Here is a 57,671-nt window from a genome sequence, read left to right as displayed (position 1 = left end):
ACCCAGGCGGCCATGCTGATGGGCATTAACGTCGACAACACCATCTCCGCCACCTTTGCCATCGGGTCGTCGTTGGCCGCGGCAGCGGGCGTACTGGTGGGGATTTACTATAACGCCATCAACCCCTACATGGGCATCATGCCTGGCTTGAAAGCCTTCGTCGCGGCCGTCGTCGGCGGCATCGGCGTCATCCCTGGGGCCTTCGTGGGCGGACTGTCCCTCGGCGTTATCGAGGCCCTCGTCAGCGGATACGGCCAGTCCCTCTACCGCGACGCCGTAGCCTTTGCGCTGTTAATCATCATCCTTATCGTTAAACCGTCGGGGCTGTTCGGCAGCAACGTGCGGGAGAAAGTGTAGGTGAGCGGCGTGAAAAAACTGTTGAACTTGCCCAACCTGATCGTCGCCGCCATGCTGCTCCTCTTCTTCGGCTTGGTCAGCTTCGGCCTCGAAGAAGGCTTCATCGACGACTATTATAAGTTGAACCTCTTTTTGATCTGCATCAACATCATCCTGGCCACGTCCTTGAACATCATCAACGGCATGACGGGCCAGTTCTCCATCGGCCACGCCGGCTTCATGGCCATCGGCGCCTACGGTTCGGCGATCATGACGATGAAGCTCGGCTATCCTTTCCCTGTCGGGATCCTCGTAGGCGCTCTGGCGGCCGCCATCGTCGGCGTCCTCGTCGGCATGCCCACGCTGCGCCTCAAAGGCGACTACCTTGCCATCGCCACCCTCGGCTTCGGCGAGATCATCCGCGTCATCATCTTAAACATCGAGTATGTTGGCGGCGCCGCCGGTTTGAACGGCATCTCTCAGTACACGAGTTGGGAATGGATCTTCTTCCTCACCGTCGCCACGGTGCTGATCATCAAGAACTTCATGACCTCCACCCATGGCCGGGCCTGCATCGCCATCCGTGAGAACGAGATCGCCGCAGAGACGATGGGCATCGACATCACCCGCTACAAGGTCATCGCCTTCACCATGGGCGCTTTTTTCGCCGGCATTGCCGGTTCCCTCCATGCCCACTACTTTTACACCATTCAGCCGACCACCTTCGGCTTCATGAAATCCTTCGACATCCTCGTCTTCGTCGTCCTTGGCGGCCTGGGCTCCCTGACCGGTTCGGTCATCTCGGCCATCGGCCTGACCATCCTGTCGGCCTTCTTGCAGGAGTATGCCGAACTGCGCATGGTCATCTACTCGCTTCTGCTTGTCATCGTCATGCTCGTCCGTCCCCAGGGCCTTATGGGCACGGCCGAATTCAGCTTCGCCGGCATGCGCCGATTGTATGAGCGGCTGACCGGCAAAGGAAGGGGGACTGGCAATGATACTGCTGTCGGTTAATCACCTGAGCAAAACCTTCGGCGGCTTGAAGGCCGTCTCCGACGTCAACATGGAACTGAAGATCGGCGAACTGGTCGGCCTCATCGGACCGAACGGCGCCGGCAAGACGACCCTCTTCAACCTGCTGACAGGCGTCTACAAACCGACAGACGGCGACATCGCCCTGCGCCGGGAGACGATCGTCGGCTTGAAACCCTACCAGATCAACCAGAAGGGAATCGCCCGGACCTTCCAGAACATCCGCCTCTTCTCGAACCTTTCGGTGATGGACAACGTCAAGATCGCCTACCACCAGCACCGCAGCTACAACATGTTCAGCGCCATCCTTCGTCTTCCTTCCTACTTTAAAGGGGAAGAGGAGATGGACAAGAAGGCGGAGAGCCTGTTGGAGATCTTCAAGCTCGGCCACAAAAAATACGAACTGGCCAAAAACCTCCCTTACGGCGAACAGCGCCGCCTCGAGATCGCCCGCGCCTTGGCCGCTCAGCCGCAACTGCTACTCCTCGACGAGCCTGCGGCCGGCATGAACCCCCAGGAGACGGCCGAACTGATGGAGATGATCCGCTGGGTCCGCAAGGAGTTCGACCTCACGATTTTGCTGATCGAGCACGACATGTCCCTCGTCATGGGCATCTGCGAGCGCATCTATGTCCTCGACTACGGCCAGATCATCGCCGAGGGGACGCCGGAGCAGATCAAGTCGAACCCGAAGGTGATCGAAGCTTATCTCGGAGAGGATGTGTCCCATGCTCACGGTTAAAGACCTGCACGTATACTACGGGGCCATCCACGCCCTCAAAGGCATCTCCCTGGAGGTCCAGCAGGGCGAAATCGTCACCCTCATCGGCGCCAACGGCGCCGGCAAGACGACAACCCTGCACACCCTGTCCGGCCTGATCAAGCCCAAATCGGGCGAGATCCGTTTCCAGGACCAGGACATTGCCGGCAAGGCTGCCCAGAAGATCGTCGCCATGGGCATGTCCCAGGTCCCGGAAGGCCGCCGCATCTTCGCCAACATGTCCGTCCTGGAGAACCTGGAACTCGGCGCCTTCCTCCGCAAGGACAAGGACGGCATCAAAGAGGACATGGAAAAGGTCTTCACCCGCTTTCCACGCCTGAAGGAACGGACGAGCCAGCTCGCCGGCACCCTCTCCGGCGGCGAACAGCAGATGCTGGCCATGGGCCGCGCCCTCATGTCCCGTCCCAAACTGATGCTCCTCGACGAGCCCTCCATGGGCCTGGCGCCGCTCCTCGTCCAGGAGATCTTCGCCATCATCAAGGAGATCAACAAAACCGGCACCACCATCCTGCTCGTCGAGCAGAACGCCCACATGGCCCTCTCCATCGCCCATAAAGCATATGTCCTGGAGACCGGCAAGATCGTCCTCTCCGGTCCGGCAAAAGAACTGGCGGAGAGTGAAGAGGTGAAGAAGGCCTATTTGGGCGGGTAAAAAATTGGATTCGACGTAAACAAAAAAGCACTTACTGTTTAAAACGGTAAGTGCTTTTTTCATTACAGGAGCATTTACAGGAAAATAGATTTTTTACAACCTCAAATACCTGGGAATCCACGCCTCAAACTTATTCTTGGCGTTACAGTTCGGACACACGCAAAGGATCTCCGCCATCGCGTGGCTCTCATCGGCGACGCGGTGGGTGGAACCGATGTAGACCACATCCAGGGGGGCGGTGTGGGGCAGGGCTTCGTTGTGGACAACCCCTTTGATGCTAAGTTCAAAGCGCTCCCTGCAGGCCCGGCATGTCAAAATGACTGCTTTTTGTTTAGAAATAATCATCACTGCACCTCCGCTAAAAATCACTGTGTCACTAAAATGAGTGTACGGCGTTACAAGAAACGCGGGGTTGAAGGGGAAAGACGATTCGAGAGGGAAGAGTGGTTGAAGCGCCTTACGAACGAAGTAGATGGGAAATAAAAAAGACCTTTCGATCGTGCTGCGATGAGCAGTCAATCGAGAAGGTCTCAACGACGAGACAACGGTGTAAAATGCGGCGTTGAAGCAGGATATGTCCGTATCGGGTTGAATATGACCTTATCATATGCAATTCTTCGACCACCGTCAAGGGGGGATGTGAACAAAGGGGTCCAATATGTTACCCCTATCAAAAGGATACATATGGGTTGCAGGCACATATATTTTCACCATGGGCATATCGTCTCCGTCGCCATCCTTTTAAAGATAGGGCATGGATTGGAGTTGGTTCCATGGCGCAGAAATTGTCCAGTAAATACAACAGGGGAGATACACTCAAGTACAACATCGTCACTGCCAACGGAAAGATGCTGTTGCCTGAGGGAATTGTTCTGACAAACTATTTTTACAATCAACTGCTGATGTGGGAAGCAGAAGGCATCGAACTGTATGAAAGAGAAAACAGCAAAGATTATGAGCACCAGTTCCAGGCGTTGAAACAAAAGGCCACGGAAAACCTGTTGTTTACGGAAGCTGTTCTTGGGCTAAAAGCGCTGATGTCCGACATCATGCAACAGAAGCACCAACCCGATCAGGCGGATCGGTTGGCGCGCGCGCTCGTCAACGCCGTTAGACAACATCCGGAACGGGCATTGCGGTTGCCCCGGTCCTGTCGGGATGAAGACTTGGTCTACTATCATTCGGTCAGCGTCTGCCTGATCAGCATGCTGATCGGCCTTGACCTGGAATATGACAATGAAAGCTTATGCGCGCTGGCTCTGGGCGCATTGCTGCACGATTTGGGAAAATTGTATATCCGGCCGGAGATCCTATTGAAGCGAGGCGAGTTGTCACAAGCAGAAAGGGAGGAAATCAAGGAGCACCCCATCTTAGGCTATGAGGCGCTCCGAAAGTTCGAAATCCCTGAAACGGTGTTGCAGTGCGCGTTGCAACACCATGAAAAGTGCGACGGCGCCGGTTATCCCTTTGCCTTAAAGTATGCCCAACTGGAGTTGGACGCCAGGATTGTCGCCGTGGCCGACGTCTATACAGCCTTGACGGCCTCTCGCCCCCACCGTCAAGAGTATGACTATCTGGACGCCATTGAGATCATCCATGCCGACTTCCGGTTCGGTTTAGACAGACAACTGCTGGACACCTTGTATTGTGTGGTGCTGAAGCAACTGGCCAACGCCACCGTTGAATTGAGCAACGGATACACCGGTTATATCGTCCAGATCGATGAGAGGGACGTCTATCATCCCATGGTACTGGTTCTTGAAAAAGGGGGGGCGAAAGTGGCAAGCCCCTTTATTTTTGACTTGAAAGAACATCGGGGCGTGGCGATCGACCGGATCATGCCGGGAAAAAAAGCAGGCAGCCTGTCTAGATAATCTCGGCGATGTTCTGGATGTTCTCAGCGGAGGCGGAGAGTTGTTGCATTGACGCCGAAATCTCCTCGGTGGCCGCGGCTTGTCGTTCACCCAGTGAAGCCGTTTCACCGAGCACCTGGACCACACCGGTGACTTTCTGTTGGATCGTTTTTAGGATGTCGCTGATATCCTTGACGGCTTTACTGCTGTTTTCGGCCATCTTGCGGATCTCTTCGGCAACGACGGCGAATCCGCGGCCGTTTTCTCCGGCGCGGGCCGCTTCGATGGCGGCGTTGAGTCCGAGCAGGTTGGAGTTGGTGGCTACATCGCTGACGAAACGCAGGATGTCATCGGTCTTCTTCACTTCTGCGATGACCTGGTGCCCCGTGTTTTGCAACTCTGCCAGTTTGGTCGCCAACATGCCGGCGGTGGCGGCCACTTCCTGGGTACTCGCCGAGATCTGTTCTGATGTGGAGGCGATCAGTTGGGCCGACTCGGACAGGGTTTCCTGAGCCACGAGGCTGGTCGCCGTTCCGATGACGCCGACAAAATGACCGTCATCCATGATCGGCATGCTGATGGCTTTAATGGAGACACCGTATAAGTCTTTGGGCAGCGTTTTTAGCACCGCCCGTTGAGTGCGGATGCATTCGCCGACAGAACCTCTGTCAGGTACTTTGGCACCCACTTCACTTTTCAATGTAAATGATTTTGCCTGGACCAGCCGGAGAATAATCCCGTTAGCGTCGGTGACCATGACACAGCAGTCCAGCGGGGACAACGCCTGAAACAATTCGGCAGTGGAAGATAGGCTCTCCAGTTTTGACATTTTGCACCCTTCTTTCGTTTCGCTAAAACCGTGATAAAAATAGATGCGAGCGATATTCGGAGAACTTATGGTAGACTATTTGCCAGACTGAGGCATAGTTCCTTCGTGCATCTGTATCTTTTTTTTATAAAAAAACGTTTATGTTTTCGTGAAGAAAAGCCCCGTGCCCGGATTCAACCGGTCACGGGGCTTTCTACAACGAATGATCTCGCTGAGGTTGCGGTATGATGGGCGCTACTACCGCTCCACGACGAAGCGCTGCACCAGTTCGCTGAGCCCTCGCGCCGTGTGGGCCATCATCTCGGTGGAGGCGGCGATTTCCTGCATGGCGGCCGTCTGTTCCTGGGTGGAGAGGGCGATGCGGTGGGAGGTGTCATTGTTGCTGCGAGCGATGGAGGAGACATGGTCGACGGCCTCAAGGACCTGTTTTTCCTCGCCAGCCAGTTCGATGACCGCCGCAGAGATGGTCTGCATCTTACAGGTCACATCGGAAACGGCGGCGATGATCTCCTGGAAGGATTCGCCCGCGCGCTGGACGACGTGGATGCCGGCCCGCACGACCTCGGTCTCGCTTTCGATCGAATCGATGGCGCGGGCGCTTTCCGACTGGACCGAGGCGACGAGGCGGGCGATGTCCTGGGCCGCATGGCGCGACTGTTCGGCGAGCTTGCGCACCTCTTCGGCGACAACGGCGAAGCCCCGGCCTTCATTGCCGGCGCGGGCCGCCTCGATGGCCGCGTTCAGGGCCAGCATCTGGGTCTGGCCAGCGATGGCGGTGATCGTCTCGACGATGCGCGAAATCTCCTTCGACCGTTCACCCAGTTGGTGAATCACACCGGCAGACTGGAGCACTGTATCGTGAATGACCTTCATCTGCCCGGTGGCTTCATTGATCGAGGTCTGCCCTTCCTTGGCGCGGCGCTGCGCCTGGGTCGTCGCCTCAGCCACTTCCGTCGCCGTATTCGAGAGGGCCGACAGTTGGGCCGTCATGCGGCGGACGATGTTGGCGGTGGCTTCCGTTTCTTTTTCCTGGCCGGCGGCCCCGGCCGAGACCTCCTGGACGGCCCGTGCGATCTGTTCGGAAGCATCCGCCGTTTGACCAGCCGCCGATTGGAGGTTGCGGGCGAGGCGGTTGACCTCGTAGGTGCTTTTCATGATACCGTCGACGAGGGTTTTCACATTGGCGATCATATAGTTGAAGGCGTTGCCCAGATTGCCCACTTCGTCTTTTTGGCGGATGTCGACGGCATGGGTGAAGTCGCCTTCGGCCAGACGCCGGGAGACGAGAACCATGGCGTTGAGGGGCCGGATGATGATGATGGCGATGATCAGGACATTTGTGCCGGCGAGGCCGACAAGGGCGACAGCGGCAACGGTCAATAGTTTCCAAAAGAGTTCCTTGGTGCGGGCGGCGATGAGCATGTCGGCCCGTTCCTTGCTGATGGAGAGGCGGAAACCGCCCCAGTGGCGGCCGTCAAAGTACAACGGGTAGGACATATCCCACATGGTGACCGTCTTTCCCTCGATCTTTCGTTCGTAAACGGTTTTCAGCGGTTTTTCCCGATCTCGGTTGGCGGCGGCTGCGCCTCCGGCTGTGTCGTTGAAAATCCGGTTCGAACGGTACTTCTGACTGAGGATTCCCGTGGCGCCCCAGGGGTCGCGGGAAAGGTCCGGGTCGGTGGGGCTGTAGAAGGAGTTATGGGTGGAGATGTATCCCGTTTTCGCCGGATCGGATGAGTGTTTGGTCGCCAGGGCGAAGACGACATCAGGATCGCTGCCCATGAAAGAGTCGATGTAGCGCTGCCAGTACCGGTCCGTATAGGGGTCGGCTTTGGATAGGTACTTGTACTCGTACTCTCGCATGGGAACGCGGGCGCCGTCGAATCGCACGACGGTCTCCTCCGGTCGGTACCGTTTGTCCGCTTCCGCCTTGCTCTCCGGGATCAGGGTCAATTCATCGTCAAAGAGCAGGCCCTTGAGTTCTTCGCCGCGGACAAATTGGCCGGAGGGGAGTTCGACGCCGTTGCGGATGTGGCTTTCGACCATGGCTTCCAGGCCGTTGGCGGCTGACATGACGAGCGCTTCCCCTTTGGCGGTAAGGTCGCGCTCCACCCGAGCTTGGACGCTCTGGGTCTCCATCCAACCGTAGACGGCCAGCGTCGTCACCAACCCGATCGACAGGGTGGTGCAGGTCCAGGCGGTCAGTTTTGTTTGCAGTCTCACCGCTGCGCCACCCCTTTTTCAGAATTTTCGATATAGTCCTATTTTACTGGATTTTCCGGAATGGCGCAACAACCGATGATTCCTACTTGCACGCTGGAGGGGGAAGTTTTTTGCTTTGCCCTAAAGGTCGAGGCATCTTTTGACGATAAAAACAGGTAGGAGGGGATAGCCTTGACCACACCGATTCAGCGGTTTATGGATACATCCGGTCTGCTCAGCACAGCCAGAGGACAGGCGGCGCTGACAGAGGCCAAGGACGGCGCGCTCTTTCAACGGTTGATGGAAGAACAATTACGTAAGACTGCTACCCCGGCTGATTCTTCTGGAACGGCTACGGATGCAAAAACAACGGCGCAAAACGCCAGCGCTGCGTCCCCCCCTAAAGCAGCTAATCCCACCGCTGGAGCAGCCGATTCCGCCGCAGGGTCCACCCTGTCCGAGGCGGAGAAGGAAAAAGAGCGGAAGCGACTGCGCGAAGCATGCCAGGAGTTTGAGGCCCTTTACATCCACCAGATGCTGAAGGGAATGCGCAGCACCGTCCCGAAATCGGACCTGATCGAAGAAGCGCCGGGCCGCAAGATCTGGGAGAGCATGCTCGATGAGGAATACGCCAAGTCGATGGCCAAGCGTGAGGAAGTCGGACTGGCCAAGATGCTGTATAAGGAATTGAGTCGTCCCCTTGAATAGGGGGCGGCTTTTTTATTGTTTATTGGGGGCGCAGGAACACCATCGGCCTTGCGCGAAATAGATTGTTCATAGGGGAGATAAGGAGGAATGGCGAATCGTGTCTGCCATGAAAGCGCTATCCGCCGCTCAGTTGCAATCCCGCCGTTTGCCGCTTGACCGGCTGACCGTCCGGTGCGCGCCGGATATCTTTGAGTTTTCCTCCACCCGGGAGATCACGCCGCTGGAAGAGGGGATCATCGGGCAGCCGCGGGCCGTCAAGGCGATGGAGTTCGGCCTCGGCGCCAAGCATCCCGGTTTTCATATCTATATCTCCGGGCCGATCGGCTCGGGAAAAACGGGTTTTGCCGTGACAAAGGTCAAACAGGTGGCCCAGTCGGGGTCGACGCCCGATGACATCTGCTATGTGAACCATTTCGGCCAGCCAGACCGGCCCATTGTCTTGACCCTGCCGGCCGGGATGGGCAGTGAGCTGCGCCGGGACGTGAAGGAACTGGTCGAGGAGTTGCACGCCGAGATCCGCAAGGCACTGGAGGGCGAGGCGCACGAGAAGCGCCGGTCGGCCTTTTTGCGCCAGGTGGAGACGCGGCTGACGGCCATGTTCCGGGAGATGGAGGAACTGGCCAAGGAAGAGGGCTTTATCCTGCAAAAAGGGCAGTCGGGCATCTTCACCATCCCCATGACCGAGGAAGGCAAGCCCATGTCCAAGGACGACTTTGACGCCCTGGAGGAGAAGACGCGCCAGGAGATCAATGATCGGGAGCATCACCTGGAAAGCCGGCTGGCCGACGTGCTGCGCCGCTCCCGGAACCTGCAGAAGGAAGCGAACAACCACATCAAGGAGATCGAGCGCGACACGGCCCACCAGGCGACGAAACACCTGGTGGAGGCCTTGAAGGAAAAATACAAAAACCACGCCAAAGTGGTTGAGTTTTTGACCAACGTGCAGGAGGATGTGCTGGAGAATCTGAGCGACCTCAAAGGGGGCGTCTCCTCCGATGAGGAGGAGAGCACCCCGGCGCAGTTGATCCTGCTGGCGCGGGGGCAAAAGCCCGCCCAGCAGACGCGCTACGAGGTCAACCTCTTCGTCGAGAACGGCGCCCAGGTGGGCGCGCCCGTCATCGTCGAGTCCAACCCCACCTTCACAAACCTCTTCGGCAAGGTCGAATACCGCAGCTCTTTTGGCAGCATGGCCACCGACTTTACCATGATCAAGCCAGGCGCCGTCCATCAGGCCAACGGCGGCTACCTGATCCTGCAGGCGCTGCCGCTACTCGCGTCGCCGGGCGCCTGGGAGGGACTCAAACGGGTGCTGAGGACGCGGGAACTGCGCATCGAAAATCTGGGCGAACAACTGGGCCTGCCCTCGACGGCCACCTTGAAGCCCGAGCCGATGCCCATCGATGTGAAGGTGATCCTGATTGGCAATCCGCGCATCTACTACCTGCTTTACAACATGGATGAGGATTTCCGCAAGTTTTTCAAGGTTCGCGTCGATTTTGACAATGTGATGGAACGGAATCGGGAAAACATACGCAAGTACGCCGCCTTTGTCGGTTCCGTCTGTGAGCGGGAAAGGTTGCTGCCCTTTGCCGCAGAAGCTGTGGCGCGGGTTATCGACTATTCGAGCCGACTCGTTTCCCACCAGCGAAAGCTCTCCACCTCGTTTCACGACATCAAGGACATGATCGTGGAAGCGGCCATGTGGGCCGATAGCGAAGGGGCCGCCGAGGTCCTGTCCGCCCATGTCGACCAGGCGATGGAGGAGAAAAACTTCCGCGTTAACCGCGTCGAGGAGCGTATCCAGGAGACGATGCGCGACGGGATGATCCTTGTCGATACGGACGGCGCCGTCGTGGGACAGGTGAATGGCCTCGCCGTCCTCGACCTGGGTGATTACGCCTTCGGCAAGCCGAACCGGATCACCGCCCGCGTCTATCTCGGTCGCGAGGGCGTCATCCACATCGAGCGGGAGATCCGCCTGAGCGGCCAGAGCCACTCCAAGGGTGTGTTGATCCTGACGTCCTTCTTCGCCTCCCGCTTTGCTCAGGACCGTCCGCTCTCCCTGTCGGCGGCGCTGACCTTCGAGCAACTCTATGACGGCATTGACGGCGACAGCGCCTCGTCGGCAGAACTGTACGCCCTTCTGTCGGCGCTGTCGGGCCTGCCGATCCGCCAGGACATCGCCGTCACCGGCTCCGTCAACCAGCGGGGCGAGGTGCAGCCCATCGGCGGCGTCAACGAAAAGATCGAGGGCTTTTTTCGGCTCTGCCAGGCGCGCGGGCTGACGGGGTCGCAAGGGGTGATCATCCCGGCGCAGAACGCGCCGAATCTGATGCTCGTTCAGGCGGTCCTCGATGCTGTAGAAGCCGGCGACTTCCATATCTACGCTGTGTCTCATGTCGATGAGGGGATGGAAATCCTCTCCGGCGTTCAGGCGGGACAGCCGGACGAGGACGGGAAATACCCGCCCGGAACGGTGAACGCGCTGGTAACGGAAAAACTGTTGCACATGGAGGAAAAGTGGCAAGAATCGTCGAAACAGGCAAAAAAACCTCGTAAGCCTGTCCCGATTCGTTCCGGGGAGCGTTCCGGTGAAAATGGATAAAAGATAGGAAGTCCCCTATCTTTGAAAGCAAGCCATTGTTCATTTTTAATGAAAGAACTGTTTCCAATCAGAAGAACTGTTTTTTGGGAGGCCGCCGTGTTCAACGAAGAAAACAAACCCTTCTATCTGCTCCTGTTCGGCATCTTGGCGCTGGCCTTTATCCTTCGCGTCACCGTGATTTCCCTGCAGGGCTCGACCCTCTTTTTGAACAGCGACGATTTGGGGTATATCCAGTGCGCCGCCAAATGGCTGGAAACGGGCGTCATGACTTTCGGCTCGGACCAGCCGACAGCCTTCGTGGGTCCTGTGTTCCCCGGTTTTGTGGCGATGGTATTTGCCTTTTTCGGCAGCGATGACGCCGGGGTGCAGGCGGTCCGCTACACCCAGGCGCTGCTTGGCGTGTTCTCCGTCTTTCTCACATACCGCCTCGTCGAGCGGTTGAGCGAAAGGCGAACGGCGCTGCTGGCTGCCTTTTTCATGGCCGTCTACCCCTCAAACATCCTGGTCAACGGGCTGATCCTGACGGAAACGCTGTTCACTGTCTTGAATCTCGGCTATATCTTCCTGCTGGTGAAACTGAGCCATGAGGAGCAACTCAGCGAAAAGGCCGAGATGTTCCTCTTCGGGCTCTTGGGGGCCTATACAGCCCTATTGACGTTGGCGCGGGCTACGGCGGCCCTCTTTCCGATGGTTTTTATGGCCTACCTGCTCTGGCGGCGGCGGTACGCCTTTCAGAACTGGCTTCGCAACGGTCTGATCGTGCTGATGGTGTTTACGGTGTGCATGTCTCCCTGGTGGATCCGCAACTACATCGCCTTTGACCGCTTCATCCCCTTTTCTTCAGGCGCCGGCGAGCCGCTGCTGCTCGGCACCTATATCGAGATGGAGGGGCTCGTCGACGGGGCAGCGCCGGACTGGCCCGTTGGCGATGATGAATTAGACGCCCAAGAGAAGTATAAGCAATTTGCCATCGAACGGTTGAAGGAGAATGTGCCCAAGGAACCGCTGAGGTACCTGAAATGGTACACCTGGGGCAAGTTTATGTACATGTGGGGCGGCGCTTTTATGTGGGAGCCCATCTGGACATCCATCCGCTATTGGGTCGATCTCATCCACCAGTTGTTGATGGTGTTTGCGCTGGGCGGGATGGGGACGGCGCTTTGGCGCTGGTGGAACCGGCGGGAAGAGTTGCGCGCCCATGGCGGTTTGTTGCTCGATGAGGTCCCTGGCGATCGCTGGGGCGCCGGGGGACGGCTGACAGGCCTGCTGCTGCTGTTGTCCATGCCCGTCTACTACACGGCGCTGCACAACCTCTACTTCGGATTTACTCGCTACAACATCCCCTTTCTGCCGATCATCTTTTTCTTTTCCGCCTATGCTGTTATAGAGGCGGTAGACGCCTTGCTGGGCGCGCGCAAGGGTGACTATGGACGGAGCGGGCTGTTCCGCTAAATGGAGAGGATGAAAAAGGGATCCCGAGCATCGGCTCAGGGATCCCTTTTTACCTATTGTTTGGCTGTTATGCGGTTATTTCGGGTGTTTGCTCGGCCATGGGCCAGGATCGCTCGGCTTGTCGACGGCCGGTTGGTGGTCGATCAGGAGATCGTCGCCCAGGTTGTTGGCCTCTTCCGTAACCGCCATATGATCCAGGCGGGTAAACCGGGACCGTGGCTCCGGCGATTCCGTAGGCAAGATCTCCGACGATTCCTCCGGCAAGCCTTCCGGGGATTCCTCCGGCAGGTCTTCCAGAGCGTCCATGGTTACCACGTTTCGACTTCAGGTTCTTTGCAGGCCGGGCAGTTGTCCATTTTCTTGTTGGGGGTCAGTTCATTGGCGGCTTCCATCTGGTGGGCGTTGGTGTTGGCAGCCTGTTGGCCGCACTTGTCCTTCATGTCCAAGTATCGTCACCTCCATTGGCTAGTTTGCGCGGGGGTGAAGGGGAACATACATTGGAAGGCATGCCAGTTTAGGCGTAGTGGCATAGCGCGCGTTTGACTAGTGCATCTGTGTGGATGACAGTCCGAGGGCTTTGCGCTTGACTTCGATCTCATCGAGGTAGATCTGGACGGTCTTTTCGGCATCCAGTTCGACGACGACCTTGCCGAGGCCGAGGGTGGCCGTGGTCTCGGTAAGGGTTTTGACGACGACGTCGCTGCCGGTGATGGAAGGGACGGGGGCGACGTGGACCACCCAGCCGAGGGCGATGGCGGTGCAGGCGTCGGCGACGGCTTTTTGCTCCAGGTACTCGGGCGCGCCGATGACCAGGGGCAGTTGGTTCGTGTCGATGTCGAGGGCGTCGGCCAGTTCCTTGGCCGTGAGGGTCATCTTGCCGATGTCGACGCAGGCGCCAAAGGAGAGGACCGGCGGGATGCCGAGGGATTCGCAGACCTTGCGGAGGCCGGGGCCGGCTTCGGCGGCGGCGGCCGGGTCGGTGAGGCCCGTGTACTCCATGACGCTGGAGGTGCAGCCGCCGGAGAGGACGAGGACGTTGTTCTTGATCAGGCCCTGGGTGATCTTGAAGATGTTGCTGCCGCCCTGGCCGTAGCGGGCGGTGGTGCAGCCGACGATGGTGGCGATGCCGCGGATGTTGCCCTGGACGATCTGGTCGATGAGGGGCTTGAAGGATCCGCCCAGTGCCGCCTTGACCGATTCGGTGGAGAAGCCGACCATGCATTTCTCGCTGACATAGGGCGGGATGTGGATTTCCCGGTTTTCGGCCTTGCGTTTTTTGAAGGCTTCCAGGGCCATCTCCAGGGCTTTGTCGGCCTGCTGGGCCATGATCTCGGGGCGGAAGTCGAGCATATCTGTATCAGGCATGCGGATGACGGGGTCTACGGAGAGCATCTTCACGCCGTAGCGCTTGGCGTAGAGCGGCAGAGTGGGGATAGTGCAGTTGTAATCGAAGGTCCAGAGGTCGACGGCGCCGGTGGCGAAGAGGTACTCCTCGGAGAGCCACTCACCCTCTTGGCCGCCGTAAGCCTTCTGCTCGTGGACGCCGTCGTAATTGATCATCTGCTGGCCTTCGCAGACATGGCCGAGGACCTGGATGCCATCGGCGCCGGCGGCGCGGGCTTTTTGCTGCCACTCGTCCGAGGAGGCCCGCTCGACGATCAGGTGGGCCAGGAGGGGCATGTGGCCGTTGGTGATGATGTTGACCATCTCTTTTTTCAAGAGGCCCATGTTCTGCTGGCGGACGATGGGCTTCTGGGTGCCCATGAGGATCTCCTGGAGGATGTCGAGCATGAGCAGGCCCTGGTACTCGTTGGCGATGCCGAGACGGACAGCTTTGAGCAAGAAGTAGATGGGGTCGGCGTTGAGGTTGGTCATGCACATGGTCTGGGCCATGGCCACCTCGGCGTTGGCGCCGCCGGGGAAGAGGTCGAGTTTTTTCCAAAGTTCCTTGCGGCGGGAGGGGGCGAAGGCCTCTGTCGTCTGGGAGGGTTCGTAGTGGGGGCGGCAGATGTCGGCGATGACCCAGTTGGCGAAGTCGACGGCCAGGTCGTTTGTGTTTTTGTTCGTGTCGAGGCCGGCCAGGGAGGCCCAGTGCTTCAGCTTTTCCGGCTCGCGGATCTTGAGGCCTGATTCGGGGTGCTGGGCGGCGGCTTTGAGGGTGCGGGCGGCCTGGTGGCAGTGGTAGACGTTGGCGGCCGTGCCGATGGTGACGTGGCGGTACATGAAGTTGCGGGCCACCATGACATGGGCGTCGACGCCGCAGACGCCGCGCTGCACCTTGCCGGAGATGCGGCAGGGGCCGTTGGCGCAGAGCTGGCAGGAGAGGCCCTCGACGCAGAATTTGCAGCGGAGCTTTTCCTGCTCGGTGAAGCGGTCAAAGACGTTGGTCAGGCCCTGTTCGTGGACCGACTTGTACATGACCCGCATGGCCGGGTCGATGATCACGTTGAGGGGGTAGCCGTCCTTCGGCTGGTCGTCTTTGTGGGCCACATGCTCCCGTTGCCAGCGGTGCACCTCGCCGGGGGGAGGGGAGACTTTCTCGTCGATCATGAAGCGGGGCACTTTGTCATGATCGTCTTTGTGGGCCGTCGGGTCGTTCGTGCCTGACGAGGGGTGGCTGGTGGGGGCGTGTTCCAGTGTCTTGCCGGGGATCATGGGGTCGGTGGCGTGCTGGAGGTCTTTGGCGGAATAGTCGCCCGAAGGGGAGGGGGCCATCGATTTGCCAGGCTGGCCCTGGCCGGGGTAGTGGCGGTCATCACTCATCGGCGATTGCTCCTTACGCGTTTGCATCAGTTTGGGAAAAGGTGTTTATGAGAGAAAAGGGCGGCTTCTCAATAGAAGCAGCCCTTTTTCGATGGTAGAAGACTGTCAGGGGAAAGGCATGCTCAGGGTCAGGGTCCATTCGATTCGGGCGTGCGCTATCCCCTTGCGACTGCGAACGGGTGTTACTGAAGGGATCCGCCAAAACCGCCGAAGCCCGAAGCGCTCATGCCCGTTCCGCCGAAGCCGGTGCTGCCCATGCCGATGTTGCCGCCGCCGAAGCCGGAAGTGCCCATCGTGGCGCCGCCAAAGTTGGAACCACCCATGCCGGCGCTGCCGAAGCTCGATCCGCCGGTGGTGGAACCCATGGCGTAGGGCGAGGGGTCACCGACAAAGCCTTGCGATGGGGTCATGGACGACGCCGACAAGCCCGTCGAAGGGGCATAGGGCGAGGGAGAGCCGACGAAACCGGGGGTGGGCGTCATGGCGGAGGCGGAGAGCCCCGAACCACTGATAGAGGAGAAACCGCCCAAACCGCTCATCAGGCCGCTGCTGCCCATGCCGATGGAACTGGTGGCGCCGATACCGCCGGTGGAAGTGAATCCGCCACCGCCCATGGACATGCCCGTACCGCTTCCACCCATGGACATCCCCATGCCGCCGCTCCCCAGGGCTGTCATGCCGGTGCCGCCTTGGGTGGAGGGAGGTTCACCCATAAAGCCGGGTGTGGGGGCAAAGGCGGAAGCGGACAGGGACGAACCCTGCGCATAGGGGCTTTGTTCGCCCACAAAACCGGGGGTCGGCGCGAAGGTAGAAGCAGTGCCCATCCCGATGTTGCTGCCGAAACCGCCGGAGGTCCCGCCAAAGTTGGAAGTCCCGCCGATACCGGAGGTTGTGCCCAGGCTGGAGGTTCCGCCGAAGCTGGAAGTCGTGCCCAGGCCGGAGGTGCCTCCGAAGCCGGAGGTTGTACCCAGGTCGGAGGCCCCGCCAAAGCTAGCGGTGCTGCCGAAGCCGGAAGTTGATCCGAATGGCGTGACGCCGTAGGTAGAAGTGGATCCGACGCCAGAGGAGCCGATACCCAGACCGGCAGTGACGTCTGTCGAGGGAGAGGCCATCTGCATGATCGTGGAGGCGTACTGTTGCGACTGATTCGACAGGTTCTGCAGTTGCTGTGTCATCTGGGAGCACACGTTTTGCAACTGCTGCAGTTGGGACTGGGTTTGCGCTTCCCGCTGGGCCAGCGAAGTCAACTGCTGTTCATTGCTCCGTTCGATCTGGCGCATCTGGCCGACGACGGATTCGACTTGACGCAGCGTGGACTGCATGTTTTGGATCTGCTGGGTGATCTGTTGGTTCACGTAGACTCCTCCTATTTCGAATGGGATAGTCTAGCCATACAATTCCCCGCAGGGAAAGGCGGTAACCGAGGAGTTTTCTGGTAAACCGTTTAAAAGCGCCGTCAAGTCGTGTACATTGGAAGGGAACGCTAGTCGCAGCAAGATGCGCAGGAAAGGACTGGAACAAACAATGGACTCTTATCGCGAACGAGCCGTCGTCATCCTGTCCGGCGGATTGGATTCGACCACCTGTATGGCCTTGGCTGACTGCCGGGGTGAAGATATTTTTGCGCTCACCTTCGCCTACAACCAGCGGCATATCCGGGAGATCGAATCGGCGCAGGCGGTGGCCCGTCATTATGGGGCGCACCATCAGATCATCGATCTGGGCGCGGTCTTCGCCGCCAGCGCGCTGACATCGGCGGAGATCCGGCCCGAAGTCGCTTCCTTTTTGGGCGCGGCCGGCGTCACCCCTTTGGACGCGACGGGCCGTGCAGAAACGACCCCGCTTTCAATGCCGGCTTCCATTCCGGCCACCTATGTGCCGGCGCGAAACATTCTTTTTTTGGCCTATGCCCTGTCCTTTGCGGAAAAGGTGGGCGCCCGGCGCATCTACACCGGCGTGAACGCCCTGGACAACCCCGGTTATCCCGACTGCCGGCCCGAATTCATCGCCGCCTTTCAACGGATGATCGACGTGGGGACGAAGGCGGGCACAGAGGGGCGGAGCGTGGAAGTGTTCACGCCGCTGATCGAGATGAACAAGGCCGACATCATCCGCTTCGCCCTGGAGCTGGACGCGCCGCTACACCTGACCCTTACCTGCTACTACGGCGAAAATCCGGCCTGCGGCGAGTGCGACAGTTGCCGGTTGCGCCTGGAAGGGTTCAAGCTGCTGGGGCAAAGCGATCCGATTTCTTATCGGAAGGGATAGGTTGTGACGGGCATAGACGAACGTGGCCCGAAAGAGTATGCCGGTTCGAAGGAGTAATCGCAGCAAGGGGTTAAGATAGGGATGCTCCATTACCGTTACGATGGCGAGTTCGATGGTTTGCTGACGGCTATCTATGAGGCCTATTATCGCCGGCAGGTCCCTGACGATATCCGCCCGTCCGGGTGCGCTGAGACGAATCTCTTCGCCGAGGAGGTGGAGATCGCCACCGATCCGGAAAAGGCGGAAAAGGTCTTCACGGCCATGGCGGCCAAAATCTCGCCCGATGCCCGCCGCCACACGGCTTATGCTTTCCTGTCTGAATTGCCGGGGATGGAAAAGGCGATCTATGAATACCTTCGCCTCGGCTTTCGCATGGGCGCCGCCGTGGACGCTCACCTGACCGACGAGCGGGTGCTGCGGGTCCACCGCTTAAGCCAGAAGGTGCGGACGGAACGGCACCGCATGCTCGGGTTGCTCCGCTTTCGCCTATTAAAAGGTAACATCTACTACGCGCCCATGGAGCCCGATCACAACATCACCGGGCTGCTGGCCCCCCATTTTACCGATCGGCTCGGCGACCAGAACTGGATCATCCATGATCTTCGGCGGGGGCTGGCGGCCCTGTACAACCAGAAGGAGTGGATCCTGACCGAACTGGACGACAGGGCTGACTTTTCGCAGGCGACAGTGGAAGAGGTGTACCAGGATCTCTGGCGCGACTATTTCCGGAGCGTGGCGATTACTGGTCGGATCAACCCGCGCTTGCAGCGGCGGTGCATGCCAGCGCGGTACTGGAAGCACTTGATTGAGAAGTAGGGCGCCGAAGCGGGATATTTAACGGATGGAAGTGGACAGGCTGAATACAACGGGAGCGAATTTTCGCTTGGTGAGGAGGGTGAATCCAGATTAAGAGGGATGAATAAAGAGAGGCGATTTTTCCGCTTGAGGTGAAGGATTTCCATGAAAAGGGAGGAATGATCGAATGGACAGCCAGGAAATGGCGGGGCTTGTTTCGGACCTCTTGCTGCGAGACAAACGGTTTCAAGCGAGTGTGATCAAAGGAAACGAATTGCTCGTCCAATTCAATGACTTGGAGGAAGCGGGGCCGGTATCAAACTGGGTCGGCATCCAGGTGCGCCTGGGAAATAGCATCGAAGAGATGGAAAAGCCGGCGGGCGGATGCGGGTGCCCACACCGGCAGGGGTAGGGAGCGAGTTGGAGTAAACAGGGCCTTTGCGAAAATCCACGGGGAGGGAAGGATGACGATGCCGGTAATCGCTGAAGTGACCGTTGTTCCGCTAGGAACCGGATCGCCGAGCCTCAGCCGCTATGTGGCGGATTGCCACCAGTTGCTCCGGGAGGCTGAAGGGATCCGATACCAGTTGACGCCGATGTCGACGGTGATTGAGGGGGAACTGGACCGAGTGGTCGAGGTCGTCCGAAAAATGCATGAAGCGCCCTTTACAGCCGGCGCCCTGCGGGTGTCAACGACGATCCGCATCGATGACCGCCGGGACAAGCCGCTGTCCATGGAAGGGAAAGTTCGGGCGGTGGAGGAGAAGTTGAGCAACATATAAAGGTAATGCCCCAATGTGGACGAAAAACGATGGCAAAATGGGTTTTCCAAAACATGGTGTTTTCGCAAAGGGTGGGGGTTTTCGTGCAGAAGTGGCCCTTTCGAAAAAATGGGCGGTTTTCGAGGAGGGAGAAGGGCTTAGGAGGCTTGATTTTACTAGGTTTTTGCGAGTTGACCCCGTGCGGTTTCAACAGATGACCCGAGGAATAGGGGACTGAAACTTTTTCTGGCAGGCATGGTATGGCTGGTCAAGGCACGGTTTCAACAGATGACCCAAGCAATAGGGGACTGAAATGGGAAAATTTCTGTAGAAAGGACTGTGCCATATGCCTAACGAAAGAAAAACGGCGCAAAGCCCGGTTAATCAGCGAAACCGAATGTCCTTTTTTCGAAGGAAAGCGCAAAAGGGGATGACTCTGCTCCTGGCCGTTTTTGCGATCTATGGGGCGTATGCGATTTCACCGGATTTGTCTCTTGGCAACGAGACGGCCAACCCAGAAGCCATGGAAGCTTGTACCGTCTATGAATGGATGCCTATCCCCTTGTCTGCGGCCGAGATAGAAAAAATAGCCGAGAACCTAGGCGAAGAAAGAACAAAATCACTCCTCTACAATGAAGCAACGGGCACACTCCAGTACATCAGGCGGGTTACCGAAAACCCGCAAAAAGCGGTTCTTCCCGATGAAGCCGAGGGGACGAGGATCGCTCTCGATTTCCTCAACCGGATCGGATTGCAATTAACAGAACAAAACGTACTACATATCGATTACGACATGGCTGCAGGCGGAGACGATAGAACCCCCGGTAAACAATTCAGGACTGGCATGACAATCGGCTTTGCGCAACAATGGGATGGCCTCCAGCTAACCGGTCCGGGAGCGAATACGTCTGTCACTGTGGGTGACGATGGGCGAATTGACCGTTTTATTGTCAGCATGAAAGCCTTCCATCAGGCAGGCAAAACCAAGGTGAAGCCGGTTCACGGGGTTGTTGCCCAGTTACCTAATGGTACTCTTCCCCGAAACGTCACCCCGGAGAACATTGAACTGGCCTATTACGTCAGTTCGGACAACAATAGAGTCCTTCCCGTATACCGTTTGGCTGGACATGATCACCAGCAGCAAAGATGGGAACAGTCGGTGTCGGCCGCTGTGGACGAGTATGTGGACATCCCACTTCCCAAAAGTCGAGGAATGGTGATTTTTTATATCGGTCGCAACGACTACAACATATCGGAACTACAAAAGACTATGGATGTGGCCCCCTACATCAAAGACAATCGCGCATACGTGCCGCTGCGTTATCTCGCCGACGCACTGGGCATCACCGGCAATAATATCCGGTGGAACGAAACGGATCAGACGGTTTCGCTGATCGATGGTGCGAAGACTCTCCAAATGACCGTTGATAAACCCGCAATCTTCGTAAACGGCGTAGAGGAAAAAACTGACGTGGCGCCGGAAATCGTCGATGGTCGGGTCATGCTTCCAGCAGGGGTTGTCTCGAAAAAACTAGGGTTTGCTGTGGCATGGGATGAGGCAACGAAAACAATAGCTATCCATTAGGAATGCAAGATAAGCGATTTAGCAATAGCGAGTAATGGTCGCAGACATACAAAAAATGATTTTTCTTGGGGGGGGCAGCCAGAGATGAATGTGACCGCCATCCCAGGGGTAAACCGGTTAATCGAAGAACTGAAGAAAAGGCCGGAAGTCGAACGAATCATTCTGTTTGGCTCCCGAGCCCGAGGCGATCATGAGGAGCGCTCTGATATCGACCTGGCTATCGTGGCGCCAGATGCCACCCAACGACAATGGTTTGATATACTGGATGCAGTAGAAGAAGCAGACACATTGTATTCCATCGACGTCCTCCGCTGGGAAGAGGTATCTAATGCGCTGAGGGACAGAATTGCCAATGAAGGGAAAGTGCTGTATGAGCGAGGAGCAGAAAGCTGCGCAGAGCCTGCTCAATCTGGGCAACGCCCTAAAGCGGTTGAAGGAGGCCTTGCGAGAACCTGAAGCAAACACCTTAGTCATTGATGGAACGATTCAGCGTTTTGAATTTGTGATCAAACTGTACTGGAAGACACTTAAGCGATTGCTGTTATTAGAAGGGATTGAAACAACCACTCCCAGAGAGGCCTTACGTCAGGCCTTTAAGGTAGGCTGGATTCAGGACGAAAATGTTTGGCTGCAGATGTTGAAAGACCGTAACGAAACCTCCCACATATATGATGAAACTGCGGCGAAGCGTATTTATCGGAACATACAGAGCAACTACGGGATCTTAGATGAAACTTATCACTTTTTACTGGACAAGTTTAGTAAAGAGGCGCAAGGGACAAATTGATGATTATCTCATTAAGCGCCGCTCTGCCCCTCGTTGACAGCTATTTGTACGTGAGTTGAAGAAAACGTAGCATTCGCAAATCCAAAATTCTACGATGTGCAGAGCGTCTGGACCCATGAATCGGGACACCTGCTCGGTTTAGACGATCTGTACGACAGCGCCGATACAGAGAAGACGATGTATGGGTACCTGAAGCTTGGCGAGACGAAGAAGCGAACCCTTGACGCTGATGACATCGATGGGCTCAACAGCATATACAAAACAACCGCATCTGAATGGGTATGACATTGAAAAAGAAAGTCGTTGGCCTGCTCATCACAGGCGTTCTGTTGGGCGCCGCCGGCGCATACGCCGTGGCAGCAAACCCTGTGACCGAACAGACCATCTTTACGAACGCCCTATAGCGCCGAAAAAGTCCTGGTCAGGGTGGACTACGGCAAGGTCGTTCGTCAACCCCCATGGAGAAAGCGATTCCATCGTCATGTCAACTTTCAGGATGAGATAAAACAGGAACTGCACAATGAAAAAGTGAACCCCAAAAAGAAAATGACCAAGGAAGAAATCCGCATCCAAAACGAAAAGGTATTCGGAAAGTAGCAATACGAGAGGAAGCGTCCACATGTGGAACGCTTCCTCATTTTTTCAGACATCCGGAGACGTCGCCCCAATAACAGGCCAGGTTTACACCAGCAGAAGTTTATATCTACGACAATTACTTACTGTTATATAAAAAATAAGCAGGGATAAAGTGTAGAGATGCCGAAAAGACAAGTACATCCCTCGCTTAAAAAGTCAAATATAATGAAAGGAGATGAACAAGGATGGCTTACTTCATTGACCCCGACCGTTGCATTGAATGTGGCGCTTGCATGAACGATTGTCCGACAGATTGCATTACTGCCGGCAGCCCTTATACAATCGAGCCATCAAGGTGCATTGAATGTGGGGCTTGTTTTGATATATGTCCCACCGATGCGCCCAATCCAAAATAAAAGGCGATGCAAATCAATTTGAGTGAGGGTGGTCAATGACCGCCCTGCTTTTTTGTCTCCCTTCTGGGACACCCAAAATTCCTGCCAACAGAAGGTAATCTGCCCAACGCCGTCGAACCATTTTTCAAAAAATCGTTTTAGGAAGGTGATTGGGATGCTGAAAAGAGGGATAATCCTCGCTCTCGCGTTTTTGCTCTCCCTATCCCTTATTGGGTGCGGCGGCCCGTCGAACAGCGGTTCCAAGTCCCTGATCGTGCAGGAAAAGGGACAGACGCAGCAGGCCGAGTCCGACAAAGCGACGCCGAAGAAGAAGATCGCCCTGGTCATGAAGACCCTGACCAATCCCTTTTTCATCGAGATGGAAAAAGGCGCCCGCCGGGCGGAAAACGAACTGGGCGTTAACCTGATCGTCAAGGTGGGGGCCAAGGAGACCTCCATCGAACAGCAGATCGCCATTGTCGATGAGTTGATCCGCGAAAAGGTGGACGCCATCGTCATTGCCCCCGGCAGTTCCACCGAACTTATCCCGGTGCTCAAGAAGGCCCAGGACGCCAAGATTCCCATCGTCAACATCGACAACCGGTTGAACCCGAAACTGTCCCAGGAGATGGGCCTCGTCGACGTGCCCTTCATCAGCGTCAACAACGAGCAGGGCGCCTACCTGTCGGCGAAGGCGATCAGCGACAAGATCAACCGGCCCACAGAGGCGATCATCCTCGAAGGTATCCCGGGCGCCGACAACGGCGAACAGCGCAAGCGCGGGGCGCTGCGGGCTTTCAAGGAAAACGCCAACATCCGCCTCGTCGCTTCCGAGACGGCCAACTGGAAGATCGACGAAGGCCATGATGTGACGGCCAAGCTCTTTGAGCGGCATCCCAACATCGGCGCCATCTTCTGCGCCAATGACATGATGGCTCTCGGCGCCATTCAATACCTCGATAAAACGGGGAAGAAGGGCGTCCTGATCGCCGGCTATGACGCATTAGATGAAGCGAAAAAAGCCATCCGCGCCGGCAAAATGCAGGTGACCATCGACCAGCAGGCCGACCTCCAGGGCTATAGGGGGATCCAATACGCCTACAAAGCAATCCAGGGCGAGAAAAACCCCCTTGAAACGATGGTCGATGTCAAGGTGATACAAGCCGGCAACGTAGAATAAGGTTGGTTTTTGTAGGACGGGGAAACGATGAAGAAATCGCCGAGCCTGAACATTACGCAAAAGTTCATCCTCTATCTCCTGCTGATGAGCATCATCCCCCTTGTCGTGGTGGGGATGGTCTCTTTCAGCATGTCCAAACGGATCATCCAGGAAGAGGTCAGCGCCTATACGCGCGAACTGATGAGCAACCAGCGCGACTACATGGGGCGCATGCTGGAAGAAGTGGAGAGCCTGATCGCCAACATCTCCAGCATTGAAGACATCAAAGCGGTCGTCGATGATCGCGGGAATCGGCCGGACGACTACACCAGTTTGGCCACACAGGCGAAGATCGGCTACATCCTGAGCGGCTACACGAACTTAAAAGGGCTCGTCTCCATCGACATCTTTTCCCTCGCCGGCGCCCACTACCATGTGGGGGACACCTTGAACGTCCAGGCGATCCGCACCGATCTGAAAGACCGGATTTACCAGCAGACGTTACAGTCGGAAAAAACCGTCCTCTGGACCGGCATCGAGGACAATGTCAACGCCAACTCCAAACATAAGAAGGTCATCACGGCGGCCAAGGCGCTCAAGACGTTGGACACGGAGACGATGCGCGAAAAACCGATCGGGCTGTTGTTGGTCAACTACAGCGTCGACTCCTTTTACGATCACTTCATCCAGACCAACTTCGGCAAAGACGCCTTCATGATTATCGTCGACAGCCAAGACCGGATTGTCTTTCACCCGCACAAAGACAAGATCGGCAGTCAGATCAACCCGGAACTGCTAAAGGCGTATAGCGGCGATATCCAGACCTTTGTCGAGAACATCGACGGTCAGGAGATGTCTATCACCTACAGCCGGTCTGCCGCGAACAACTGGAAACTGATCAGCTTCATTCCCATCGACAAGCTGATCGCCAGGACGAGCGACATCCGCGACAGCACCCTCCTCGCCCTGGCCTTGTCCATCGCTTTTGCCGTCTTTTTCGCCTTCCGTTTCAGCAAACAGAACGTGGCCCCCATCAAAGAGATCACGCGGTCCTTTCAGGAGATCGGCGAAGGGACGATTGACGTTCAAAAGCGACTTCCCGAGGGGTCCGGCGACGAGATCGGCGATTTGATCCGCTGGTTCAACACCTTTTTGGACAGCCTGGCTGAAAAAAAGCGGACCGAGCAGGAACTGCTGCAGTCGATTGAAAAGCAAACCCAGTTGACGCTCCACCTGGAGAAACTCAACCGGGAACTGACGGCCGCCAAAGAGGAAGCGGAGAAATCGAACCAACTGAAGTCGGAATTCGTGGCCAACATGAGCCATGAGATCCGGACGCCCATGAACGCCATCATCGGGATGACCGGCCTGCTGCTCGACACCCCCCTGAACGCCCAGCAGCGCGAGTTTTGCCTGATCGTCCAGGATTCGGCCAATTCGCTGCTGACCATCATCAATGACATCCTGGACTTTTCCAAGATGGACGCCGGCAAGATGGAACTGGAGCTCACCAGTTTCAACCTGGTCAATGTGGTCGAGAGCATCGGGGAAATGATGGCCTCAAAAGCCTTTGAAAAGAACCTCAACCTGTACACCTTCGTCGACCCCGGCACGCCGCCGCTGCTGCTCGGCGATCCCGTTCGCATCCGGCAGATCCTGCTCAACCTCGTGGGGAACGCCATCAAGTTCACCAACCAGGGGGAAGTGGCGCTGCGCACGTCCGTTCTCTCGCAAACAGAGCAAGGCGTCACCTTGCGCTTTGAGGTCTCCGATACGGGCATCGGCCTCTCCGAAGAAGCCCGTCGCCGCCTCTTCCGTCCCTTCACCCAAGCCGACGGCTCGACGACCCGCAAATTCGGCGGCACCGGTCTGGGCCTGTCCATCTCCAAACGGCTGGTGGAGATGATGGGGGGAATGATCGGCGTCGACAGCGAACTCGGCAAGGGGGCGATCTTTTGGGTGGAGATCCCCTTCCCCAAAGGCAGTCAGAAGGCGGAATCGGAGGAAACAAAGGAAACAGAGGAACCAGAAGAGTTCCTCCGGGGACGGCATGTCCTGATTGTCGGCGCCAGCGGCGGCAGCCGCGACAGCCTTCGCCAGTATCTGACGGCCTGGGGAATGACGACGGGGATCACCGACGACGGAGAAGAGGCTGTTCACCGGCTGAAGCAGGCCGCCGCCGCCCAGGCGCCTTATGATCTCGTCATCGTCGAGTCGGGGATGCCGGGGCTGGACAGCACCGCCTTCGCCCGTCAGTTGCAGACCCAGTTCCCCAGCGCCAATACGAAGCTGATCATGGTGACGGCCTTCAACGCCCGTGAAGAAGGGGAGAAGGCCCTGGAAAAGGGGTACAACGGCTACCTGACCAAGCCGGTCAAACAGTCCCAACTGCTGGACTGCATCGCCAGCGCCATGGTCGGCCCAGGGCCCGATCAGGGCGATCACTGGCGGCAAAAGGAGCGTCCGCTGCCGCCGTCGATATCATCACCGCCGCAGCAAACGCCGCAAATTCCGCAAGCCCTGCAAATGCCACCACAAATGCCGCAAACACAACAAACGACCCGAATCGCGCAAGCGCCGATAACACCATCACCATCGCCGTCAACGCCGGCGTCGCCCGTCGAGGGGCCGCAACCGCGTATCCTGCTGGCGGAAGACAATCACGCCAACCAGCGCCTGGCCCTCTTGTTGCTGAAAAAATTCGGCTTCGAGGCCGACGCCGTCGGCAATGGCCGCGAAGCGGTGGAGGCCTGCGCCACCGGCAAGTATGCCCTGGTGTTGATGGATTGCCAGATGCCGGAGATGGATGGATTTGAAGCGACACAGATGATCCGCGCTGCTCAGTCTGCCGGCGGGCCGGCGACGCCCATCATCGCCATGACCGCCAATGCCATGCAGGGAGACCGGGAACGTTGCATCGCTGCGGGGATGGATGATTACATCAGCAAGCCGATCAACCGGGACGCCTTGAAGGAGATTCTCAGGAAGTGGGTTGCTGAAAAAGACGATCCCGTACGCCGCGACTGATTGCGGCGGGCTGCGGTTGTTGTAACGAGTTATCGCAAAATTGGTTGAGGGCAGGAGGGAATCAGGCTTTTTCGTCGTAAAGTCTAGTAGACGGCAGGAAAGGCTGGATAACAGCCAATTGAGCATAGTGGGGTGGATCGGAACACGAGGCCTTGCACTTTGCTCCAGGAGGGAAAACGTTTGTCCCATCTACGCTTTGATGTGACCTTTTGGGGGGTAAGAGGTTCCTTGCCCGTGCCGGGACCACTGACGACTCAATACGGCGGCAACACCTCCTGCGTCCAGGTGCGGATCGGTGAGCGCGACTTTATCATCGATGCGGGATCCGGTCTCTACCACTTGGGACAGGCCTTGAGCAAAAACAACAGCAGACCGATCCAGGGCGCCTTTCTCATCTCCCACATCCACTGGGATCACATCCAGGGATTTCCTTTCTTTGGGCCTGCTTTCGCTGACCAAAACCGCTTCGCCCTCTACGGGCAGGCAAAGTTGGGACGCATCTTTGCTGAACTGTTCCGGGGGCAGATGCAGCCCCCTTACTTTCCTGTCCTCTTGGACACTATGGGGGCGCGACTCGATTTTCACGACCTGTCCGGCGGCGAAGTTCTTGAATTCAGCGATGGAATCACCGTGCGGACGGTCTTGACCAACCACCCGGATGGCTGCCTCGCTTACCGGATTGAGCAGGGCGGCCGTTCCTGCTGTTATCTGAGCGACACGGAACACTACGCCTGGGTAGACCCGGTGCTGAAAGATTTCATCGCCGGCGCTGACTTGGTCATCTACGACGCCTGTTACACCGATGAGGAATACAACGGTGAAGGGGCGCAATCGTCTCGGAAGGGCTGGGGGCATTCAACCTGGCAAGAAGGTGTCAAACTAGTGCAGGCCGCCGGGGCCAAGACCTTGATCCTCTTCCACCATGCCGTTGAACGAACCGACGCCGATATGCAGCGGATCGAAGAACTGGCGAAGGCAGCCTATCCCGATTGCCTGGCGGCGCGGGAAGGGATGACGATCAGCCTGTAGCGCGTCCGGCAGCGAAGCCGGGAACAGGGGCGGAGGAAGATTCTAACGCCTTGACAGCCTTTTTAGCGCATGCTAAGATGGGTTCAAGTTCACCACAAGTTCATAGATGCCTCATCTTCGACAAGGTGAGGTAGAGGCGCGGTTGATCAAAAGTAACTCCGGGAAGGTCCAACGGCATGGACAGTGCACCGGAGGGAAAGGGATCGCCGCCGAAGTCCAGATTTGCCACACCTGGGCTGGGTCTGCAGTGAACAACTGCAGGACTGTCACCGTTGGAACATTCCCACTTCTGAATCGGCGTATTATGCTGGATGACGAAGGTTTCACGGTGGAGCGCTATCTTACGAGATGATTGGGAATCGGAGAGAGGCATTCGCAGGCGTTGACAAAAACCGCCGCCGGGAATGACCCCGGCGGTTTTTGTTTTGCCCTGAACAAATGCCAATAAATTACAATCGCCCATATAAAGAAATTAAGCACATTGTGATGAGGGGAGTCGGCAACATTGAAACTACATGGAACTGCTGCCATCAACGAGCGGGGTAATTTGGCCATCGGAGGCTGTGATGCCACAGACTTGATCAAGGAGTTCGGCAGCCCCTTGTATGTCATGGATGAAGCCCAACTGCGGGAAAACTGCCGGAAGTACCATCAGGCCTTCAGCGCCTCCGGCGCCGGCGAGGTGCTCTTTGCCTCGAAAGCATTCATGAATATGGCCATGTGTCGCCTCGTTGAGCAGGAAGGGCTGGGGCTCGATGTGGTCTCCGGCGGCGAACTGTATACGGCCCGCCGCGCTGGCTTTCCCATGGAGAAGGTCTATTTTCACGGCAACAACAAGACGCCGGCTGAACTGCGGCAGGCAATCGAATACGGTGTCGGCCACATCGTCGTCGACAACCTCTATGAAGCCGATCTGCTGAACGCCATCGCCGGCGAGATGGACGCCCGGGTGCGGGTGCTTCTGCGCATCACCCCCGGCATCGATTGCCATACCCACGAGTTCGTCCGCACCGGCCAGATCGATTCCAAATTCGGTTTCACCCTGCCCACCGGCCAGGCCCTTGCCGGCGTGAAAGCCGTCCTGGAGCGCGGCAATCTGATCTATGACGGCCTCCACTGCCACATCGGCTCCCAGATCTTCGAGTTGGAATCCTTCAGCTACGCCGCTGAGGTGATGATGACCTTCATCGACGAAATCCGCCGGGAAACAGGCGCTCAGACCGCTATCCTCAACCTGGGCGGCGGCTTCGGCATCCGCTACACTGAGGCCGACACCCCTGGCGATGTGGCCGAATACGCCCGCATCGTGCTCTCCGCTGTCGCGCTGGAGGCCGAAAAGCGCAGCCTGCCCACGCCGAAGGTCCTTGTCGAGCCGGGCCGATCCATCGTCGCCACGGCGGGCACGACCCTCTACACCGTCGGCTCCGTCAAGGAGATTATCGGCGTCCGCAAGTATGTTGCCGTCGACGGCGGCATGACCGACAACCCCCGTCCGGCGCTCTACGGCTCCCGCTATGAGTCGATGCTGGCCAACAAGGCCACCCAGGAGGCCGAAGAGGTCGTCTCCGTCACCGGTAAGTGCTGCGAATCCGGCGACATGCTCCTCTGGGACGTGTCCCTGCCCAAAGTCGAGTCCGGCGATATCCTCGCCGTCTCCTGCACCGGCGCTTACAACTACACCATGTCCATGAACTACAACCGCATTGGCCGTCCTGCCGTGGTCTTCGCCCGCGATGGCAAGGCGGCGGTGGTTGTCGAACGGGAGAGCCTCGACGACCTGATCCGCAATGACCGGATTCCCCCGTACCTGCAACGGTAAAGTAAAAAGTACTGACAGTTACTGATGACATCATCGGTAACTGACCGTCCGCCTCATTGACGGGTGCCAACGAAAGGTGGTGAAGCACATGTCGGAAAAGTTCTACGAGTTGATGATTGAATCCATGAATCAGTCCCAGAATCCCCAAGCGGTACGCCCGGGAACCGACGATGCCGCTGACACCACGCCCGAAAAAAGCGGCCGGTAATCGAATCATATATAGCCCTATGTAGAATGAGAAAAAGTGAAGTGAAAACGGTGGCGCCGATGCCGCCGTTTTTCTTTTCTCTTTTTCTTCACTGTCTCCATCCCGGCATAAAGGGCAAGAAGTGGAAAAAATCAAAGTTCCTATGCTATAATGTACGTTATGAAATGCGCGGGGAGGCGGCCAACGGTGGAGATCATCCTCACACACAACAATACCGATTTCGACGGCCTGGCCGCGTCTTTCGCCGCCTCCAAGCTCTATCCCCGGGCGATCCCGGTCCTCGCAGGCAAGTTGAGCGCCAATGTACAGGAGTTCATGGCGCTGCATAAAGATACTTTGGGGTTCAAGACGATCAAGGACATCCCGGCCCAACAGGTGAAAAGGGTCATCCTTGTCGACACGAAGATGGCCTCCCGGGTGGGGCCGCTGGGACAGTTGACGCAAAAGCCGGATGTGGATGTGCACATCTATGACCACCATCCCGCCGGCGCCGACGATACGCCGGCGTCGCAACTGGTGCGCGAGGATGTGGGCGCCGTCACGACAATCCTCGTCGAGATCCTGCGTCGCCGCCACTGCCGGCTCACACCCTTTGAAGCGACGGTGCTCGCCCTGGGCATCTACGAAGACACGGGCGGACTCATGTTTTCCACCACTACCGAGCGCGATGCCGCCGCCGTGGCCTACCTGCTCGGTCGCGGCGCCAACCTGTCTGTCATCAACGAGTTTATCGACCGCCCCCTCTCTATGGAACAAAAGGAACTGCTCCGGGAACTGACGTCGCGTTCCGTCGTCCTGGTCATCCACGGCATCCGGGTGGTCGTCACATCGGCGGAACTGGACGAGTATGTGGAGGGACTCTCCCATCTCGTTCACCGTTTGGGTGACATCGAAAGTCCCGATGTGATGGTTGCCGTCGTGCGCATGCATGACCGGGTCCATGTGGTGGCCCGCAGCCGCATCGAGGCGGTGCGGGTCAATTCGCTCGTTCAGCCCCTTGGCGGCGGCGGGCACGGCTCGGCGGCGGCCGCCTCGATCAAGGGGGGCGACGCCGCTGTGATCCTGGAGCAACTGGTGCACAGCCTCTATGATACGATCCGGCCCCAGCGGGGCGCCCGGGAGATCATGTCTTCGCCGGTGAAGACGATTACCCCCGATACGACCATCGATGACGCCGGCAAGGTCATGCTCCGCTACGGCCATACAGGGCTTCCCGTCGTCGAGGGCGACCGGCTGGCGGGCGTCATCAGCCGCAGAGACTTCGACAAGGCCTATATCCACGGCTTGCGCCATGCCCCGGTAAAGGGGTTCATGTCCCGCAACGTGATCACCATCAACCCCGACACATCGCTGCGCGACATCCAGCGCCTCTTGATCGAACACGATATCGGCCGCCTGCCGGTCCTCGAAGGGGGAAAGCTGGTCGGCATTGTCTCCCGCACCGACGTGCTGCGCACCCTGCACGGCGAGAACATGCCGGTTCGCTATTGGACCAACTTCTTGAGCGCGCGGGCCGGAGAGGCGGCGCCGGTGGGGCCCGAACAGCAGGTGGTCGATCGCATGCGCCAGCACCTGCCGCCCCATATCCTCGACCTCTTCGAAGACGTGGGCCGTCTGGCCGACGGAAACAGCGTTCAGGTCTATGTGGTGGGCGGCTTTGTGCGGGACCTGCTCCTGGGCGTGAACAACCTCGATATCGACCTGGTCGTCGAGGGCGACGGCATCCGTTTCGCCGCCGAACTGGCCCGCTTTTTAAAAGGAACCCTACGCACCCATGAGAAATTCGGCACCGCCGTCATCCGCTGGGGCGATCAGAAGATCGACGTGGCGACAGCCCGCAGGGAGTTCTACCAGTATCCGGCCGCCCTACCCCAGGTGGAGGCCTCCGATCTGCGCCAGGATTTGTACCGGCGCGATTTCACCATCAACGCCCTGGCCATCCGCTTAAACCGCGAGCGTTTCGGCGAACTGGTCGACTTTTTCCAGGGGGTCAAGGACCTGGAACAGGGGCTGGTCCGCGTCCTTTACAACCTGAGTTTTGTAGAGGATCCGACGCGCATCCTGCGGGCGATCCGCTTTGAACAGCGCTACCGCTTCACCATCGAACCGCAGACGATGGGGTTCGCCCGCGAGGCCATCGCCCGCCATATGATCCGGGAACTTTCCTATGAGCGCATGGTCGACGAACTGATCCTGATCCTGAGCGAGGAAAACCCGGCGCCGGCGCTCCGCCGTTTGACCGAATTGGGACTCTGGGAGTATCTGCTGCCGGGATTGGCGTGGACGCCCTGGGTGGAGGTGGAGGTGTCCGCCGCGCCGCCGATGTTGAAGGCGCTCGCAGAGGCGGGCCTGCCTATCTCCCGGCGGCCCTGGGTGGTCTACTTCTACATCCTCGCCCGGCACCTCTCCATGGAAGGCGTCCGTTTTGTCAACGACCACTACCCGATGAAGCAGGTCATGCGGGACGGCCTGTTCAAACTGCATAAGGAAGGGAAAGATACCAACCAGGCCCTGATGAACTGGCTGCGCGCCGATAATCCCTTGAGCCGGCTGGAGTCGATCCTCCGGGACTGGCCCGAGGAGGCCATCCTGGCCTTGCGCGCCGGCTTTTCCCTGCCCGATACGCTGCGCCTCTTCGAAGCCTGGCGGCGGATCCGGGAGACCCATCCCCGGCTGACAGGCAACGACCTGAAAGCGCTCAAGATTCCGCCGGGACCGATCTACGCCCGGATCCTGAACCGGCTGCGCCTGGAGCGCCTCGACGGCCGCTTGGCCGACGCCGGCGCCGAGCGCGACTTCGTGCGCCACCTCTTGCGGGGAGAAGCACCGGCGCTGGAGACAAAAGGAGGAAAACATGTTTGATTTCGATCTGACGAGCCTAGTGGCCCGGGCGCCGGCTATCCTGATCGCCCTGGCGCTGCACGAATACGCCCACGCCCGCATGGCCGTATGGCTGGGTGACCCGACACCGCGCTGGGAAGGCCGGCTCACCATCAACCCGCTCTCCCACCTGGATCCGATCGGAACGCTCATGCTCATCTTCGGTCCCTTCGGCTGGGCCAAACCGGTCGGCGTTAACCCCTACAACTTCCGCGGCAACAAACAGCGGGGGATGATGCTCGTCGCCCTGGCTGGTCCGCTGATGAATGTACTCCTGGCGATCATCTCGGTGGCCCTTTTCGTCGGTTTCGGCGATGTCGCTGAGGCGCGCCCCTTGCTGCGGAGCATGATCGGAATCAACGTAGGCTTGGCCGTATTCAACCTGCTCCCCATCCCGCCCCTCGACGGTTCGAAAGTCCTGGCCGGACTCCTGCCTTCCCGAAACCAGGGCTGGCTGCGTCAGTTGGAACAATACGGCCCCATCCTCTTGCTGGTGCTAGTCTTCTTCCCGGCGCTGTCAAACGTTATATTTTGGCCCCTTTATGAAGCCTTGTATAATGTGGTCTTCCCCGTGGGCATTGCCATCGGACAAATTATATTCTAGGGAAAATAAATTTAGGGAAATCACCTTTCGGGGAAATTGCATTTCTAGGGAAATCATATTCTAGGCAAATCATATTTTGGGGAAATCGTATTTTGGGGAAATCGTATTCTTGGAAATGATATTCTTATGGAAGCGGTTGCTTTTATACAGGAAGGAGTCTTCACATTGAAAAAGGGAAAGATCTTCAGCGGCATGCGCCCGACGGGCCAACTGCACATCGGACACCTGAGCGTGATCGAAAACTGGATCCGGTTGCAGGACGAGTATGACTGTGTCTTTGGCGTCGTCGACTGGCACGCCCTGACCACATCCTTTGACGATGTCCAGGCGTTGCAGCGGCGCATCCGCGATATCGCCCTTGACTGGCTGTCGGCCGGTCTCGATCCTGAGAAGAGCCCCATCATGGTCCAATCCCAGGTAAAGGAACATGCCGAACTGCACCTGCTCTTTTCCATGATGACCCCCTTGAGTTGGCTGGAGCGGGTCCCCACCTACAAGGACCAGATCCAGCAGTTCGGCGCCCAGGGCAAAGACATCAGCATGTACGGCTTCCTGGGTTATCCCTTGCTCCAGGCGGCTGACATCCTCATCTACAAGGCCACCCATGTGCCGGTGGGCCAGGATCAGATCCCCCATATCGAGTTGAGCCGCGAGGTGGCCCGCCGTTTCAACCACCTCTACCAGACGGAGGTCTTCCCGGAACCGCAGGTTCTCCTCTCCGAGGTGCCCCTGCTGCCCGGGATCGACAACCGCAAGATGAGCAAGTCCTATGGCAACGACATCTCCTTGTCGGCTTCCCCCGAGGAGATCAAGGAAAAGGTCCGCCTGATGGTCACCGACCCGGGCCGGGTGCGCAAGACCGACCTGGGCAACCCGGACGTCTGTGTCGTCCACACCTACCACAAGATCTACAACGATGTGGAGGTCTGTGACATCGGCGACCAGTGCCGCAAGGCTGGTATCGGCTGTGTGGCCTGCAAGCAGCGGCTGGCGGCCAAACTGGAAGCCGTCCTCGGCCCCATCCGGGAGCGGCGCGCCGACCTATTGGCCAAGCCTGGCCGCGTCGATGAAATCCTGGCCGAAGGTTGCCTCCAGGCCCGGGCCAAGGCGGCCGATACGATGGAACAGGTCCGAGAGGCCATGGGTGTCCTTGGGGTCATGGACTGACCGGCCATGGCATACCGGGTCAGCCTGCCCGTTTTTGAGGGTCCCTTTGACCTGCTCGTCCACCTGATTGAGAAAAACCAGGTCAACATCTATGACATCCCCATCGCGCAGATCGCCGCCGAGTACCTGGCCTACCTGCAGCAGATGGACGAGCTCGACCTGGAAACGGCCAGCGCCTTTTTGCTCATGGCGGCCCAACTGCTGGCGATCAAGGCGCGCATGCTCCTGCCCAAACCGCCCAAGGCCGAGGTGGAGGCGGAAGGGGATGAGGGCGAGGATCCGCGCCGGGAACTGGTCGACCGATTGATCGAGTACCGCCGCTATAAGGCGGTGGCGGAACTGCTCAAGGAGCGGGAGGTGGACCGGAACCGCGTCTACAGCCGCGTCGTCGACCCGGCCACCTTGGCCCACCTCTTTGGTGAGGAGAACCCGCTGGAAGGGGTGATGATCGGCGACCTGCTGGCAGCCTTGCGTAAGGTCTTGAGCCGCCAGGACAAGGAAGACCCTGTCGCCGACATCCCCCGCGAAGAGGTCTCCGTGCAGGCGCGGATGCAGGAACTGCTCGCGTCAATGGCCCAATTGCCGCCCCAGGCGCCGATCGCTTTTTCTACCCTCTTTGCGGGGCGCTGGCGCCCGGCGGAGATCATCGTCACCTTCCTAGCCATGCTGGAACTGGTGCGACTGAAAAAAGTGCGCGTGCTCCAACGGGAGGCGCTCGACGAGATTTACTTGATGGCGTCGGTGTTGTAGATACCGGCGCCAATGGAAATAGCCGGCGGGGATGATTTTGCCGTCAAACCGTATACGCAACGGCTCGTGGAGGGATTTCGTTGACTGCCATCTTTCCCAATTCGATGAGCCGCGTGATCGAGGCGCTCCTGTTTGTCTCCAGCGACCCCCTGTCCATTGAGACGATTGCCGAAGCGACAGGTTTTGCCGCCGAAGAGGTGCGGGAACTGCTCGCCGGGCTCAAAGCCGAGTACGATGGCCAGGAGCGGGGGTGGCAGTTGGAAGAGGTGGCCGGCGGGTTTCGCCTGTCCACCCGGGCCGAGTTCGCCCCCTACATCGAACGGCTGCTCCGGACGCCCCAGCAGGGTCTCTCCAACGCCGCCCTGGAGACGCTCTCCATCATCGCCTACCACCAGCCTGTCACCCGCGCGGAGATCGAGCAGATTCGGGGCGTCAAAGCCGACCGCTCCCTGGCGACGCTGCTGGGCAAGGGGCTGATCCAGGAGGTGGGGCGGAAAGAGGCTCTGGGCCGGCCCATCCTCTATGGCACGACGGACAGCTTTCTTCGCCACTTCGGTCTGCGCAGCCTGGCCGATCTGCCCAAACTGGAGGAGGTATTCCTTCAGGAGGAACTGCCCTTGACGGGACGGGGCGAACATCACAATCCGGAGGGATAACGCCGATGCAGCCTGAACGCCGAGAAGTGACGCTGCCTGGGATTCACCTCTCCTACCTGGAATGGAAGGGAAAGGGGACCGAACCGCTCCTGCTGCTGCACGGTCTGGGCGACCACGCCCTGATCTGGACGCCGCTGGCGGAACGGCTTGCCGACCGTTTCCACATCATAGCGCCCGACATGCGCGGCCACGGCGAGAGCGACAAGCCCGGCAGCGGATATACCTTTCGTGAAGTCATTGCCGACATGGAAAACCTGATGGATCACTTGGGTTGGCCAGACGCCCACATCCTGGGACACTCCTGGACGGGCAAGTTGGCGCCCATCTGGGCGCGCGATCACAAAGCGCGCTTTCGGAGCATGATCCTCGTCGACCCGATCTTCATCGTCAAGATGCCGGCGGTGATGAAGCTCTCCTTTCCCATCCTCTTCCGGGTCCTTGACAGCTTGAAAGGAATGGGACCCTTCGGAAGTTACGCCGAAGCGGAAACCCTGGCCAAAAGCCTTCGCCAGTACCAGGGGTGGAGCGATCACCAGCAAAGGGTCTTTCGGGAAGGGCTGGAGCAAAAACCAGATGGCCGCTGGGGCAGCAAATTTGTCGTGCCGGCGCGCAACCAGATCTTCGACGATGTGATGCGCGTCGCCGGCCTGATCGAGCCGATTAATGTGCCCACCCTGTTCGTGCAGCCTGAAAAAGGCGTCAACCGCGCTGATTTTCAGATGAAACCCTACATAACCTACCTCAAGAACCTAGAGGTCCGTCGCATCGCCGGCAACCACTGGCCCATGCTAGTGGAACCGGAAGTCTTCAACCGGACTGTCGAGGAGTTTCTGATGAAGCGACTGGCGCAGAAGAAATCCCGGGAAAAGTAGGGGTGGATGGGCCTGCGAGCGGTTTGGGCGGAGCGGCGAGAGCGAGCACAGGCTGCTGAGCGGTAAGGGCGCCATGGTTTACATGCAGAAAAGCCCAGAGGTTTGGCGCCCAGCGAAGCAGCCAAGCGAGCCCGCCGCGCAGCCCTTAGCGAGCAGGCCCATCCACCCCCGAATATTCGCGAATGATTGCTAGGAACTACAAAGTAAAGCACCGCAACGTCACGGACGACTTGCGGTACTTAAGAGGGAGGTGGGCGCCAATGACGGCCCAATACATCGACGGCAAGGCCATCGCCGCCCAACTGCGGGCGGAAATCAAAGCAGAGGTCGCCGGCCTCCGTGAACAGGGGATCGCGCCCAAACTGGCCGTCATCCTGGCCGGAGACGATCCGGCGTCAGTGGTCTACGCCCGCTCCAAAGAAAAAGCGGCGGCCAACCTGGGCATCGCCTTTGAACTGTTCACACTGCCCGGCGACACGGCCGAGGCTGATCTCTTGGCCTTGATTGAAAGGCTGAACGCCGACGCCGCCGTTCACGGAATCATGGTCGAACTTCCCCTGCCCAAGCAGATCGCCAAAGAGAAGGTGATGGAGGCCATCCACCCCCTCAAGGATGTGGACGGCGTCCACCCCCTCAACCGGGGCTATCTTATGTCTGGGCAGCCCGGACTCGTGCCGGCGACGCCGATGAGTTGCGTCGAACTGTTGGAGCGTTCCGGCATTGAATTGGCCGGCAAGCGCGTTGTCATCATCGGCCGAGGCGAGACGGTCGGCAAACCGCTCTTTTTCCTGCTCCTTCGCCGCAACGCCACCGTCACCGTCTGCCACACTCGCACAAAAGACCTGGCCGCTGAGGCGCGCCGCGCCGAGATCGTCATCGCCGCTGCCGGCAAAGCCGGCCTGGTCACCGGGGAGATGATCGCGCCCGGCGCGGTCGTCATCGACGCCGGGATCAACGAGGGCGAGGACGGGAACATTGTCGGTGATGTGAAGACGGCAGAAGCGGCGGAAAAGGCGTCTCTGATCTCGCCGGTGCCCGGCGGCGTCGGCGCCTGCACCACGGCGCTGCTTTTCCGCAACGTCCTGCTCGGGTTGAAACTGCAAGGGGGAATGGCCCATGAGTGACATCTTTGAGCGGCCGCTGCGGGAGGTCATTGCCGAGGCTGCGTCGGCAGCGCCCACACCGGGCGGCGGTTCTGTCTCGGCCATCACCGGCGCCTTTGGCGCGGCCATGGCGGCCATGGTGGCCAACCTGACCGTAGGGAAGGAAAAATACCGGGATGTGGAACCCCAGGCGCGGGAGCAACTGCGGCGGCTGGAAGGGATCACCGCACGGTTGGAAGCGCTCGTCCAGGCCGACATGGATGCCTTCGAGGCCTTCATGGCCGTCTACAAACTGCCCAAAGACACGGAGGAACAAAAAGCCGCCCGGGCCAAGGCGCGTCAGGCAGCGGCGATCCAGGCCACCGAGGCGCCCCTGGCCATCGGCGACGCCTGTATCGAGGCTTTAGAGGCGGCTGTGGCGTTGGCGGCCATCGGCAACAAGACGGCCATCTCCGATGTGGGTGTCGGCGCCTACCTGGCCGAAGCCTCCCTGAAGGGGGCGCTGCTCAGCGTCGACATCAACCTCCCCGCCATCGACGACGCTGCGTATGTGGACAAGGCCAAAGGGCGGCGGGACCGGCTGATCGCCGAGGCCGAGCGCCTGCGCGCGCAGGCCGTCGGTATCGTCGGCAAACGGATTCAGGGGTAGGATAAGTTAATTTCACCAGAGAATGGAATATTCTAGTGAGCTTGGTGGGATGCTATTCTTCCGAATGGGAGGGTGGCGGCTCCATGACCAAGCTGTTGTTTTGGACCCTCATGGGCGGCGCTTTTGTCGTTCTCATGGGGGTCCTTATTGCATATCTGCCCTTTACCATGCAGATCCGTTACCGCAGGAACGGCGAAGACGATGACTTTGTCGTCAAATGGATCTTGTTTGGAATTCCCCTGAATTTGATTACTCTGCCGATGGCGGGCTTGAAATCAAAGAAGACGCCGCCAACCATTCTGTTCCGCGTGAAAAAGCTGCATCAACGCAACGCTCACAAACAAGAGAAACGAGTCGATCAATTCCTGGGTATTTTTACGTCCGCTTGGCCGCGATTGAAACGGGTTCTTCAGATTGTTCGCCTAGAAAAACGCAACTTTAGGCTTCGCCATTTACGGTGGGAGACACGCATCGGCGGAGGGGACGCTTTGGACACGGCCCTCCTGGCGAGCGGCCTGTGGTCCATAAAATACATGCTGGCGGCATGGCTGGAGCGGTTTGCCGACAACGTGGACGGCCGGCCGAAGGTAAAGGTTGTTCCCCTTTACGGAAGCAAAAGGTTGGACGTCCATTTCGATTGCACGTTCACCATCCGGCCCGGTCACATCATCGTCGTCGGCTTATGGAATGCCGGTTACTTTCCAGGGAACATGCCGAAAGTTTTTTCCAAAGCAGGAACGAAAAAAAGGAAGCCCTCCCCAGCAGAGGCGCCTGCTGTCAATCGTGAGGATCGGCAGAGGGAGGATCAACGTCAATACAGCCCCATCAGTGTTCGAGTTTCTCAACCGGTTGCCAATCGCCTAAATAGAAGAGAGAGAAAGTTGAAAATCAGAGAAAATGCAAAGAAGAAAGGGAGTAAATAAGAAATATCTCCGATGCTGTCTCTGAAAAAGGATAATTAATAACTGAGGTGATTCGAAAAAAAGTTGAGACTAGATTTTGGGAGAAAGTATTTTGTATATTTATTTAGCGTCGTACTGTAATTTTTTGTTGTTCGACTGTAACGAATTGAGAAAAAGTCAAGAAAAACAGATTAAATAAAAGAGCGTATAACCGTAACTTGGAATAGCCATAATAGCCCTAGCAATGAAATAGGGGGATGAAACATAGTGAACCACCCCATTGAAGCATTGATGAGAACCGCCATGCAGAGCATCAAGGAAATGGTCGATGTAAACACCGTCGTTGGAGACGCCGTAGAAGCGCCGGACGGCAGCCTGATCATCCCCGTATCGCGCGTCGCCTGCGGTTTTGCCGTCGGCGGCTCCGAGTTCGCTGAGCCGAAGGGACCGGAAATTCCTGACGCGGAGGCGGTGCTTCCCTTCGGCGGCGGCAGCGGCGCCGGCGTCTCGGTGCAACCGGTCGGTTTTCTGGTCGTCCATAATGGAACCGTTCGCCTGTTGCCTGTTGACGGCAATGCGGTGATGGACCGGTTGATCGACCTCGCCCCTCAGGTGTTGGACCGCATCCGGGACATTGTGAGCGATAAAGACGAAGAAAAAGAAGTGCCGATCACCGTCTGTGATGAGGCCGAGGAAAAGGCCCACTGACTAGGCGCGTCGCCTGCTGGTTTGCCGCCGGTGGCTCCGAGTTCACAGAGTGGAAGGAATCGCACAAAAGAGCGGCTACCCGAATGATCGGGTCAGCCGCTTTTTTGTGCCAGTGCCTATTCAAAGAGGACCCAATGTTCCTCTGGCGGATCGATGTGGCGCTCCTGGGGCGCCGGCCTTGACGCCGGTGGTTCTTTGACGGTGTGCCCCAGTGGAGGGCGCTTCGCGGATTCAGATGATGCCGGCCCTCCTAGCGGAGATGTTCCGGGTACGGGACTCTGTGGCGTCGGCGTTCCCGAAGTTTGTGACGACGGGGAGGCAGGCGATGGCGGTGGAGTGTCGGAATGTGGGGAATCAGCGGTTTCTCCCGAAGACGGAGCGGGCGACTGCGGCGACTGCGGCAACCCCGGCGGTGTGAACCACCGCGCCGATGCATCAGGCCTCTGTGAGGCTTGGCCCGGCGGCATCGACCCGTCAACCGAAGGAATCGGAGATGGCGCGCCCCCGGTGCCGTTTTCCGCGATCTCTCCTTCATTTTCACCAGGGCGAACCCACGGGTCTACATCCTTCGGACCCACATAACGGGCACTCCGGTGCGCCTGATACCCCTCCGGCCTGGCAAACGCTTCTACAGGATAATCGTGAAGGGACGTGTTCAGCACTTCCCGGAACATCTGTGCCGGGTAAGACCCGCCGTAGACCTGCTTCAGGTAATGCTGTCCGTCGGTGCGGTCATAGCCCATCCAGACGGCGCAGGTCACCTCCGGGGTATAACCGACAAACCAGGCGTCCTTGTTGCCCTTGACGTTCTTAAACTCCGGCAGGGGCGGCAGTTCCGTCGTCCCCGTTTTACCGGCAACAGGGCGGCGCATCTGCGCCCGGTAACCGGTGCCGGACTGGACGGCGGTGATCAGCATGTCTGTCACCCGGTAGGCGGCAACGGGCGACAGCACTTCTTCCTGCTTCGGCTCAATCAGCTTTTCATTTCCCAAGGCGTCAACGACGCGCACCACGGCGTGGGGCTCCACATAAACGCCGCCGTTGGCCAAGGCTGAATAGGCGCCTGCCATATGCAGGGGCGCCACCCCTTGGGTCATCCCGCCGAGGGCGAGAGAAAGGTAACGGTCATTTTCAGTGAGGGGGAGGCCGACCCGCTTGGAGATTTCCACGCCTTGATTGGCACCTACCGTTTTCAACAGGTATACGGCCGGGATGTTGACCGAGTAGGCCAGCGCCTCACGGATCGTGATGGCGCCCCGGAACTTGCCGTCATAGTTGGTCGGCGCGTAGCCGTTAAAGTCCATCGGCCCGTCATAGACGATATCCTCCGGGATGAGGCCGTTTTCCATAGCGGGGGCGAAGACCATGATCGGCTTGATGGCAGACCCCGGCTGGCGGCGCAGTTGAGTCGCCCGGTTGAAACTCCGGCGGCCGTCATAGCCGCGGCCTCCGCCGACGGCGAGGATGTCGCCGTTCTTGTGATCGACGACGACCATGGCGGCCTGAACCGGTTGATCGGCAGGTCCTGGCGGATAGAGGGAGTCATCATTGATCACCTCTTCGACGCGCCGCTGGACTGCCGGATGAAGCGATGTATAAATCTTCAAACCGCCGCGAAAGACCTGATCCTCCGTATAGCCGTGGCGGGCGCAAAGCTCAGAAACGACGTGGTCAATGAAGGCGGCGAACTGGCGGTTTTGGGTAAAGCCGTGCAGTTGCTGGGGGAGGGGCGCTTTTTTGGCCTGCTCTATCTCTGATTCGCTGGCGAAGCCGTTTCTGGCCATGATGGAGAGGATCGTGTTCCGCCGGTCTAGGGTCGCCTCCGGATTGGTGATGGGCGAGTAATAGCTGGGGGCCCGGGGCATGGAGGCCAGCAGGGCGGCTTCGGTCAGGGTCAAATCGGAGGCGTTTTTGCCAAAGTAGGTCTGGGCCGCCGCCTGCACCCCATAGGCGCCGTTGCCAAAATAGATGCGGTTGAGGTACATTTCCAAGATCTGCTCTTTGCTGAAGCGCGATTCGATTTGAAAGGCCAGAAAAGCCTCCTGCACCTTCCGCTTGATCGTCTTGTCGGTGTTGAGAAAGGTGTTTTTGACCAGTTGCTGGGTGATCGTGCTCGCGCCCTGGGAGAAGCGCCCATCCTGAAAGTTGGTCACCATCGCCCGCGCGATAGCCCGGAAGTCGACGCCTTGGTGGTCGTAGAAGCGGAGATCCTCGGCGGCCACGATGGCGTTTTTCATGGTCGGCGGGATTCCGTCCAAGGTGATGGGGATCCGGTTTTGTTCGCCATGCAGGGCGGTGATCACGGCGCCTTCCCGATCATAAATGAAGGAAGTGGCTGCCAGCGAACCGAGGGTGGAGGCGTTCAGTTCGGGCCGGTCATGAAGATAGTAGAAGACAAGGCCGAAGAGGCTGACGAAGAAAAGGAAGAAAAAGCCCAGGGTCACTTGAAGGAGCCGTTTTCTTAAGGAACGGAGAGGACGGGGCGGGGGGCTTCCGGAGGGCGGGTTTTCATCGCTCCAAGACGGATCGGGCGTGGACCTCGGGTCCATAGGGACACCTCCCGCTTTCAGTCTTCGCGCTTTCCTTCGAAACCGTCATAGGACCTCTATGATTTGGAAATTTACTGTAATATATTAACATAAATAGAAAACAAAATCCATTTTAATTCTCCAACTCATAAAGCCCTTTCAACCGCCGCCGCTGGTTCTAGCCTGTCCCTTCCGGTCATAGTTTGTACCGTCGAGGGGGTATAGGGATGAATGCCATCTGGCTCTTTTTTCTATTAGGTGGTATCGGGATCGCCGCCGCGCGGGGTGATGTGCAGAAAGTCACCGACGGGGCCTTAAAAGGGGCGGAGATGGCCGTCGAGGTCGCCCTGGGGCTGATCGGCGCCATGGCACTCTGGCTGGGCATCATGCGCATCGCCCAGGAAGCCGGGTTGATCGATCTGGTGGCCCGGATCGCCCGGCCATTTTTGATCCGGCTCTTTCCGTCGATTCCGCCGAACCATCCGGCGCTCGGCCACATCCTCATGAACCTGAGCGCCAACGTGCTCGGTCTCGGCAGCGCGGCCACACCCTTCGGCATGAAAGCCATGCAGGCCATGCAGGAGTTGAATCGAAACCGGCCCGAGGCGTCGGAGGCGATGTGCACCTTTTTGGCGCTCAACACCTCCTGCATCACCTTGATACCGGCCACGATCATCAGCGTGCGTGTGGCTGCCGGCTCGGCGAATCCTACGGAAATCGTCGGTCCAACCATCTTAGCGACGATGGTCGGCATGACGGTGGCGGTCACGGCGGATCAGTTGTTGCGCAGCTATTATCGGCGACGGGGGGGCTGACTATGCCCGCAGCGATCCTGGACACCTTGTCCCAATGGACCGTTCCGGCGCTTTTTGCCGTCGTGCTCGTGGCGGGAGCGTTGCGCGGCATCAAGGTCTATGACGCCTTTGTGGCTGGGGCCGAGGAGGGCTTTTCCATCGCCGTCAAATTGATCCCCTACCTGGTGGCCATGCTGATGGCCATCGGCATCTTCCGCGAGACCGGCGCCATGGACATGCTGATGGCTCTGTTGCATCCGGTTACATCCTTCCTGGGGATCCCCGGCGAAATCCTTCCCCTGGCGGTGATGCGTCCCCTCTCGGGAAGCGGCGCCCTGGGCGTCGCCACCGAATTGATCCAGACTTATGGCGCCGATTCCTTCATCGGTCGATTGGCGTCGACCATGCAGGGGACGACTGACACGACCTTCTTTGTCTTGACCATTTATTTTGGCGCCGTCGGTGTGCGCCGGTACAAATACAGCCTGTACACCGGCCTGTTGGCAGATGTGACTAGTTTTTTAGCTTCTGTCTACTTTTGTAGAATTTTCTTTAAATGATTTGCAAAGTTGTTCAAAAAGTGCTTTCCCTCACAAAACGATTATGGTATGATTACAACCAGAAAAGAGTTGCGCGTCTATTCTGAAAAAAAGAAATTCGTAGAAAAATGGCACCGGTTTGTGGTATTTTTTTTCAGGAAAACAGGAATCCTCTACCTTGAAAAGCTTATTGTTCTAAAAATTGGAAGGAAGGTGCGCGAGTCATGCCCACGTCCCCGTTCTTTCAAGCCGGAGATCGCGTCATTACCTACAATGCTCAGCCGGGGACCGTCGTTGATGTCATCACCGACGACGACAATACGAAAATCCTGTTGATCAAAATTGACAACATGCCTGGGGAATATGCCTACGAATGTACGGAAGTCACCCATGCCCAATCGACAGGCAACTACAAAGCCACCAAATCGGATCCTCTGATGGATTTCAACATCAAGATGAGACGTCACTACGCCTGAGCGGAACGTGTACACCTTTTCCGGGCGCCCGGTCATATTCGGGAGATAATCTTTGCGAAATGCGATGGGTGATGAAAGGGGCCTGCTGTGGTGCGGGCCTTTTTTGTATGCCCCGATGGTGTTTTCATGGTATAGTGTGGGCAGACAGGAAAAACTAAGCCGGAATCGGATCCGGGAAATGAGGGCGTCTATGGACAGTCAAACCGTTCGTTTGCAAAAACTGCTGGCGGCGCACGGTGTCGCTTCTCGCCGAGAAGCGGAAGCGATGATCCGGGCAGGTAGGGTGCGCATCAACGGGACCGTCGTGCGGGAGCAGGGGGTTCGCGTCGACGAAGCCCAGGATGTGATCGAGGTGGACGGTCGCGCCCTGGAACGGCGCGAAGCGCCCGTCTACTACGCCTTGTACAAGCCGAGGGGGGTCGTGACCACCTGCAAGGATCCCCAGGGGCGGCAGACGGTGATCGGCCTTCTTCCCGGCGTCAACGAGCGGGTGTATCCCGTGGGCCGGCTTGATCAGGATACGGAAGGGCTTTTGTTGTTGACTAACGACGGTCAGTTGGCCTTCCGGCTCACCCATCCCCGTTTCGGTGTCGAGAAGACCTACCGCGCGCGCCTGCGCGATGATGTGAGCGATGGGGCGCTGAAGGCGCTGGCGGAAGGCATTAAGCTGGAAGACGGGGTGACGGCGCCGGCCGAGGTCCGGTTGCTCCGCCGGGAAGGGGGCGCCACCTGGATCGAGATCAAGATCCATGAGGGTCGCAAGCGCCAGATCCGCCGGATGGGCGACGCCATCGGTCATCCGGTCATCGATCTGGAACGGATCTCTTTTGGACCGATCACCCTGGGCAAATTGAAGCCCGGCGAAGTCCGCCCGCTGACCCCGGCCGAACTCCGGGCGTTGAAGTCGGCGGCGGGGATGAAAGAAGCGACCGCCCCTGGCAGGGACGAGCGCAGGCAGACGGCTAGGCCAGCCAAGACGGCTACGATGGCAAAAGCTGCCTCCGCTCACCGGGATCAAAAAGGGGCAGTAAAAAGAACAGAAACAGGATTAGACAAGAGATCAGTTAAGGGACCGGCAAAAGGAGCGGCAAAGGGACCCATAAAGGGAACTGCAACGGCTCCTGCAAAGGGACCCATAAAGGGAACTGCAACGGCTCCTGCAAAGGGACCCATAAACGGACCTGCCAAGGGACCCGCCAAGGACAATGTTAAGGGCACTGCCAAAGGTCCAAAGGGTTTTCGGGAAGCAAACAACGGAGGCGATGGACGTGGCAAGAGCGCGTCTGGAAAAAGGTTTGATTCAGGTGTACACGGGAAATTCCAAGGGAAAAACGACAGCGGCCCTCGGTCTCGCCCTGCGGGCCCTCGGTCACGGGTTTAAGGTCTATATCATCCAATTCATGAAAGGCAGTTCCTATTATGGGGAACTATTTTCCTTGCAACGGCTCTCTCCCGATATTCAACTGGCCCAGTACGGCCGCAACTGTCCCCATGACCCGATGATCCGGCAGGGGGAGATGCAGTGCGTCGGCTGCGGCGGTTGTTTTGTGCGCAAGGGAGCGGCGACTGAACAGGACCGGTTGATGGCTGATCGCGCCATGGAACGGGCGCGGGCGGTAATCACCGGCGGCGAATACGATATCGTCATCCTGGACGAACTGTCCAATGCCCTCTGGTTTGAACTGGTCACCCTGGAAGCGGCGCTGGACCTGCTCGCGGCAAAACCGGACCATGTGGAAGTGGTCATTACCGGACGGAACACGCCGCCGGAGATCCTGGAGAAAGCCCATCTGGTGACAGAGATGCGCGAGATCAAGCATCCCTACCAGATCGGGGTGCCGAGCCGCCGGGGCATTGAATACTAATCCCATCGGTCCCCTGGACCGCAGCGCCATGGCCGCCGCGCGATCCCGCTGGGACGGGCTGATCAAGCCGCCTCACGGGCTGGGCTCATTAGAGGAGTTCGTCATCCACCTGGCCGGGATCACCGGCAATCCGGCGCCGAGTCTGCAGCGCCGGCGGGCGCTGGTGATGGTGGCCGAACATGGGGTGGCCGAGGCGGGCGTGAGCGCCTACCCGCCCGGCATGACCCGGGAGATCGTCAAGGCCTTTTTGGAGGAGAAGTCGGGGACGGCTGTGTTGGGCCGGGAGACGGGCACGGAGGTTCACCTCGTCGACGTGGGCCTCAAAGACGACTGCGGACCCGGCTGCCGGCTCTTCTCCATGCCCGGCCTCGGTCGGGACAGGCCGGTGACATCGCTGCGCTGTCGCAAGATCGCCCCTGGAACGGACAACTTTCTCCACGGACGGGCGCTGTCGCGGGATCAGGTCTACCAGGCCTTGCAGACCGGCTCTTCTCTCGTCCGCGAGGCGGTCCGGGACGGGATGCAAGGGCTGGCGCTCGGGGAAATCGGCATCGGAAATACGACCGCTTGCAGCGCCATCACGGCGGCGTTGCTGGAACTGCCGCCGGCAGAGGTGGTGGGGCGGGGTTCAGGCCTTTCGCCGGACAGCATGGAAAAGAAAAAAGCCGTCATCGAACAGGCGCTGGCGCTGCACCGCCCGCCGGCGCATGATGTCATTGAGGTGCTCTCCATGGTGGGCGGCCTGGAGATCGCCGCCCTGTCCGGCGCCATCTTGGAGGCGGCGCGTTGCCGGACGCCGGCGGTGCTTGACGGCTTTGTCACCTGCACCGCCGCCTTGTGCGCCCACCGCCTCGATCCGGCCATCGGCGATTACCTGCTGCTCAGCCATCGTTCGAAAGAGAGGGGGCAGCAGAAGATCGTCGAACACCTTGGCCTCCAACCGCTGTTAGCCTTTGACCTGCAATACGGGGAAGGGGTTGGTGCTGTTCTCGCTCTCCACCAGGCTTACCTCGCCACCTGCGTCTTGCGTGATATGGGGATGTGGCCGAAAAAAGAGGGTTTTTAGCCCTATATCTCGAATTATGGAAAAATAGGAAAAGACGTGGTTGGAGTGGTGGCTGTATGGTCGCTGGACTGACTGTAGTGTGGAGTGACAACAGTGCTTAACGGAATCAGCGGGGACGAATGGCGCCGTCCGGCCTTACGGGCGCGGGTGCGCCTCGACTTTCACACGCCCATTCGCAAAAACAGGCTTTTTTTCGGGACCCCGGATGTAGATAAAGAGGCCGAGGCGATCCGTGAGCAGCAGGTGGCATTGCTGCGCAACGTGCCCATCCAGGGAATCACCGTCGAGGATATCGATATGGCCATCGATATCTATATCCTGCTCGATGAGGACACAGGCAGGGAGATCGCCTTTGCGCCTGTCATTGTGACCATCGGCGCCGACACACTCGAGGATCTGTTGCGGTTTACTTTGCGCGACGAATTTCGCAAGATTGAAATGCTTGAACCGGAACAGGTTTTTCTCCACCGTTTTGAATTGGAGCGGTTCGTCTACCGGATCAATGAGGACCAGCGGCAGTTCAGGCAGGCGCTGGAACGGCGACTGACGGCGCGCTGAACACAGATTCAATAGGAGGCTGCGACGACACTGGATACGGCAAGGATCATCGTCATCGGAGGGGGGGCCGCCGGGCTGACGGCGGCCATCATGGGGGCCAGAGCAGGGGCGCCCCTTTTGCTTTTGGAGAAGAACGACCGGCTCGGGAAAAAATTGCTCATCACCGGCAAGGGCCGCTGCAATGTGACCAACGACACCGACACCGACGGGATCATCGCCAACCTGCCGGGCAACGGCCGGTTCCTCTACAGCGCCCTGCGGGCCTTCGACGCCAGGCAGACGATGCGCTTTTTCGAGGAAGAACTGGGACTTCCATTAAAAGTGGAGCGGGGCAACCGCGTGTTTCCGCAGAGCGACCGGGCCGCCGACGTGGTCGACGCCATGGTCCGCGAGTTGAAGCGGCTGAAGGTGGAGGTGCTGACCGGGCGGACAGTGACATCCATTGAACGGGACGCCGGCGGCGCCATCCGGGGCGTCCGCACGAGCGACGGCCAATTCCATCCAGGCGCCGCCGTCATCGTGGCGACCGGGGGGAGCACCTACCCCGGCACAGGCAGCAGCGGTGACGGTTTCCGTTTTGCCGGCGAACTGGGCCATACCGTTACCACCCTGCGGCCCTCACTCGTGCCCTTGGTGTCTGCCGATCCCTGGGTCAAGGACCTGCAGGGGCTGACGCTGAAAAACGTGCGGGTAACCCTCCAGGACAAGGCCGGTAAAAAGCTGGGCGAGGAGTTCGGTGAGATGATCTTCACCCATTTCGGCGTCTCCGGTCCGGTCATCCTCAGCCTCAGCAAGCACGCCACGAACTACTGGGAAAAAAGCGGCGCCCCGGAGAAACACCCGCTCCACGTCAAGATCAACCTGAAACCGGCTCTGACGCCGGAGCAGTTGGACGCGCGGATCCAGCGCGATTTCGCCCAGTTTCAGCGCAAGCAGTTCAAAAACGCTCTGGGCGATCTGCTGCCCAAGTCGTTGATCCCCATCGTCATCACCTTGTCAGGCATCTCAGAGGACAAGTTTGTCCATCAGATCACCAAGGCGGAGCGGCGCAACCTCTTGGAGACGCTGACGGCGCTCACTGTCACTGCGACGGGCCACCGGCCCATGAGCGAGGCCATCGTCACCGCCGGCGGCGTCGACATCCGTGAGATCGATCCGAAAACGATGGCCAGCAAGCAGGCCCCCGGCCTCTTCTTTGCCGGCGAGGTGGTTGATGTGGATGGCTACACCGGCGGTTTCAATCTGCAAGCGGCCTGGTCGATGGGCTATGCGGCCGGACGGGCGGCTGCCAAGCTTGTCAAGGCCCCGCCGGGAGGGCTATAATGGGCATACCCGGTGTCAAGCCGGGGAGAATGGGAGGACGGTCCATGGGAGGCAATCCGGGAAGCAAACGCGTCGCAGCAGCCGCCTTGCGACTGGCCATGAGCGAGAGCCGTGAAGACGAGCATCAACTGCGCCGCCTCTATGCCGAAGAGGGGATCCGGACAGCGGCTGTCGATTACGGCGGCGAGTTCATTCCGGCGGTGAAGAAGATCATCGAGCGGGCGGTCGTGGCGGCCAAGCGGGAAGGGGTCATCCGGGAGAGCCACCCGGAAGAGGGCGCCGTCGCCGGCGCCACCCACGAGGCGTTGACTCAGATCCTGCCGAAGGCCGTGGGGCTGAACATCGGCGGCAAGGTGGGGATTGCCCGGTTCCATGATCACATCAGTGTGGCCGTCTTTTTCGGCATAGGCCTGCTCCATCTCGATGAGGTGGCCGTCGGCATGGGCCACCGGGCGGCATTGTAGGACAGCAGTATGGTAGGGGGGATAGACATGACGGTCAATTATGTGCGCGGCATACGCGGCGCCGTCACTGTCGAGGAGAACACGAAGGAAGCGATCCAGCAGGCCACTAAGGAACTGCTGCGAGAGATCGTCGAGGCCAACGGGTTGCGGCTCGAAGACATCGCCTCGGCCATCTTTACGGCGACGCCGGACCTGAACGCCGATTTTCCGGCCTATGCGGCCCGGGAGGCGGGATGGCACCAGGTGCCGCTCATGTGCATGAGCGAGATCAACGTGCCCGAAGCGCTGGCCCGCTGTGTGCGGGTGTTGATACATGTCAACACGCCGAAGGGACAAGAGGATATGGTCCATGTCTACCTGGGCGGCGCCGTACGACTGCGGCCCGACCTGAACCGGTGAACATAAGGCCCAAGCTTCTCCACCGATCCTCGCTGAAGGCATCCAATACAATAAGGTGTATAACGCGGCCGCCCCTTTTTTGTGGGGCGGCTTTTTCTCGCATTTTTCCGTGAAGATTTGAAACAAACCGATGTTCGAAAAAGGGATCGCCCCTCTTTTTATAGAATGTTATTATTATGTTTTATCAGGATTTGTTCTAACTTGAACGCAAACCCATACCTCTCGTGTGAGCGGAAGTAAACAGTCGGAGGGCCCTGTGATGAGCCAAATGGTTGGGATGACGGACCAAGCGGCCTGTGATCGCCACGGTGATGACGTCCAGGAATCGCCTGCCCTGAAATCGGCAATCCCTGACGGCAGCGTTTGCGGACGCAGGGATTTTGAAGCGGCGCTCAAGGACAGTGAGGAGCGCTACAGTCTGGTGATTTCAGGCGCCAATGACGGGATCTGGGACTGGGACTTGCGGACGAACCGCGTCTTTTACTCCCTTCGTTGGAAGGAGATGCTCGGGTACGGACCGGATGAGATCGGCGATCAGATCGAGGACTGGAAACGCTTGCTTCACCCGGAGGACGCCGAATGGGTGAAGGGCGTTCTCAAGAGCTATCTGGCCCGGCATATGCCGACCTTCGAGATCGAATACCGCCTCTCCTGCCGGGACGGGAGATACCGCTGGATCCTCACGCGCGGGCAGGCGATCTGGGATGACGAGGGCAAGGCTGTTCGCATGGCCGGTTCCAATACAGATGTGACGGAACGCAAACGGGTGGAACTGGAACTTCAAGAAGCAAAAGAAGCGGCCGAAGCGGCCAGCCGGGCGAAAAGCGAATTTTTGGCCACCATCAGCCATGAGATTCGGACGCCGATCAACGGCATCCTCGGGATGACAGAATTGTTGCTCAATACGCCCTTGTCTGCCGAGCAGCGGGAGTTTGCCGCCACGGCCAGCGATTCCGCCTATCAACTGTTGCACATCATCAACGATGTCCTTGACTTCTCGAAGATGGAAGCCGGCAAATTGCGCCTGGAGCCTGCCGATTTCGAGATTCGAACGCTCGTGGAGGATATGGCGAAAACCTTTGAAGCCAAAGTCCGGGAGAAAGGGCTCGAACTGCAGGTTGTCTGGAAAAATGCGGTGGAGGGACTGCGGCGGGGCGATCCCCTTCGCCTGCGGCAGGTGCTTTTCAATTTGCTCGATAACGCCGTCAAGTTTACGGAAAAAGGAAGCGTGATACTGACCATCGGCTGTGAGCGAGGCGATGAAGGCGAGACGGTGATTCGCTTCGACGTCGCCGATACGGGCATCGGCATTTCGGCGGAGGCCCAGGCTTGCCTGTTCAGTCCTTTTACCCAGGCCGACAGTTCCACGACGCGCAGGTATGGCGGAACGGGGCTGGGACTGGCCATCACCAAACGGCTGATCGACTTGATGCATGGGCAGATCGGGGTAACCAGTGAAGTGGGAAAAGGCTCAGCCTTCTGGGTTTCCCTTCCCCTGGAACGCAGCCCCGCGCAGGCTGCGAACCCCACAGGTTCAGTTTACGAAAAAGAGGAAGGAGAAGGTGACGTGCCTGAAGTTGCGCCGCTTGTCCAAGAATCCGGTGCGGATCCGATGATCCTCCTTGCCGAAGACAACCCCGTCAACCAGAAACTCGTCTTGTTGCAGTTGAAAAAGTTGGGCTTGCAAGCCCATGCCGTCATGAACGGCCGGGATGCGGTGGAAGCGGCGCGGAGCGGCCGCTACTCACTGATCCTGATGGATTGCCAGATGCCGGTGATGGATGGTTATGAGGCCACCCAGACCATCCGTTCCTACGAGGGGAAGCAGGGCGCGCATACACCGATCATCGCCATGACGGCCTATGCCATGCAGGGCGACAAGGAGCGCTGCCTCCAGGCGGGGATGGACGATTACCTGAGCAAACCTTTTGTCATCCAGGCCTTGCGCCAGGTGCTTGAACGCTGGCTTCCCGCCGACCCCGGCATAGGGGGCGCCTGCGACACAGACGTCATCGACTGCGGTGTATTGGACAGCCTCCGGGAATTGCAGGAAGAGGACGAACCGGACATCGTCGCCGAGGTGATCGAGATCTTTTTACGCGACACGCCGCCGAAGATCGAGGCGCTGCGAGAAGCGGTCCGCCAGCGGGACGCGCGGGCGATGGCCAACCTGGCCCACAGCCTCAAGTCCAGCAGCGCCGGCATCGGCGCCAATGCGTTGTCGGCCTGCAGCAAGGAGTTGGAGATCATGGGGCGGCAAGGTTGCCTCGATTCGGCGCCGGTCAAGGCGGAGCAGGTGGCCCGCGAGTTCGAACGAACCCAAAAGGCCCTTCGGCACCTTGTGGGTCATCACCCGGGATAAGCGGTTTTTTTCTTTATATGCAGGAATCGACAATCCTGTATGGAATATTGTCCTAATGGATACAAGTGCGCAGCTTCGTGAGTTTCCCTGACAGAAGATACTTTGACGACAGGAAGAGAGGGAAGGCCATGAGCGATCAGTACAGCCAGATCAGTAAAATATTTGAAGACAAACTGCCGCAGTTGTCGGAGGCGATCCTGGTGCGCCAATCGGTGGCGCCAACGGAACTGACGGAGAAATTTAACGACATCGGGCGCTTGCGCGCCCTGCAGGACATCCGGGCGCAACTGTCCTTCCTCTCCGAGGCGGTGGCGACGAAAAGCCCGTCTCTGTTTACGGATTATGTCTCCTGGGTGAAGGTCCTTCTGTCTGGCCGTGGCATCCCTGTCACCGACCTGGCAAAGAACTTATCCTTTACCAAGGACGTTCTCCGCGAGATGCTGCCCGTCGATGTGGGCGACATCGTCTCTGAATACCTCGATCTGAGCATCAACGGTCTCGATGAGTCGCCGGCCGATCCGCCGACCTATTTTACGCCAGATGCGCCCTTGAGCGATCTGGCGCGGCAGTACCTGGACACGCTGCTGCAAGGGGAACGGCACGCCGCCGCGCGGTTGATCTTGGACGCCGTTCAATCGGGCGTTTCTGTGCGGGACATCTATCTCTTCGTCTTTCAGCGCAGCCAGTACGAGATCGGCCGCCTCTGGCAGATGAACCGGATCAATGTAGCGCAGGAGCACTACTGCTCCGCGGCCACCCAGATGATCATGGCCCAGTTGTATCCCTTCATTTTTTCTGGTCCCTCTAAAAACCGCCGGCTCGTGGCCACCTGTGTGAGCGGCGAACTTCATGAGATCGGGATCCGAATGGTGTCGGACTTTTTGGAGATGGACGGTTGGGACACCTACTACCTTGGGGCGAGCACGCCGGCGGCCAACGTGGTCCAGGCCTTGCGCGATAACAACGCCCAGGTGCTCGCCGTGTCGGCGACGATGACCTTCCATGTGCGGATCGTCGAGGACCTGATCCGGGTGGTCCGCGCCGCCAAGGATGTCGGCAACGTGAAGATCATGGTCGGCGGCTATCCCTTCAATATTGAAAAAGATTTGTGGCGGCAGGTCGGCGCCGACGCCTATGCGACGGACGCGCTGGATGCGGTGGATGTGGCAAACCGGCTAGTGACAGGCGAGTGATGACGGAGGCCCCCCTCGCCAAAAAAGGAGTGTTCTCCCTATGAGCGCAGTGGAGAATGGCAACGGAATCACGCTGCTCTGTGATTGGCAGGGCATGATCATGCGCGTGAACAGCAACAGGCTGGGATTCTCTGCGCGGATCCGGGCGGGTCAGCCCTTTCCCGGCATTGTCGACCGGAGTTGCACCGACAAGGCCCTCAACTTCTTGGCTGCTCTGCGCAAACAGGGTTCCGTCTTCAACTGGGAACTGAACGTTCCCTTGGGCGATCAGGTGCTCGGCCTCTACTTTGCCGGCTGCGCCTCTGAGGGAAAGATGCTCATCGCCGGGGCGAGGACCCGGTCCACCATGGCGCGCCTCTATGAGGAGATGGTCGACAGCGGCAGCCAGGCGCCGGCTTTGCGGTCGACGCTGAAGGACCTGGCCGCCCAGACGGGCACTCAGGCCGACTGGGACAGTGAACTCTATGAAGAGGTGACACGCCTCAACAACGAGTTGGTGAACCTGCAGCGTGTCCTCGTCAAGAAATTGGAAAAGAGCGAGGAACGTTACCGGCTCTTGGCCGAATACGCCTCTGACCTGATCTCCCGCCATACGACGGAGAACATCATCCTTTACGCGTCGCCGGCGAGCCGCTCCCTTCTGGGTTATGAGCCGGAAGAAATCCTCGGCCGTTCGGGATACGAATTTCTGCACCCCGAAGACATGGACCGGGTAGGCGACAACCTCCGTGAAGCCATGGCCCGCCTGGAGCCGCGCCTGTTCCAATACCGCATGCGGCGCAAGGAGGGGCGGTATGTCTGGTTTGAGTCGACCGTCCGGCCTGTGCAGAACATGGAAACGGGGAAGGTACAGGAGGTCATCTTCGTCACCCGTGACATGACGGAGCGGAAGCGGGCCGAAGAGGAACTGCACACGGCCAAGGAGCGGGCCGAAACGGCAGACCGGGCCAAGAGCGCCTTTTTAGCGACGGTGAGCCATGAGATCCGCACGCCCCTGCACGGGATCATCGGCATGATCGACCTGCTTCTCGACACCTCCTTGACGGAGGAACAGTCCGACTACGGGCGCACTATCGGCGAGCTTTCGCGGCTGTTGTCGTCGATCATCAATGACATCCTCGATTTCTCCAAGATGGAAGCCGGCCGGATCGAGTTGGAGGCTGTCGACTACGAACTCCGCACCGTGGTCAACGATGTGGTCAACCTCTTGCGCGTTCGTTCGGAGCAGAAAAACCTCGACGTTACCTGTGACATTGACGGAGAGATCCCCCGTTTCTTGCGGGGCGATCCCATTCGTTTGCGGCAGGTCTTGATCAACCTCGGCGGCAACGCCGTCAAGTTTACGGAAAAAGGGAAGGTGGCCCTGCGGATCACCATGGCTTCCCAACTGGGGCAAAGCGATCCCATGAACGGCGCCGCCCGCTTTCTTCGCTTTGAGATTCACGACACGGGCATCGGCATCACCGATGAGGTGGCGCCCCGCCTCTTTCAACCCTTCTCCCAGGCCGACATGTCGACGGCGCGCCGGTACGGGGGAACCGGTTTGGGGCTGGCCATTTCCAAGCGGCTCGTCGAGTTGATGGGCGGCGAGATCGGTTTTCAGAGCATCCCCGGGCTAGGAACGACCTTCTGGTTTACAGCGCCGCTGTTGGAATCACCCTCTCAGGCCGCTGAGGACAGCCGCGTCCAGGAAAATGTCGATTTGCTCTTGCCTGATCTGCCGGAAAAACGGATCCTGCTGGTGGAAGACAACCCTGTCAACCAGAAGTTGGCCTCCATCCAGTTGAAAAAGTTCGGCCTCCGCCTGCTTGCCGTCTCCAATGGCCGCGAGGCTGTCGAGGCCATCCGGCGCGAGAAATACAGCCTGATCCTCATGGACTGCCAGATGCCGGAGATGGATGGTTTCGAGGCTACCCGGGAGATCCGGCGGATCGAGGCGGAACAGGGCGGTCATGTCCCCATCGTGGCCATGACGGCCCGGGCGATGCGCGGCGACCGGGAGGAGTGCCTGGCCTGCGGCATGGACGATTATATCAGCAAACCGATCCGCACGGCTGATCTGCATAGGATTTTGAATCACTGGATTTTCACGATCGATACGGAGAAGGGGGAAACGCCTGATACCGGCATCGATCCAGGCGCCAAGGCGTAAAAGAGGCTCCCATCCGCAAAAGACGGAAGGGGGCCTTTTTGATTTACTTTAGTTTGGCGTTGACGACATCCCAGAAGCTCTGATCCTCGAAGCCGAGGCGCCAGATGCCGATGCCGCCGAGGCCGTACTGGTTGACAAGGTCCAGTTTGTACCCCGTAGACTGCGGGTTTTCATACCACACCGTATGGCTGCGACCATAGCTGTCGGTGTAGTTGAACCAGGGCGATTTGGAGACGTCGTCCCATTTGGGCGTCACACCGTACTGGCTGAGCAGTTTGGGTACGGTGAGGTAGTTTACTGTCTTCGTGCTGGTTCCATACCAGTCATAGCCGTAGGTGGCGATGCCGAGGAGGATCTTTTCTTTGGGCATTGTCGACATGGTGTACTGGACGGCCTTGGTCACATAGCCGATGGAGGCGACCGGGCCGGGGGTCCCGCCGGGGTAGTGCTCGTCATAGGTCATGATCTGCACGTAGTCGGCGTACTGGCCGATGGCGTTGAAGTCGAAGGCGCCTCCCCAGTTGGAGGTGGTGTCATTGTAGGTCTTGCCGATGACGGAGAGGATGACCGTATAACCCATGGGGCCGAGGGCTTCCTTCACTTCTTTGACGAACTGGGTGTAGTTGGCGCGGTCGGCCGGGTTGATGTACTCAATGTCGATGTTCACACCGGCGTATCCGTTGGCCGGCAGGATCGTCTTCAACTGGTTGATCACGTTCTGGCGGTTCGCCGGGCTACCGAGCAGGGAAGAGGCGATGCTTTGGTTGAAACCGCCGTTGGTGTAGTTGTGGATCAGGGCGTAGGTTTTGAGGCCTTTGGACTTGGCCAGGGTGAGCCCGTCGGTGGGAACAGTGCCGGTCAGGTTGCCCTGCCCGTCCACCAGATAGGTAAAGGTGGAGATGGCGTTCATGGAACTGCCGTAGTTGACGAGGGAGTTGTAGGCGGTCTTGTCGCCCACATAGTCGACGGGGTAGTAGCCGAGGATGACCTTGCTGGGCGGAGGCGCCGGAGTGATTACCGGTTCGGTAGCAGCCGGTTGGGTTGTAGTGGGTTCCGTTGTAGTAGGTTCTGTCGTAGTGGGTTCGGTCGTAACCGGTTCAGTCGGAGCGGGTTCGGTTGGGGTAGTTGGGCTGGTAACGGTCGTTTTCTTCGGTGCGCCGGGTGTAGTCTCTTTTTTCGCCGCCAAGGCCAGACCGGGAAGCAGCAGGGACAGGATCAGGAGCAGTGGCACGATGAAGCGCAATTTTTTTTGCATGACCTGTGCAACTCCTTTTCTGTGTTGTTTGTTTCGTTGCTTGTCCCCAAGACCAATGTAACATAGGGTAGAATTTTCATATATAAGACCATAGTCCTGAAATGCTTTTAAAAAATAAGAAAAAACCGTCCTGTAGCGGTCGGTTTTTCCGTAGATGTGCAAGCAAATGTTTTAGGATGCCTTTTTAGATTATTCCTCTCTTGGCGCCGTAGGGTCGCAGTTGGGGCGCGGGATCCGGGAGGCCATCGATAGTTTGATCAGGTAGTAGCACTCTTCCCGGGCCATGTGATCAGGAACCAGGGGGAGCACGAAACCGAGGACCTCCTTCGTCCTCCGTGTCGCCTCCACTTCCTGCAAGAATGCTGTGAAGGCGTTGATCTCCTGCTGTACCTGCCGGTTGAAGTAGTCGAGGGAGGGGAAATCGCGCAGCCCTGTGCGCATGAAGCCGGCCAGGGCGACCGCTTTTTTGTAGAGCATGTCGAAGCGGGTTTCGTAAATCATGCTCGAGTCGATCAAGGGTTTTTCCACCGGGTCGAGTCCGGCGGCGATCATGGCGGCGTGTCCGGAGGCGTCGGACAGCCAGAGCAGGTGCAAATGGGGCAGCGAAAGGGGCGGGCACTGGCCAGCCAAGAGGAAGCGGAGGATGCGCAAGTAGTCTTCCACCTCGTTGACCATGTGGTTGAAGAGGGTCGGCGGGAGATTGATCTTGATCGGTTCGGTAAGGTGGCGGCGGATCAGGTGCAACTTGAAGGCGCGGATCTCCTGGGCTTCTCGTTGCGCTCGC

At 58.6% G+C, this 57,671-nt stretch carries 54 protein-coding genes, 1 pseudogene and 1 riboswitch (2 of these 56 cut by a window edge); of the genes and pseudogenes, 44 read left to right on the top strand and 11 right to left on the bottom strand.

What is annotated here, in order from left to right; translation table 11 throughout:
• The 4 genes in view from GTO91_RS00530 to GTO91_RS00515 are tightly spaced (at most 51 nt apart) and all read left to right on the top strand, a layout consistent with a single transcriptional unit that may run on beyond the window.
• Nucleotides 1-357: the end of a branched-chain amino acid ABC transporter permease gene (locus GTO91_RS00530; RefSeq protein WP_161253240.1), read on the top strand. 525 nt of this gene lie to the left of the window's left edge; the window shows 357 of its 882 coding nt (coding positions 526-882); its start codon lies off the left edge, out of view; the stop codon is at nucleotides 355-357.
• 51 nt (nucleotides 358-408) lie between these two features.
• A complete protein-coding gene (locus tag GTO91_RS00525; protein WP_170294045.1) occupies nucleotides 409-1,350 on the top strand; it encodes a branched-chain amino acid ABC transporter permease in 942 nt (313 codons plus the stop codon).
• Nucleotides 1,331-2,110, top strand: a complete 780-nt coding sequence (locus GTO91_RS00520) for an ABC transporter ATP-binding protein (protein WP_161253234.1) — start codon at nucleotides 1,331-1,333, stop codon at nucleotides 2,108-2,110. Before GTO91_RS00525 ends, GTO91_RS00520 begins: the two co-directional genes overlap by 20 nt.
• Entirely contained in the window at nucleotides 2,097-2,801 is a 705-nt protein-coding gene (locus GTO91_RS00515) for an ABC transporter ATP-binding protein (protein WP_161253231.1), read from the top strand. The genes GTO91_RS00520 and GTO91_RS00515 overlap by 14 nt, the downstream gene beginning before the upstream one ends.
• Before the next feature lie 93 nt (nucleotides 2,802-2,894).
• Here the strand turns inward: GTO91_RS00515 and GTO91_RS00510 are convergent, their stop codons facing one another.
• Entirely contained in the window at nucleotides 2,895-3,146 is a 252-nt protein-coding gene (locus GTO91_RS00510; protein ID WP_161253228.1) for a hypothetical protein, read from the bottom strand.
• Between the two features lie 428 nt (nucleotides 3,147-3,574).
• Between GTO91_RS00510 and GTO91_RS00505 the strand changes: the two genes are divergently transcribed.
• Nucleotides 3,575-4,675, top strand: coding sequence for an HD-GYP domain-containing protein (locus GTO91_RS00505; protein WP_161253225.1), 1,101 nt, complete (start codon nucleotides 3,575-3,577; stop codon nucleotides 4,673-4,675).
• Here GTO91_RS00505 and GTO91_RS18540 read toward each other — a convergent pair.
• Complete coding sequence (locus GTO91_RS18540) at nucleotides 4,668-5,483, bottom strand: methyl-accepting chemotaxis protein (RefSeq protein ID WP_161253222.1); 816 nt, start codon at nucleotides 5,481-5,483, stop codon at nucleotides 4,668-4,670. The genes GTO91_RS00505 and GTO91_RS18540 overlap by 8 nt on opposite strands.
• Nucleotides 5,484-5,720: 237 nt before the next feature.
• A complete protein-coding gene (locus tag GTO91_RS00495) occupies nucleotides 5,721-7,706 on the bottom strand; it encodes a methyl-accepting chemotaxis protein (protein WP_161253219.1) in 1,986 nt (661 codons plus the stop codon).
• Nucleotides 7,707-7,877: 171 nt separating this feature from the next.
• Here GTO91_RS00495 and GTO91_RS00490 point away from each other — a divergent pair, with 171 nt between their 5' ends.
• From GTO91_RS00490 to GTO91_RS00480, 3 genes are all read left to right on the top strand, one after another.
• Nucleotides 7,878-8,393 carry a rod-binding protein gene (locus GTO91_RS00490; RefSeq protein WP_161253216.1) on the top strand — a complete coding sequence of 172 codons (516 nt, stop codon included), beginning with the start codon at nucleotides 7,878-7,880 and terminating at the stop codon, nucleotides 8,391-8,393.
• A 106-nt stretch (nucleotides 8,394-8,499) separates the two neighbouring features.
• On the top strand, nucleotides 8,500-10,998 hold the full coding sequence (locus GTO91_RS00485) for a Lon protease family protein (RefSeq protein ID WP_170294044.1): 2,499 nt from the start codon (nucleotides 8,500-8,502) through the stop codon (nucleotides 10,996-10,998).
• A 96-nt stretch (nucleotides 10,999-11,094) separates the two neighbouring features.
• Nucleotides 11,095-12,450, top strand: a complete 1,356-nt coding sequence (locus GTO91_RS00480; RefSeq protein WP_161253211.1) for an ArnT family glycosyltransferase — start codon at nucleotides 11,095-11,097, stop codon at nucleotides 12,448-12,450.
• A 75-nt stretch (nucleotides 12,451-12,525) separates the two neighbouring features.
• Here GTO91_RS00480 and GTO91_RS00475 read toward each other — a convergent pair whose 3' ends face one another.
• The 4 genes from GTO91_RS00475 to GTO91_RS00460 form a co-directional block, all read right to left on the bottom strand.
• On the bottom strand, nucleotides 12,526-12,765 hold the full coding sequence (locus GTO91_RS00475) for a hypothetical protein (RefSeq protein ID WP_161253207.1): 240 nt from the start codon (nucleotides 12,763-12,765) through the stop codon (nucleotides 12,526-12,528).
• Nucleotides 12,759-12,896 carry a hypothetical protein gene (locus tag GTO91_RS00470; RefSeq protein WP_161253204.1) on the bottom strand — a complete coding sequence of 46 codons (138 nt, stop codon included), beginning with the start codon at nucleotides 12,894-12,896 and terminating at the stop codon, nucleotides 12,759-12,761. The genes GTO91_RS00475 and GTO91_RS00470 overlap by 7 nt, the downstream gene beginning before the upstream one ends.
• Before the next feature lie 97 nt (nucleotides 12,897-12,993).
• A complete protein-coding gene (gene cooS, locus GTO91_RS00465; RefSeq protein WP_161254051.1) occupies nucleotides 12,994-15,105 on the bottom strand; it encodes an anaerobic carbon-monoxide dehydrogenase catalytic subunit in 2,112 nt (703 codons plus the stop codon).
• A 290-nt stretch (nucleotides 15,106-15,395) separates the two neighbouring features.
• The gene (locus tag GTO91_RS00460; RefSeq protein ID WP_161253202.1) at nucleotides 15,396-16,568 is read right to left on the bottom strand and encodes a coiled-coil domain-containing protein; all 1,173 of its coding nucleotides are present in this window, start codon (nucleotides 16,566-16,568) and stop codon (nucleotides 15,396-15,398) included.
• Nucleotides 16,569-16,737: 169 nt separating this feature from the next.
• On the opposite strand from GTO91_RS00460, the gene queC reads away from it, so the two are divergent.
• The 8 genes and pseudogenes from queC to GTO91_RS00420 all read left to right on the top strand — a co-directional run.
• Nucleotides 16,738-17,481: a 7-cyano-7-deazaguanine synthase QueC gene (queC, locus tag GTO91_RS00455; RefSeq protein ID WP_161253198.1), complete on the top strand. Its 744-nt coding sequence runs from the start codon at nucleotides 16,738-16,740 to the stop codon at nucleotides 17,479-17,481.
• A gap of 81 nt (nucleotides 17,482-17,562) precedes the next feature.
• Nucleotides 17,563-18,297 carry a TIGR03915 family putative DNA repair protein gene (locus tag GTO91_RS00450; RefSeq protein WP_161253195.1) on the top strand — a complete coding sequence of 245 codons (735 nt, stop codon included), beginning with the start codon at nucleotides 17,563-17,565 and terminating at the stop codon, nucleotides 18,295-18,297.
• Nucleotides 18,298-18,463: 166 nt separating this feature from the next.
• Nucleotides 18,464-18,688 carry a hypothetical protein gene (locus tag GTO91_RS00445; protein WP_161253192.1) on the top strand — a complete coding sequence of 75 codons (225 nt, stop codon included), beginning with the start codon at nucleotides 18,464-18,466 and terminating at the stop codon, nucleotides 18,686-18,688.
• Between the two features lie 58 nt (nucleotides 18,689-18,746).
• Nucleotides 18,747-19,058, top strand: coding sequence for an MTH1187 family thiamine-binding protein (locus GTO91_RS00440; protein ID WP_161254048.1), 312 nt, complete (start codon nucleotides 18,747-18,749; stop codon nucleotides 19,056-19,058).
• A gap of 325 nt (nucleotides 19,059-19,383) precedes the next feature.
• On the top strand, nucleotides 19,384-20,622 hold the full coding sequence (locus GTO91_RS00435; protein ID WP_161253189.1) for a copper amine oxidase N-terminal domain-containing protein: 1,239 nt from the start codon (nucleotides 19,384-19,386) through the stop codon (nucleotides 20,620-20,622).
• A gap of 84 nt (nucleotides 20,623-20,706) precedes the next feature.
• On the top strand, nucleotides 20,707-21,078 hold the full coding sequence (mntA, locus tag GTO91_RS00430; RefSeq protein ID WP_161253186.1) for a type VII toxin-antitoxin system MntA family adenylyltransferase antitoxin: 372 nt from the start codon (nucleotides 20,707-20,709) through the stop codon (nucleotides 21,076-21,078).
• Nucleotides 20,993-21,409, top strand: coding sequence for an HI0074 family nucleotidyltransferase substrate-binding subunit (locus GTO91_RS00425; protein WP_161253183.1), 417 nt, complete (start codon nucleotides 20,993-20,995; stop codon nucleotides 21,407-21,409). Before mntA ends, GTO91_RS00425 begins: the two co-directional genes overlap by 86 nt.
• A 93-nt stretch (nucleotides 21,410-21,502) precedes the next feature.
• Nucleotides 21,503-21,694 (top strand): annotated as a pseudogene (locus tag GTO91_RS00420) (matrixin family metalloprotease); the annotation flags it as partial.
• Between the two features lie 102 nt (nucleotides 21,695-21,796).
• Here the strand turns inward: GTO91_RS00420 and GTO91_RS00415 are convergent.
• Complete coding sequence (locus GTO91_RS00415) at nucleotides 21,797-22,030, bottom strand: hypothetical protein (RefSeq protein ID WP_161253177.1); 234 nt, start codon at nucleotides 22,028-22,030, stop codon at nucleotides 21,797-21,799.
• Between the two features lie 200 nt (nucleotides 22,031-22,230).
• Between GTO91_RS00415 and GTO91_RS00410 the strand changes: the two genes are divergently transcribed.
• The 15 genes from GTO91_RS00410 to ytfJ all read left to right on the top strand — a co-directional run bounded on the left by GTO91_RS00410 (nucleotide 22,231) and on the right by ytfJ (nucleotide 39,913).
• The gene (locus GTO91_RS00410; RefSeq protein ID WP_161253175.1) at nucleotides 22,231-22,401 is read left to right on the top strand and encodes an indolepyruvate ferredoxin oxidoreductase subunit alpha; all 171 of its coding nucleotides are present in this window, start codon (nucleotides 22,231-22,233) and stop codon (nucleotides 22,399-22,401) included.
• A 154-nt stretch (nucleotides 22,402-22,555) separates the two neighbouring features.
• Complete coding sequence (locus GTO91_RS00405; RefSeq protein ID WP_161253172.1) at nucleotides 22,556-23,560, top strand: sugar ABC transporter substrate-binding protein; 1,005 nt, start codon at nucleotides 22,556-22,558, stop codon at nucleotides 23,558-23,560.
• Nucleotides 23,561-23,587: 27 nt separating this feature from the next.
• Nucleotides 23,588-26,566 carry a hybrid sensor histidine kinase/response regulator gene (locus tag GTO91_RS00400; protein WP_161253169.1) on the top strand — a complete coding sequence of 993 codons (2,979 nt, stop codon included), beginning with the start codon at nucleotides 23,588-23,590 and terminating at the stop codon, nucleotides 26,564-26,566.
• 180 nt (nucleotides 26,567-26,746) lie between these two features.
• Nucleotides 26,747-27,595 (top strand): MBL fold metallo-hydrolase, encoded by an 849-nt coding sequence (locus tag GTO91_RS00395; RefSeq protein WP_161253166.1) that lies wholly within the window; start codon nucleotides 26,747-26,749, stop codon nucleotides 27,593-27,595.
• A 123-nt stretch (nucleotides 27,596-27,718) separates the two neighbouring features.
• Nucleotides 27,719-27,942: riboswitch (Lysine riboswitch) on the top strand.
• Between the two features lie 158 nt (nucleotides 27,943-28,100).
• Nucleotides 28,101-29,414, top strand: a complete 1,314-nt coding sequence (gene lysA, locus GTO91_RS00390; RefSeq protein WP_161253163.1) for a diaminopimelate decarboxylase — start codon at nucleotides 28,101-28,103, stop codon at nucleotides 29,412-29,414.
• Nucleotides 29,415-29,808: 394 nt separating this feature from the next.
• Complete coding sequence (locus tag GTO91_RS00385; RefSeq protein WP_161253160.1) at nucleotides 29,809-32,484, top strand: CBS domain-containing protein; 2,676 nt, start codon at nucleotides 29,809-29,811, stop codon at nucleotides 32,482-32,484.
• The gene (locus GTO91_RS00380) at nucleotides 32,477-33,106 is read left to right on the top strand and encodes a site-2 protease family protein (protein ID WP_161253157.1); all 630 of its coding nucleotides are present in this window, start codon (nucleotides 32,477-32,479) and stop codon (nucleotides 33,104-33,106) included. The genes GTO91_RS00385 and GTO91_RS00380 overlap by 8 nt, the downstream gene beginning before the upstream one ends.
• 165 nt (nucleotides 33,107-33,271) lie before the next feature.
• Complete coding sequence (gene trpS, locus GTO91_RS00375) at nucleotides 33,272-34,273, top strand: tryptophan--tRNA ligase (protein ID WP_407929506.1); 1,002 nt, start codon at nucleotides 33,272-33,274, stop codon at nucleotides 34,271-34,273.
• A gap of 6 nt (nucleotides 34,274-34,279) precedes the next feature.
• Nucleotides 34,280-35,023 carry a segregation and condensation protein A gene (locus GTO91_RS00370; RefSeq protein ID WP_161253150.1) on the top strand — a complete coding sequence of 248 codons (744 nt, stop codon included), beginning with the start codon at nucleotides 34,280-34,282 and terminating at the stop codon, nucleotides 35,021-35,023.
• A gap of 80 nt (nucleotides 35,024-35,103) precedes the next feature.
• The gene (gene scpB, locus GTO91_RS00365) at nucleotides 35,104-35,679 is read left to right on the top strand and encodes an SMC-Scp complex subunit ScpB (protein WP_235918856.1); all 576 of its coding nucleotides are present in this window, start codon (nucleotides 35,104-35,106) and stop codon (nucleotides 35,677-35,679) included.
• Between the two features lie 5 nt (nucleotides 35,680-35,684).
• Nucleotides 35,685-36,551, top strand: a complete 867-nt coding sequence (locus GTO91_RS00360) for an alpha/beta fold hydrolase (RefSeq protein WP_161253146.1) — start codon at nucleotides 35,685-35,687, stop codon at nucleotides 36,549-36,551.
• A gap of 260 nt (nucleotides 36,552-36,811) precedes the next feature.
• Nucleotides 36,812-37,675: a bifunctional 5,10-methylenetetrahydrofolate dehydrogenase/5,10-methenyltetrahydrofolate cyclohydrolase gene (locus GTO91_RS00355; protein ID WP_161253143.1), complete on the top strand. Its 864-nt coding sequence runs from the start codon at nucleotides 36,812-36,814 to the stop codon at nucleotides 37,673-37,675.
• Entirely contained in the window at nucleotides 37,668-38,303 is a 636-nt protein-coding gene (locus GTO91_RS00350) for a cyclodeaminase/cyclohydrolase family protein (RefSeq protein ID WP_161253140.1), read from the top strand. Before GTO91_RS00355 ends, GTO91_RS00350 begins: the two co-directional genes overlap by 8 nt.
• Before the next feature lie 83 nt (nucleotides 38,304-38,386).
• A complete protein-coding gene (locus GTO91_RS00345) occupies nucleotides 38,387-39,226 on the top strand; it encodes a DUF2953 domain-containing protein (RefSeq protein WP_161253137.1) in 840 nt (279 codons plus the stop codon).
• A 243-nt stretch (nucleotides 39,227-39,469) separates the two neighbouring features.
• Nucleotides 39,470-39,913, top strand: a complete 444-nt coding sequence (ytfJ, locus tag GTO91_RS00340; protein WP_161254042.1) for a GerW family sporulation protein — start codon at nucleotides 39,470-39,472, stop codon at nucleotides 39,911-39,913.
• Between the two features lie 116 nt (nucleotides 39,914-40,029).
• Here the strand turns inward: ytfJ and GTO91_RS00335 are convergent, their stop codons facing one another.
• Complete coding sequence (locus tag GTO91_RS00335) at nucleotides 40,030-42,462, bottom strand: transglycosylase domain-containing protein (RefSeq protein ID WP_161253134.1); 2,433 nt, start codon at nucleotides 42,460-42,462, stop codon at nucleotides 40,030-40,032.
• Nucleotides 42,463-42,668: 206 nt separating this feature from the next.
• Between GTO91_RS00335 and GTO91_RS00330 the strand changes: the two genes are divergently transcribed.
• From GTO91_RS00330 to GTO91_RS00270, 13 genes are all read left to right on the top strand, one after another.
• A complete protein-coding gene (locus tag GTO91_RS00330) occupies nucleotides 42,669-43,256 on the top strand; it encodes a nucleoside recognition domain-containing protein (RefSeq protein ID WP_170294032.1) in 588 nt (195 codons plus the stop codon).
• Between the two features lie 2 nt (nucleotides 43,257-43,258).
• The gene (locus tag GTO91_RS00325; RefSeq protein ID WP_161253128.1) at nucleotides 43,259-43,795 is read left to right on the top strand and encodes a spore maturation protein; all 537 of its coding nucleotides are present in this window, start codon (nucleotides 43,259-43,261) and stop codon (nucleotides 43,793-43,795) included.
• A gap of 203 nt (nucleotides 43,796-43,998) precedes the next feature.
• On the top strand, nucleotides 43,999-44,250 hold the full coding sequence (locus GTO91_RS00320) for a hypothetical protein (RefSeq protein ID WP_161253125.1): 252 nt from the start codon (nucleotides 43,999-44,001) through the stop codon (nucleotides 44,248-44,250).
• 190 nt (nucleotides 44,251-44,440) lie between these two features.
• Nucleotides 44,441-45,631 carry a pseudouridine synthase gene (locus GTO91_RS00315; RefSeq protein WP_161253122.1) on the top strand — a complete coding sequence of 397 codons (1,191 nt, stop codon included), beginning with the start codon at nucleotides 44,441-44,443 and terminating at the stop codon, nucleotides 45,629-45,631.
• Nucleotides 45,519-46,115, top strand: coding sequence for a cob(I)yrinic acid a,c-diamide adenosyltransferase (gene cobO / locus GTO91_RS00310; RefSeq protein WP_328793697.1), 597 nt, complete (start codon nucleotides 45,519-45,521; stop codon nucleotides 46,113-46,115). The genes GTO91_RS00315 and cobO overlap by 113 nt, the downstream gene beginning before the upstream one ends.
• On the top strand, nucleotides 46,105-47,181 hold the full coding sequence (gene cobT / locus GTO91_RS00305) for a nicotinate-nucleotide--dimethylbenzimidazole phosphoribosyltransferase (RefSeq protein WP_161253116.1): 1,077 nt from the start codon (nucleotides 46,105-46,107) through the stop codon (nucleotides 47,179-47,181). Before cobO ends, cobT begins: the two co-directional genes overlap by 11 nt.
• 93 nt (nucleotides 47,182-47,274) lie before the next feature.
• Nucleotides 47,275-47,739, top strand: coding sequence for a hypothetical protein (locus GTO91_RS00300; RefSeq protein WP_161253113.1), 465 nt, complete (start codon nucleotides 47,275-47,277; stop codon nucleotides 47,737-47,739).
• Nucleotides 47,740-47,769: 30 nt separating this feature from the next.
• A complete protein-coding gene (locus GTO91_RS00295) occupies nucleotides 47,770-49,062 on the top strand; it encodes a BaiN/RdsA family NAD(P)/FAD-dependent oxidoreductase (protein ID WP_161254039.1) in 1,293 nt (430 codons plus the stop codon).
• A gap of 44 nt (nucleotides 49,063-49,106) precedes the next feature.
• On the top strand, nucleotides 49,107-49,526 hold the full coding sequence (locus GTO91_RS00290; RefSeq protein ID WP_161253110.1) for a HutP family protein: 420 nt from the start codon (nucleotides 49,107-49,109) through the stop codon (nucleotides 49,524-49,526).
• A 27-nt stretch (nucleotides 49,527-49,553) separates the two neighbouring features.
• Entirely contained in the window at nucleotides 49,554-49,925 is a 372-nt protein-coding gene (gene aroH, locus GTO91_RS00285; RefSeq protein WP_161253108.1) for a chorismate mutase, read from the top strand.
• Between the two features lie 259 nt (nucleotides 49,926-50,184).
• Nucleotides 50,185-52,287: an ATP-binding protein gene (locus tag GTO91_RS00280; RefSeq protein WP_161253105.1), complete on the top strand. Its 2,103-nt coding sequence runs from the start codon at nucleotides 50,185-50,187 to the stop codon at nucleotides 52,285-52,287.
• 128 nt (nucleotides 52,288-52,415) lie between these two features.
• On the top strand, nucleotides 52,416-53,480 hold the full coding sequence (locus tag GTO91_RS00275; RefSeq protein WP_161253102.1) for a cobalamin B12-binding domain-containing protein: 1,065 nt from the start codon (nucleotides 52,416-52,418) through the stop codon (nucleotides 53,478-53,480).
• A gap of 40 nt (nucleotides 53,481-53,520) precedes the next feature.
• On the top strand, nucleotides 53,521-55,632 hold the full coding sequence (locus tag GTO91_RS00270) for a PAS domain-containing hybrid sensor histidine kinase/response regulator (RefSeq protein WP_161253099.1): 2,112 nt from the start codon (nucleotides 53,521-53,523) through the stop codon (nucleotides 55,630-55,632).
• Nucleotides 55,633-55,675: 43 nt separating this feature from the next.
• On the opposite strand, the gene GTO91_RS00265 is transcribed toward GTO91_RS00270, so the two are convergent.
• Nucleotides 55,676-56,887, bottom strand: coding sequence for a glycosyl hydrolase family 18 protein (locus GTO91_RS00265; RefSeq protein WP_161253096.1), 1,212 nt, complete (start codon nucleotides 56,885-56,887; stop codon nucleotides 55,676-55,678).
• A 189-nt stretch (nucleotides 56,888-57,076) separates the two neighbouring features.
• A protein-coding gene (locus GTO91_RS00260; protein ID WP_161253094.1) for a DUF2935 domain-containing protein crosses the window boundary here: on the bottom strand, nucleotides 57,077-57,671 show its 3' portion. It continues 212 nt past the right edge of the window; the window shows 595 of its 807 coding nt (coding positions 213-807); the start codon falls outside the window, past its right edge; its stop codon occupies nucleotides 57,077-57,079.

Source organism: Heliomicrobium undosum, from assembly GCF_009877425.1.
GTDB lineage: Bacteria > Bacillota > Desulfitobacteriia > Heliobacteriales > Heliobacteriaceae > Heliomicrobium > Heliomicrobium undosum.
The sequence above is the reverse complement of the archived record's forward strand: the minus strand, read 5'-3'. Positions and strand labels throughout refer to the sequence as shown.

Coding starts and splice junctions, on each gene's coding strand:
- GTO91_RS00525 (WP_170294045.1), top strand. CDS start 409: ATGCTGCTCCTCTTCTTCGGCTTGGTCAGCTTCGGCCTCGAAGAAGGC.
- GTO91_RS00520 (WP_161253234.1), top strand. CDS start 1,331: ATGATACTGCTGTCGGTTAATCACCTGAGCAAAACCTTCGGCGGCTTG.
- GTO91_RS00515 (WP_161253231.1), top strand. CDS start 2,097: ATGCTCACGGTTAAAGACCTGCACGTATACTACGGGGCCATCCACGCC.
- GTO91_RS00510 (WP_161253228.1), bottom strand. CDS start 3,146: ATGATTATTTCTAAACAAAAAGCAGTCATTTTGACATGCCGGGCCTGC.
- GTO91_RS00505 (WP_161253225.1), top strand. CDS start 3,575: ATGGCGCAGAAATTGTCCAGTAAATACAACAGGGGAGATACACTCAAG.
- GTO91_RS18540 (WP_161253222.1), bottom strand. CDS start 5,483: ATGTCAAAACTGGAGAGCCTATCTTCCACTGCCGAATTGTTTCAGGCG.
- GTO91_RS00485 (WP_170294044.1), top strand. CDS start 8,500: ATGAAAGCGCTATCCGCCGCTCAGTTGCAATCCCGCCGTTTGCCGCTT.
- cooS (WP_161254051.1), bottom strand. CDS start 15,105: ATGATCCCCGGCAAGACACTGGAACACGCCCCCACCAGCCACCCCTCG.
- queC (WP_161253198.1), top strand. CDS start 16,738: ATGGACTCTTATCGCGAACGAGCCGTCGTCATCCTGTCCGGCGGATTG.
- GTO91_RS00450 (WP_161253195.1), top strand. CDS start 17,563: ATGCTCCATTACCGTTACGATGGCGAGTTCGATGGTTTGCTGACGGCT.
- GTO91_RS00445 (WP_161253192.1), top strand. CDS start 18,464: ATGGACAGCCAGGAAATGGCGGGGCTTGTTTCGGACCTCTTGCTGCGA.
- GTO91_RS00440 (WP_161254048.1), top strand. CDS start 18,747: ATGCCGGTAATCGCTGAAGTGACCGTTGTTCCGCTAGGAACCGGATCG.
- GTO91_RS00435 (WP_161253189.1), top strand. CDS start 19,384: ATGCCTAACGAAAGAAAAACGGCGCAAAGCCCGGTTAATCAGCGAAAC.
- mntA (WP_161253186.1), top strand. CDS start 20,707: ATGAATGTGACCGCCATCCCAGGGGTAAACCGGTTAATCGAAGAACTG.
- GTO91_RS00425 (WP_161253183.1), top strand. CDS start 20,993: ATGAGCGAGGAGCAGAAAGCTGCGCAGAGCCTGCTCAATCTGGGCAAC.
- GTO91_RS00415 (WP_161253177.1), bottom strand. CDS start 22,030: ATGTGGACGCTTCCTCTCGTATTGCTACTTTCCGAATACCTTTTCGTT.
- GTO91_RS00410 (WP_161253175.1), top strand. CDS start 22,231: ATGGCTTACTTCATTGACCCCGACCGTTGCATTGAATGTGGCGCTTGC.
- GTO91_RS00405 (WP_161253172.1), top strand. CDS start 22,556: ATGCTGAAAAGAGGGATAATCCTCGCTCTCGCGTTTTTGCTCTCCCTA.
- GTO91_RS00400 (WP_161253169.1), top strand. CDS start 23,588: ATGAAGAAATCGCCGAGCCTGAACATTACGCAAAAGTTCATCCTCTAT.
- GTO91_RS00380 (WP_161253157.1), top strand. CDS start 32,477: ATGTTTGATTTCGATCTGACGAGCCTAGTGGCCCGGGCGCCGGCTATC.
- GTO91_RS00370 (WP_161253150.1), top strand. CDS start 34,280: ATGGCATACCGGGTCAGCCTGCCCGTTTTTGAGGGTCCCTTTGACCTG.
- GTO91_RS00360 (WP_161253146.1), top strand. CDS start 35,685: ATGCAGCCTGAACGCCGAGAAGTGACGCTGCCTGGGATTCACCTCTCC.
- GTO91_RS00355 (WP_161253143.1), top strand. CDS start 36,812: ATGACGGCCCAATACATCGACGGCAAGGCCATCGCCGCCCAACTGCGG.
- GTO91_RS00350 (WP_161253140.1), top strand. CDS start 37,668: ATGAGTGACATCTTTGAGCGGCCGCTGCGGGAGGTCATTGCCGAGGCT.
- GTO91_RS00345 (WP_161253137.1), top strand. CDS start 38,387: ATGACCAAGCTGTTGTTTTGGACCCTCATGGGCGGCGCTTTTGTCGTT.
- GTO91_RS00335 (WP_161253134.1), bottom strand. CDS start 42,462: ATGGACCCGAGGTCCACGCCCGATCCGTCTTGGAGCGATGAAAACCCG.
- GTO91_RS00330 (WP_170294032.1), top strand. CDS start 42,669: ATGAATGCCATCTGGCTCTTTTTTCTATTAGGTGGTATCGGGATCGCC.
- GTO91_RS00325 (WP_161253128.1), top strand. CDS start 43,259: ATGCCCGCAGCGATCCTGGACACCTTGTCCCAATGGACCGTTCCGGCG.
- GTO91_RS00320 (WP_161253125.1), top strand. CDS start 43,999: ATGCCCACGTCCCCGTTCTTTCAAGCCGGAGATCGCGTCATTACCTAC.
- GTO91_RS00315 (WP_161253122.1), top strand. CDS start 44,441: ATGGACAGTCAAACCGTTCGTTTGCAAAAACTGCTGGCGGCGCACGGT.
- GTO91_RS00290 (WP_161253110.1), top strand. CDS start 49,107: ATGGGAGGCAATCCGGGAAGCAAACGCGTCGCAGCAGCCGCCTTGCGA.
- aroH (WP_161253108.1), top strand. CDS start 49,554: ATGACGGTCAATTATGTGCGCGGCATACGCGGCGCCGTCACTGTCGAG.
- GTO91_RS00280 (WP_161253105.1), top strand. CDS start 50,185: ATGAGCCAAATGGTTGGGATGACGGACCAAGCGGCCTGTGATCGCCAC.
- GTO91_RS00275 (WP_161253102.1), top strand. CDS start 52,416: ATGAGCGATCAGTACAGCCAGATCAGTAAAATATTTGAAGACAAACTG.
- GTO91_RS00270 (WP_161253099.1), top strand. CDS start 53,521: ATGAGCGCAGTGGAGAATGGCAACGGAATCACGCTGCTCTGTGATTGG.
- GTO91_RS00265 (WP_161253096.1), bottom strand. CDS start 56,887: ATGCAAAAAAAATTGCGCTTCATCGTGCCACTGCTCCTGATCCTGTCC.